We start from the raw sequence: 57,671 nt of genomic DNA on the forward strand, positions 1-57,671 counted from the left end.
GACAGTATCATTTAAAAAACTATTCACAGGAAGGTATGCTTTTACGATTACACCTTCCTCTGGATAATCTTTTGGGTTTAGTTGGTAGATTTCACCGTACACCTGTGCTCGTTCCTTCGTCAAATCAAACACATCCTCAATGACAACACCACTTGCACCTGCTTCGTGTAAGATGTTAGAAATCGGTTCAACCGCATCTTGTGTAGTGTGAATACTTAACTCTGACCATTTCATAAATCTACCAACTCCATTCATACTCTCTTCTTTAGTCGGCAATACCCTCTAACCAATTCCAATGGTTTAGAGGGTGCCATTTATTTTACTCTTCAATTATTAGTGTTACCATTTTCTACCTTACATAACGGCGAACATGTATTAATGAACAACTCAATCGTTAAAATTCATTACAGCACGTTTTAACTTTGTAAAAAATGAGTCATGTTTATCGTCTTTATGGTCTTTACCAATATTATAGAACTCTTCTAGTAGCTCTTTTTGACGACTTGTCAGCTTAGTAGGTGTAATGACTTTCACGATAACGTGTTGATCACCTTGACCATATCCACGAACATCTTTAATCCCTTTACCTTTTAGACGCATTCTAGTACCAGTTTGCGTTCCAGCAGGTATTTTAGTTTTCACTTTACCATGAAGCGTTGGCACTTCAACTTCATCACCTAATGCAGCTTGAGCAAAAGTTAATGGTAATTCACAGTAAATATCATTTCCATCACGCTCAAAGAACTCATGTTCACGAATATGGAATGCAATATATAAATCTCCTGCAGGTCCACCATTTTTACCTGGTTCACCTTGTCCTGATAAACGAATTTGTTGTCCGTCATCGATACCAGCTGGGACCTTCACCATGATTTTTTTACGTGTTTTCACACGTCCTGCTCCATGACATGTATTACATTTATCTTTAATGATTTGTCCAGTTCCTTGACAGTGTGAACATGTTGTACGGTTTACAATACGTCCAAATGGTGTATTTTGTTCAACACTCATTTGGCCTGAACCACTACAATGTTTACATGTTTCTTTTGACGTTCCAGGTTTCGCACCTGATCCACTACAAGTGTTACATGTTTCTTCTGTTGGAATTTCAATTTCTCTTTCCATTCCAAAAGCAGCTTCTTCAAACTGAATTGTCATTGTATATTGTAAATCAGCTCCTGCTCTAGGTGCGTTTGGATCACGGCGACGACCGCCTCCATTTCCACCAAAGAACTGACTGAAAATATCTTCAAATCCGAAACCTCCACCACCAAAGCCGCCTCCGCCGAAGCCTTGGTTTGGATCTGTGTGACCAAACTGATCATAATGAGCACGTTTTTGGTCATCCATTAACGTTTCATATGCCTCTTGTACCTCTTTAAATTTTTCAGGTGCATCAGCATCTTTATTTACATCAGGATGATATGATTTTGCTAACTTACGAAACGATTTTTTTATCTCATCTTTTGAAGCACTCTTACTTACACCAAGCACTTCATAATAATCGCGTTTACTCATAGTGTTTCAATCCGCTCCTTTCACATAAAGAATATTTTAACATATTCTGTGCTTTTCTAAAAGAAAATAAAGAAAACTCGTCAACTGACGAGCCTTTTAGGCGAAGTCAGAGGCGTAGTTGCACTTATACTTTATTCATAAAATTGGCTACTACTTCAAATGCTCATCATTGCTACCAATTTATACTTTCTTAAAGTGAGAAAAGTCAAAGCCAAGACTACCCTGACTTTGACTTTCCCGTTGTATCTATATGTTTTTGAACTAACTTTAGTGACAAGCCTCTATCAATAATTATCCAAGCAAAGTAAACATCTTACTAATTAACCTACTTGTTTTTATACTAAATGCGGCTAAAGTGAGTCACTTTCGCTTAGTTTTTTATTTCTCGTCTTTCACTTCAGTAAACTCAGCGTCTACTACATCGTCTTGTTTTGCTCCACCTTCTGCACCTTGAGCTGCTTGCTGAGCTGCAGCACGCTTGCTCATAAAGTTTCATTGATAAAGCTTGAACGATTTCTGAAAGAGCATCTTTCTTCGTACGGATGTCGTCTAAGTTTCCAGCTTCTAAAGCAGTTTTTAATGCATCTTTTGCTTCGTTTGCTTTTGTAACTTCTGACTCATCAACTTTACCTTCAAGATCTTTTAATGTTTTTTCTACTTGGAACACTAATTGATCAGCTTCGTTTTTAAGGTCTACTTCTTCTTTACGTTTTGCATCAGCTTCAGCGTTTAATTCCGCTTCTTTTACCATGCGTTCTACTTCTTCATCACTTAAGCCTGAAGAAGATTGAATCACGATGTTTTGTTCTTTTTGCGTTCCAAGATCCTTAGCACGAACAGTAACGATACCGTTTTTATCGATGTCGAATGAAACTTCGATTTGTGGAATTCCACGTGGTGCTGGTGGAATATCAGATAATTGGAAACGACCTAATGTTTTATTGTCATTAGCCATTGGACGCTCACCTTGTAGAACGTGAATGTCTACTGCAGGTTGGTTGTCAGCAGCTGTAGAGAATACTTGTGATTTACTTGTAGGAATCGTAGTGTTACGATCGATTAATTTAGTAAACACTCCGCCCATAGTTTCAATACCTAATGAAAGAGGTGTTACGTCTAGTAATACTACGTCTTTCACATCACCAGTTAATACGCCACCTTGAATTGCAGCACCTAATGCTACTACTTCATCAGGGTTAACACCTTTATGTGGCTCTTTTCCTGTTTCTTTTTTAATTGCTTCTTGAACTGCAGGAATACGAGTAGATCCACCAACTAAGATAACTTTATCGATTTGGCTAGCTGTTAGGCCTGAATCTTTCATTGCTTGACGAGTTGGGCCTAATGTTCTTTCTACTAAGTTATGAGAAAGCTCTTCAAATTTCGCACGAGTTAAGTTTAACTCTAAGTGTAATGGGCCAGCTGCACCCATGCTGATAAATGGTAAAGAAATTTGAGTAGATGTGATACCTGATAAGTCTTTTTTCGCTTTTTCAGCTGCATCTTTTAAACGTTGTAAAGCCATTTTGTCTTGGCTTAAGTCAACGCCATTTTCTTTTTTGAATTCAGCTACTAAATAATCAATGATTACTTGGTCAAAGTCATCTCCACCAAGACGGTTATCACCAGCAGTTGCTTTTACTTCAAAAATACCATCACCTAATTCAAGGATTGATACGTCGAATGTACCGCCACCTAAGTCATAAACTAAGATTGTTTGGTCTTCATCCATTTTATCTAAACCGTAAGCTAATGCAGCAGCAGTTGGCTCGTTAATAATACGTTCTACTTCTAATCCAGCAATTCTACCAGCATCTTTAGTTGCTTGACGCTCAGCATCGTTGAAATAAGCTGGAACTGTAATAACAGCTTTTGTTACAGGCTCTCCTAAGTATGCTTCAGCAGATGCCTTTAAGTTTTGAAGAATGATTGCAGAGATTTCTTGTGGAGAATAATCTTTGCCTTCAATATTTTCTTTATGAGTTGTACCCATATGACGTTTAATTGACATAATCGTGTTAGGGTTTGTAATCGCTTGACGCTTTGCTACTTCCCCAACTTGACGCTCTTCATTTTTAAACGCAACAACTGACGGAGTTGTACGTCCACCTTCTGGATTTGGAATTACTTTAGGCTCTCCGCCTTCTAATACTGCTACACAAGAGTTTGTTGTACCTAAGTCAATACCGATAATTTTACTCATTGCATGTTCCTCCTAAAATCTAGAAAAATATTTTATAATTATTTATTATCATTTGATTATGTTGAATGGCATTGGGTGTAATCTAGTAGTTCCAATCAGAGACTAGCAAAGTATACTTTACCATTTAAAGGGGCTACTAATCAGTGCACTAATGCTGTTCTATTCGTTAACTTTAACCATTGAAGGACGAATCACTCTATCTTTCAACTTGTAGCCCTTTTGGAATTCTTGTAGGACTTCATTTGATGGTTTTGAAGAATCACTTTCTTGCATTACTGCTTGGTGGAAGTTTGGATCAAACTGTTCTCCAAGTGCAGGAATTTCTTCAATCCCTTCCTTCTTAACAGCTTCAACTAATTGACGATAAACCATTTCCATCCCTTGTTTTAAAGATGCAGTTTGCTCATCAGTTGTTTCAATCTGTAATGCTCTTTCGAAATTATCTAGTACAGGTAAAAGGTCCGTTACTAGACTTTGTGCACGATAAGTCATTAACGATTGTTGTTCCATTAATGCACGACGTTTGTAATTTTCAAAGTCAGCATGTAGACGTAAGTATTTGTTTTCTTTCTCGTCAATCTCAGCACGTAGCTTTTGAAGCTCGTCTTCGCTTGAATTCACTTCTTGAGTTTGTTCTTCTGTAAAGATTGAAGGTTCTTCAACAGTAGTTTCTTCATTCACTACCTCATCAGTAATTGTTTCTTCTTTTACAAGATCTTCTTGACGTTCTGTCATGTCACCTTCACCTCCTATTTTTTTATATGTAATCCATTGTTTCTATTCACAATGGATTTATTCAACATCCTTAGATGAAAATAATAAGTTTAATTGTCCTGTTATTAAATGCATTAGTGAAATCACACGAGAATATTCCATTCGAGTAGGTCCTAGCACAGCAAATGTACCTATTTGATTATCACCTAAAGAATAAGTCGCACTGATAATACTAACGTTTTCTAAACCAGACTTTTCGTTTTCTTTACCAATTTTGATACTTAAACCTAACTGTTCAATTGGAAGAATACTCTTTAATTCATCCTTTTTTTCAATCATGTTTAACAACACTCTCATCGTTTCTACATCATGAAATTCCGGCTGAGCTAAAATATTCGTTTTTCCACTCAAAAAAAGTTTTTGTTCAATTGGTACATCAATTGTATTCGAAACCATCTTTAGCACGCTCTCATAATTAGATACATGTGAGCGTAAGATCATCGCAACTTCTTTATAGAGTTTGTCATTTAATTGATGAATTGGTACATTTATTAAACGCTCATTTAATATATTTACCATTTTTTCAATATCACTCATTGACACGCCTGGTGGAATCGTAACAGTACGATTTTTTACAATACCAGTATCTGTCACAATAATCGATACTGCCTGATTTGTTCCGATTGGAATTAACTGAATACTTTTTAACCTGTTTTCAGAAACCTTTGGCCCAAGTGCAATAGTCGTATAATTTGTTAAATCAGATAATATGTCAGCAGAGTTTTTCACAAGCTTTTCAATTTCAAAAATGCGCTCAGCAAAAACACTTTTTACAGAACGAGCATCATCTTCATTAACAAGCTGTGGTGATAAAAGATGGTCAACATAAAAACGATACCCTTTTTCAGAAGGGATTCGACCTGCAGAACTATGTGGTTTTTCAATATACCCAAGATCCTCTAAATCCGCCATTTCATTTCTGATCGTTGCCGAGCTAAATGAAATACCTTCTTTTTTAGAAAGACTCCTTGAACCAACAGGCTGTGCCATTCGAATAAAGTCATCGACAATAATTTGAAGAATCAACAATTGTCTTTCAGTCAACATGTTTATCACCTCTATTAGCACTCTTATCAAGTGAGTGCTAAATATATTATTAACTTAACAAATCCTTTTTATAATGTCAATTAAAAAAGGGCGTTTTCGTATACATTGTTGCTTTAAGAATGCGTTAGTTGATTACAACTCCAGGATGCTCCCTTTTTAGTGGGGCGTGAGCTGAGCCTCCTCGGTGCCCTCCGGGGTCTCAGACTTCCCGCATCTCCCACAGGAGTCTCGCTCCTTCCGTTGTAATCAACTTTTGTCTTTGTTGTTTTAAAGCCAAAAAGGAACAATCTTTAAAAAAATGCCACTAAAAAAATAATCACATTGGTGGAAATCTTTCTTATAATAGAAACTCTTGAAATACCTCATTGCCTAATAATTTGCCTTTATGCGTTAATCGTAAGTAATCATCTTTATATTCAACTAGTCCATCTTTGCTTAACTTTTCAATTACATTTGGAAAGATTTCATTAAAGGTCGCTCCATATTTCGCAGAAAATTCTACTTCGGAAACACCTTTCATTTTTCTAAGCCCTAGAAACATTTCTTCTTCCATTTTTTCTTGTTTAGTCACGGTATGCTCGTGGATGACTGGAACACCGTTTTCGTCGATTAGTTGGAAATATTTCTTCAATGGTCCCGCGTTGGAATAACGTACTCCGTTGACATAACCATGTGCACCTGCACCAAATCCAAAATACTCATCATTATTCCAGTAAACAAGATTATGCTTACTCTCTAATCCATTTTTCTCAAAATTACTTATTTCATATTGATGAAATCCCTTTTCGTTTAAATACTTCATTAAGAAATCATACATAGCTGCTTCATCTTCTTCTGGGGCAGGCTTTAGTTTCCCCCTATTCATTTCTATGTAAAAAACCGTTTTTGGTTCAATAATTAATGAGTAAGCGGAAATATGTTGAATCGGTAGCTCCATTGCTTTGTCTAATGAGTCAACAAATTGTTCCATCGTTTGGCCAGGTAGTGCATACATCAAATCAAGATTAATATTATCAATACCAACTTCTTTAGCTGTCTGGATTGCTTCTTCTATTTCATTTGGGGAATGAGTTCGTCCTATTTTCTTCAGTAACCCCTCATCAAATGTTTGCGCTCCAAAACTTATACGATTCACTCCACCGTCTTTTAAGATTTGAAGCTTTTCTTTTGAAATTTCATTCGGATTACTTTCAAATGTCATTTCAACCCCAGTTTGACCTTTAATGATATGACGATTAATCATATCTATTAATTTTTGAGTTTGTTCTAGGTCTAATGCAGTTGGCGTACCCCCACCTACAAAAACTGTTTTTAAATTTGTAATCGGCGTTCTCTTTATACTTTCTACTATTTCTTTTTCTAGATAATCTAAATACTGATCAACTGGCTGTCGATCCATCATGAATTTATTAAAGTCACAGTAATAACAAATTTGCTGGCAAAACGGTATATGAATATAAACGGAAGATACCATTTGTTTCTCCTCTTTTCTATGTAGCGAAAAGCCCCTGATCAAATACCTTCTAGGTTTCGAGTCAGGGACTTTTGTGATTTAATTCCTTTTGAATTGTATATCTTCATACTATTTTTGTCTATTAAAAAGAAGGCTGAACCTTAACTAAATGACCTATAAGAAGGAATGAAATATACCTATATTTTAGCCAAAATTTTATAAATATATATACTCACTAAATATAAAATCTTGTTCGTCGCTTCAATAAAATAAACCTGCACCCTAGAATTAGGGGCAGGTTCAATTATTTACAATCTAATTTTAGTCGTCCATACGTAAAACAGCCATGAATGCTTCTTGAGGTACTTCAACAGAACCTACAGCTTTCATACGTTTTTTACCTTCTTTTTGCTTATCTAATAGCTTACGTTTACGAGAGATGTCCCCACCGTAACATTTTGCTAATACGTTTTTACCCATTGATTTAATTGTTGAACGAGCAACGATTTTTTGTCCAATTGCTGCTTGAACTGGTACTTCGAATTGTTGTCTTGGAATCAGTTCCTTCAGCTTTTCAACAATAATTTTACCACGGTCATATGCAGAATCTCTATGAACGATGAATGATAATGCATCCACTTGCTCTCCATTTAATAAAATATCCATCTTCACAAGTTTAGACGCTTTATATCCAATTAATTCATAGTCAAATGACGCATATCCTTTTGTACTTGATTTTAATTGGTCAAAGAAATCATAAACAATTTCTGAAAGAGGAATTTCATACGTTATTGAAACACGATTTGCATCTAAATACTGCATATCGATAAAGTTACCACGTTTCTTTTGGCAAAGCTCCATGATTGCTCCAACATAATCGTTTGGAACCATGATTTTAGCTTTTACGTAAGGTTCTTCAACACGTTCAATCGATTGAGGATCTGGCATGTGTGCTGGGTTATCAACTGTAATTACATCCCCTTTTGTTGTGTACACGTTATAAATAACGCTTGGCGCTGTTGTAATTAAGTCGATTTTAAATTCACGTTCAATACGCTCTTGGATGATTTCCATGTGTAATAAGCCCAAGAATCCACAACGGAAACCAAAACCTAAAGCTTGAGATGTTTCTGCTTCAAATTGAAGAGCTGCGTCATTTAATTGTAATTTTTCTAAAGCATCACGCAAGTCATTGTATTTAGAAGTATCAATTGGATATAATCCACAGAATACCATCGGATTCATTTTACGATAACCTGCAAGAGGCTCTGTTGCTGGGTTATTTGCTAGCGTAATCGTATCACCTACACGAGTATCACCAACGTTTTTAATTGATGCAGTAAGGAACCCTACGTCACCAACTGTTAATTCTTCTCTTTGAGTTGTACGTGGTGTGAATACACCAGCTTCAACAACTTCAAACTCTTTTCCAGTTGCCATCATCTTAATTTTTTGACCAACCTTAACAGTTCCTTCTATGATACGGATATAAGCTACAACTCCACGGTAAGGATCGAATAATGAATCAAAAATTAGTGCTTTTAATGGCGCATCTGGGTCACCAGTAGGTGCTGGTACTTTTGCAACAACTTGCTCAAGAATTTCTTCGATTCCGATTCCAGCTTTTGCAGAAGCTAATACTGCTTCTGAAGCATCTAACCCAATTACTTCTTCAACTTCTTGACGTACTCGTTCAGGGTCAGCACTAGGCAAGTCAATTTTATTTATAACCGGTAAGATTTCTAAATCATTATCTAATGCTAAATATACGTTTGCCAATGTTTGAGCTTCGATACCTTGAGCAGCATCTACAACTAGAATTGCTCCTTCACAAGCTGCTAAGCTTCGTGAAACTTCGTACGTAAAGTCGACATGCCCTGGCGTATCAATTAAGTGAAGAATATATTCTTCACCGTTTTTCGCTTTATATTGTAATTGCACAGCATTTAATTTAATGGTAATCCCACGTTCACGTTCTAAATCCATTGAGTCTAACAGCTGTGATTTCATCTCACGCTGAGTTAATGCATTTGTCTTCTCAAGAATCCTGTCTGCTAAAGTAGATTTTCCATGGTCAATGTGTGCGATGATTGAAAAGTTTCTAATTCTCTTTTGTCTTTCTGATCTTGACTCTTTATTCATTTCATCACTCCTAAATTTCTCGACAGCATAGATAGTTTTGATTATATCAAAAAACGAGGCCATTATTCAATCTCTATTAGCAGTATATGTCGAATGAAGTATAGAAGGACTATCTTAACTCATCAATTAAAGAAGGAATTTTTTCAAAAATCTTCATTCCTTTTTCCGTAATATATGAAACAAAATTAGAAATCCCTTTTCCAACTACCGTAAAATAATTAAACGCGCCTAGTCTTTCTAGATGCTCTTCTCTTACAGCTAACCCTTTGTCAGTATAATCCTTGCCAAATACAACTGCTCCAGCCTTACCATCCTGTTTAGATAACGTTACGACATCTTCTACATGATAATAATCAGTAGACGTAACTTTACCTATTCCATTTTTGGCAACCTGCATACAAGATAAAATGATGATTGTTGACAAAGTGATTAATGTAAAATACCGAAACAAATATTTCACAGGTTTCTCCTCACTTTAAAATTAATGTGTATATGAACCAATATTATCTTGGTTTATTTTAGAATGTAATGCAGCATTCATTCCGCCAGCAATGATATTTGCCATATCTTCAATGAAAGTATCAACTTCTTTTGGTGTAACCATTAAATTATGACCAAGTGGTGATAAAACTTCATGTATTAATTTACGCTTTTCTTCATCCTCTAGCGTTCCGACTATCCCCATAAACGCCATACGCTCTTTTTCACCAGGAAGATCTTCCTCAGTGTATTTTTTCTTTTCACCAAACGTCAAACCAGCAGGAATTAATGCTCTAGCAGGCTTGTCTCCCTCTTTCATTTCACGTCCGAAGTGTTTCAATATAAAGTCAATCGTGTCACTTGTGATGGCTACAGCATCAACAACTGTTGGTACACCTATTGCTATTACAGGAATCCCAAGAGTATCTTTACTTAATTCTTTACGTTTATTTCCAATTCCTGAACCCGGATGAATACCATTGTCAGTTATTTGAATGGTTGTATTTACTCTTTCAATCGATCTTGCTGCAAGTGCATCTATTGCAATGACAAAATCCGGTTTTACTTTATCAATTACACCGGCAATAATATCACTCGTTTCAATACCAGTTATTCCCATCACACCAGGTGATAGTGCACATACAGGTCTATAACCTTCCTGTACACTTTCTGGTTGTAGTTCAAAAAGATGTTTTGTGACAACTAAGTTTTCTACTACCATAGGCCCTAAAGCATCTGGTGTTACATTCCAGTTCCCTAAACCGACTACTAAACATGTCTGATCTTCAGTAATTCCTAAATTTTTTAAAAAAGCAGCAAATTCATTAGCAAAAACTTTTTCAACCTTCTCTTGAAGATCAGTATCTTGTTCTCGAATTCCTTGGACCTGTAACGTTAAATAATTACCTGCTTTTTTTCCAATTCTTTCAGTTGCGGATTCATTTATATGTACATGCGAGATACTGACACCGTCCACTTCTCGTTCTTTCAGAATGACACCAGTAATTTCTTCCTTTGTTTGCTCACGTTCTTCTAGCATTTCTTTTGCTTCTACTGCTAAATCCGTTCGAACGCTATATTGACTTAAATCTAACTCACTCATGTCTTTAGCCTCCATTATTACATCTAATTTAACTAGTCTCTTCTTAGTTAGTTTAGCTAGATGTTACCAATTCTAAACGAATTGTTTATTTTTCTTTTGAAAAGGCGAAAATAGCTTTATGAATTCTATTGCAAAATGGTACTTGTTTTGATAAAATAAGTTTTGTTCTATTTGTAATCGAGGGCAAATTTCTCGACTGCATTCGGGAGGTGAAAGGTATGCCAAATATTAAATCAGCGATTAAGCGTGTAAAAACAGCTGAGGCTCATCGTGCTCACAACGCATCTCTAAAATCAGAAATGCGTACTGCAGTGAAGACTGTTGAAGCTTTAGTTACTAATAACGAAACTGAAAAAGCGAAAGAAGCTTTCTTATCTGCTTCTAAAAAATTAGACAAAGCTGTTAACAGCAATCTAATCCATAAAAACGCTGCTTCACGTCAAAAATCTCGTTTAGCTAAAAAAGTTAACGCTATGAACGCGTAATGAATTAAATGGTGTCTCATATGAGACACCATTTTTTCGTTTTTATTTATTCATTTGTAAAATTAGCATTTCTAATATCAGAACTTTATCCCCTTGTCCTGTTTTCATATTATAGTCTGCTTTTGCAATTAATTTAATTGCTTCTTTTAATTCATTTACTTGAAATAAATTTGATTGTTTTTGACCATAAAAAACCCTTCCTGGTGATACGCCAACAGAAGAGGCAATTTGATTATTAGAATATCCATTACCTGATAATTGTTTAATTTCATAAAGTAATCTAATTTGACTCGCCAATAATGCAACAACTTTAATTGGTTCTTCACCAACATACAAAAGCTCTTGTAAAATTTTTAGTGCTTCTGTTGTTTGTCTTGCTGCTATTTTTTCAATTAACGAAAAGATATTTTGTTCTATTGTTTTAGCAACCATTAATTCAACTAGTTCAGCATTTACTTCGCCTTCGTCACCGATAAATAATTGTAGCTTTTCACATTCTAATTTTAAAATAGATAAATTATTACCCACTAAAAGTTTTAACGATTCAACACCGTCATTCGTGATTATAATGTTTCCAGTGAATTGGTCTTTAATCCAGCTATCTAAATTATTCACTTCTACAGGATGACATTCTACTAGTTCTACCTGCTTTTTTAATGCTTTCGTTACTTTTTTTCTTTCATCTAATTTTTCATATGGTGCGACAAATACCACCGTAGTAAATGGTGATGGATTTTCTATATAATCAAAAAGAGGCTCAACATCTTGTACATTTTTTTCTTTTTGAGCAGTTAAAAACGTACATGACTTGATTATTATTACTTTATGTCCTCCAAAAAAAGATGGAGTTTGAGCATCTTCAAGTGCGTCTCCTAAAAAAGCTTCCTTTAAATCATATGTCTGAAAGTTGAAGTCATCAATTTCTCCTTGTAAAGCTGCTTTCACGATTGTGTTTTCAGCTTCTTGAAGCAAAAAATCTTCAGTACCTACCAACAAATAAATCGGCGATACACTTTTTTTCAATTTTTTATGTAAATCAGTAATCATGTTTTGCTCTCCTACACTAATTTTCTTAGTATAGTATAACATGTCCTACATTAGAAGGAAGAGATTAGTAAATACTAATCTCTAATTTATATTAACGTTTTAAATAAAGACCCGGTCTCTTCATTTAAAACGGTATAACTAAAACAAACATACTATGGATTTTTTAGTTATATTGATTTATACTAAAATTGTGAATTAGGAGGGGTTATTGTGAATACATTTGAAAAAAACGTACAAAGCAAACGTAATGATGCAGTTGATTCAGGCGTTGGTTTTGCTGTTTCATTTGGTTTCTTCGCTACTCTATTTATCATTGCAACAATCGTAGAATTCGTTGCTCGATAATACATAGAAACAAATGATGGGACTGCTTTTAGCAGTCTTTTTTATTTTTCTTTTGGGTTTTTGTCTCTTGATTTACGGTATGCCTTAAACGTTGAAAAGGTACCTTGTCCTTTTTTAAATTCATAAAATATTGCTCCATCACGGTCTGTTCGCAAAATAATGATATGTTCCTTTTCCAAACGATCAATCACTTCTTTTTTAGGATGACCATAACGATTGTTCGCACCAACCGAGATAATTGCAAACTTAGGTGCGACGGCTCTAACAAATGCATCCGAAGTCGATGTATCACTCCCGTGGTGTCCCACTTTCAATACATCTGATCTTACATTTTCATATTTAGAAATGATATTTTTTTCTCCACTTTCGTCTACATCACCAGTAAACATCCATACTATATCTCCAATTTTTGCCTTCATCACAATTGAACCATGATTTTCTTCCCCAACATATCCTTTGATTGGTGAAAGCACTTGAAAATTAAAATCCTCTACTTTCCAACTAAAACCTTCACTTACTTTTTGTATGTTTGTACCTTTTTTAATCGCTAAATCAATTCTTTCTTGTTCAACTTTCCCAAAATTCAATTTGTCACCAATTACCAGGTTCTCAACTGGAAATAATTGCAAAACTTCATATGCACCACCTATATGATCATAGTCACCATGTGTAAAAATTAATTTATCTATATTACTAACACCTTCTCCCTTTAAAATCGGTAGTAAAATATCGGTTCCAGTGGAAAACACTTTTTTCCGTTTCATCCATTTTTCTTGATTAAATTGCACAACTCCACCTGTATCAATAATGTAATTCCCTTTATTATAAGGAAGTTTTATTAAAGTACAGTCTCCTTGACCGACATCAATAAACACAATTTTCCCTACTGGATTTACATTAGGGAAAAAATAATGGCTGCAAATAAGAATGAAAAAACCATACAAGCTAATCTTAAATTTTATTTGATCATTCTTCTCTTCCATAAAATAAAAAATTGCAAATATGATAATGAAATATAATAAAACAATTGTCTTCGACGGATGGATAAAAACTAACTTTACGAATGGTAATTGCATACAAAGATCAAGAAATATATTTGAGCACTCAATTAAAAATGTTAATAAACCTTCCAAAATCCAACTTAAACCAGGTAAGATGCAGCTCACAATAAAACAGAGTATACATAACGGTAGAATGATAAATGTAATAAATGGAATGTAAATAAGATTAATGAAAATACTGTAAGGAGAAAATTCGTGAAAATTCACTAAGAGGATTGGCAATGAGGATAATTGTGTTGTACTTGAGGTAAACAACGCTTTTGCATACCATGATTGATAACTTAAAATACGTTTCGTTGTTAATAGTATGATAAAACTAGTAACAAATGAAAACTGAAATCCAATGTCATAAATATAACTCGGATTTACAGTAAGCATGAGAATGCACGAAAGAATGAGTGGTGTCATTAAATCTAACTTTATTTTTAATAATCTAATGATACAAACTATTACGCCAATAATAACAGCTCTAATAACGGAAGCTGAGGCACCAGCTAAAAATCCATAAGAAATGATGGTCAATATTGTAACTATCAGGCTGCTTTCTTTTGTAATTCCAAATCTAATGAGTATAAAATATGTTACTAAACTTAATAAACTAATATGAGAACCACTAATTGCAAGTAAATGTACGATTCCTACTATTTGATATTGTGATTCTACATGCGGACTCATCTTTGTGCGGTCTCCAAAAAGAAGAGCATTGATAACCCCTTCAATATTTTCATTAAATTTACTTTCAACATATCTTGTTACATGCTGTCTTCCACTAATTAACTTCTGAATAAATGACATTTTACCTTGTACACAATCATTTAAACTTTTTGGTTCAATTGTTTGGATCCATTGAATATCTTGATTCATTAAATACTCTTGGTAATTAAATAAATATGGGTTTGTGTTGGCCACTGGTTGAGAAGCTTCACCTTTTAGTCTACAAAAATCGTCTATGGTCCTTCTTTGAAAAATTGATAAGTCACTTTGTTTATTCGCATACGCTACGACCATTACTTTTTGTTCTTTCAGTTTAAACGTAAATGAAATTTTATTCCCATCAATGATCGGAGTTGTATGAATTTCACCTTGAATTAGATGAGCCGGCTTTGGTTTCGGTGCATTTATTACTTGATTTTGATATAGACAAACTAAAGATGTAACTAGGACTGATACTAAACAATAGGTAATATGGATCCATTTTTTATTTATTAAAAGAATCGAAAAAGGAATCATTAAAAATAATAAAACAAGCAAATGATATTCTTTAAAAAAGACGATTGTTATTAGTTGTACAATACAAACGTACGCTAAATAAATACTCATAAGAAACCTTAGCGAATCAATATAAATGGTTTCATTTGTTCCAATGATTTCGTACCTATTCCATTTACTTCATCTAATTGTTCGATTGAGGTAAATGAACCATTCATTTCGATATACTCTTTTATATTTTTTGCTTTTGACGGACCAATTCCAGGAATTTTTTGGAGCTCTTCAATTGTTGCATGATTGATGTCAATTGTCTCTTTATGATCCGCTTCGTTATTTGTAACCGAGCTTACTTGTATATCGTCTATAGTTTCTTCGCCAATTTTTGGCACATAAATGACCATTTCATCCTTTAATTTCTCAGCTAAATTTACTTTATTGCGATCGGCTCCACTTTTAAATCCCCCGGCAAGATTTATTGCATCATTCACTCTACTTCCTACTTCTAAACGAAAAATACCCGGTGTTGTTACTGCCCCTTTCAGATCAACGATTACTTCTTCTTGTTCTTTATTCTGCTTATGGTCTTTTGCTTCGTCGCTTCTATCTACAATATTAGAATCCTTTGTTTGTGAAGCTTCAGGCGTGACGATCATTTCATTTTGTCGATTGCTTTGAAATAAGTTTATCGCAAAAATCAAAACGATTATGAACGTTAACCAAAAAAACTTATTTCGTATGATTTTTATGAACATGTAAAATCCTCCTTAGAACTTATAACATTATTTTCTAACTTGCTTCATATAGTGTAGGAGAGAATGTATGCAAAGGATGTGATGTACTCATGAATGTAGGCATCATTGGCACAGGAAATATGGGATCCATTTTGCTTAATGGGTTTATTAAATCCAAGGCCCTTAAACCTTCCGAGTTAACAATTACAAACCGTTCAATTCATAAAGCTTATGAGCTCAAAAATATATACCCTGAACTGAAAGTAGCAGAACATGCTAAAGATGTAATTAGCGCTTCTGACATCGTTCTAATCTGTGTAAAACCATTAGAAATACAACCACTCCTCTCATCATTGCAAACATCTTTTACAAAAAATCATTGCGTTATTTCCATTACTAGTCCAATTAATGTTGAACAGTTAGAAGCCATATTACCCTGTCAAGTAGCCCGTGTTATTCCTAGTATTACGAACCAAGCTTTAAGTGGCGTAACGTTGGTTAACTTTGGGAAAAGTTGTTCAGCAAAAACTAAGGAAACAATCATCGAACTATTTTCGAACATTTCAAAGCCAGTTATGATTACAGATGACATAACAAGGGTTTCATCTGATATCGCAAGTTGTGGCCCTGCTTTTTTTAGTTACTTACTTCAAAGATTCATTGATGCAGCAGTATGTCAAACTGAAATTACTAAACAACAAGCAACGATTTTAGCGGAAGAAATGATTATCGGATTTGGAAAACTAATTGAACAAAAACATTTTACTTTGGAAACGCTACAAGAAAAGGTTTGTGTAAAGGGCGGTATTACGGGAGAAGGTATAAAAGTGTTAGAAGAACGTGTTGGTGATTTATTTGAGGAGATTTTTGAAAAAACACATAATAAATTTGATAAAGAAATCGAAAAAGTGAAAGAGCAATTTTAATTTTTTTAAGTATATGATTTTTCAAATAAAACTTCAAATTGAGAAATTTTATTTTTCGTCGTTAATAAAGTAAAAAACCCTTTAAGAAAAAGAATTTTCTCTAAAGGGTTTTTTTATTTTTTAGTTGCTATAAAAAAGATTCGTTCAGTTGATTCTTCTACAGCTTGGTCAAAATCACCGATCATTTCTTTCACTTCAAATCCTGCTTGATTTAATAAAGCACGATAAGTTTCAATTGGAAACGTTCTTTGAATGTGATATTCTTCAAAACGTTCATATGAATCACGGTTTTCTTCTTTCATAAAGAACACTAAATCATGCTCTACACTTAAAGGCTGTTCACCTTGCGTACAAGACCAGACTAAGCTTAATTCTTCATCATCGATGAAAAAGGTTTCTTCACCAAAAATTTCTTCAATTTTATAAGGAGAATGAACATCGAATAAGAATATTCCTTGATCTTTTAGACTTTCGTGAACTTTTTCAAACGTTCGCAAAACTTGATCTTCTGAATGTAAGTAATTTAGTGAGTCGCAAAAAATGGTAATACAGTCTAATTGATTGAAACCTTCTAATTCCATCATATTTTGTTGATAAAACGGAATTTGAACTCGCGCTTGTTCTGCTTTAGCCATAGCAACACTTAACATTTCTTCAGATAAGTCTACACCACTTATCGTATAATTTTGTTTTGCTAATAAAATTGGTAGCGTACCTGTTCCACATCCGATATCAAGAATTGTGGGTTGATTTATTTCATACTTTTGAAAAACGTCATTAACGAACTGTAACCACTTATCATAAGGGACATCATTCATTAATTCATCATACAAATACGCGAAGCGATTGTATGTCATGAAAGAAGCTCTCCATAAACATCAAGTGATGGAGCATCTCCCCATAGTTTTTCTAAATTGTAATATCCGCGTTCTTCGCGGTGGAATACATGAACTACTACATCTCCAAGGTCAACCAATACCCAACGAGCTTCGTCAAAACCTTCTAAACGTTTCACATTTCTCCCATTTTGAAGTGCTTGATCCTTCACTTCTCTTGCAATTGCTTGTACTTGTTTATCTGAGTTACCATGACAAATAATGAAATAATCCGAGATTGCAGATATTCCTTTCATATCTAAAACCACTAATTCCTCAGCTTTTTTATCATCAGCAGCTTTAACAGCTAACATCATTAGTTCTTTTTCATTCATTATAGTTCCCCCTAACTTTTAACTTTCTTTAAAATTGAATTATAGGTTTTAACCGTTAATGGGTATACACTTTGATCTTTCTCAATTAAGTATGTGATAGTATTTTTTAATGCATACAATAGTGCTTGATTCAAATCCAAATCAGCTAATTTCCTCGCTTCTTCGACACCTGGAAATTGGCGGTTAGGTTCTATATAATCTGCTACATAAATTACCTTATCTAAAAGGCTCATTTCTTCATGACCGCTCGTATGATAAGTAATTGCTTGTAATACATCTTCATCTTCTATTCCATATTCATGTTTTGTAAGAAATGCACCTACAGGAGCATGCCAAAGTTCTTTATTGTGTTGTAAAAGTTCTAATGAAAATTGATTTTTCTCCATTATTTCTTTTAATTCAATAATCGGCATACATTTTGCGACGTCATGGAAAATTGCAGCCAGCTCTGCTTTTTTCACATCTGCACCATACTGCTTTGCAAGACGGACAGCAGTTTCCATCACACCAATAGTATGTGTAAAACGCCCGTTTGTTAGTTTATCTTTTACAATCGAAAGTGCTTTTTGTTTATCCATTAATCCGCTTCTCCTCTAATTAACGGTATTGTCTAATTAAGGTAATACGATTGTTTTATTTTCTTCTGATTCTTTATATAAAACAATTGTATGTCCTATTACTTGTACTAGTTCAGCATCTGTACCTTCAACTAGCTGATCTGCTACATCGTAACGATCATCATCGCAATTTTGAAGTATACTTACTTTTAAAAGTTCTCTAACTTCAAGCGCTTCTGAAATCTGCTTAACCATATTTTCATTAACTCCACCTTTACCTACTTGGAAAATAGGGTTTAAGTGATGTGCTTTTGAACGTAAAAATCTTTTTTGTTTACCAGTTAACATTTTGTTCCTCCAAGCTTTTCTTCTAATAATTTATATGCATTAATTGTATTTGGAAAAATTCCTGTCCACTCTTGGAATGCTATTGCACCTTGATAAATAAACATTGGTAATCCATTTTGAATCTTTGCATTTTTTTGTTCTGCTTCTTTTAAGAAAGCAGTTTTGTACGGGCTATAGATTAAATCAGACACAACTGTATCAGGCGATAAGTTATGAAGTGACATTGGTTTTGCAGCTTCATTCGGTTTCATTCCAACAGATGTTGTTTGAATAACTAGAGAGTAAATACCTAATTGTTCTTCTGCATCTGAAATAGAAATAACTTTTACATCTTGATCTTTTAAAAGTAATCCATTTATTAATTCCCGTGCTTTTTCTGTCGTACGGTTTGTGATTGTAATATGCTTCACACCTAAATGCAATAAGCTACACAATATTGCTCTAGCCGCACCACCTGCACCAATGATTAAAATATTTTCTTGCTCAATTGGACTTTTTAATACAAGAGATAAACCTCTACAATAACCAATTCCATCTGTATTTTTACCATAAAGTCGACCATCTTTATTGATAACAGTATTTACTGCACCTATTTCTTTTGCTAATGGATCGACTTCATCTAAATACTTCATAACTTCAACTTTCAATGGTGCTGTAACATTAAATCCTTTCGCAGTTGAACGAAATTCTGTCACAATTGATTCTAGATCTGATATACCAACTTCTTTCGCATCATAATGGCCATGTATTTGATTTTCATGGAACCATTCGTTATGCATAGTTGGTGACATTGAATGACCAATCGGTTGACCGATCACGTAAAATTGGTCTCTCATCTCTCCCGCCCCCAAATCAATTTTTATATAATTGAATTACGAAGTGTTATACCTACACCTTTTGGTGCATAAGCAACAATTTTTGCACCTGGATCATTTACTGTGATCCAACCAAGTCCAGAATAAACGATATCCGTTTTTCCTTCTTTTATCATAAATTCATGTTTTACTAATTTTGGTAACTCATTAATTTGTTCACCATATGGTGGTACTAACAATTCACCTGCTTGTCTTTCATACAAATCATCAGCATTCTCTTGTTTTGTACGATGGATTGATAACTCGTTTGAGAAATGACAAGTAAATGATCTTCTTCCACCTTCTAGATAATCGAAACGTGCTAATCCACCAAAGAACAATGTTTGGCTTTCATTTAATTGATAAACCATCGGCTTAATTTCTTTTTTAGGCGTAATAATTTTCAAACCTTTTTTATCAACGAAATGAGCCATTTGATGATGATTAATGATTCCCGGCGTATCAATTAAATCACTTTCATCATCAAGTGGGATTTGAATTAAATCAAGAGTTGTTCCAGGAAAATGTGATGTTGTAATAATATTATTATTTTCTTCGCTGTAGCGCTTAATCATTGTATTAATAAACGTTGACTTACCAACATTCGTACAACCTACTACGTACACATCTTTACCTTCTCTTAACTTCTCAATAGTCTCCGCCAACTCATCAATTCCAGTACCTTTAGCAGCACTTATTAAATGAACACCAACCGGATGTAATCCCCAGCGTTTTGCTGTTCCACTCATCCATTGTGTAAGTCTATTCTTCTTAACTGACTTTGGTATTAAGTCTGCTTTATTTCCAACTAGTAAGACTTTATTTTTACCAACAAAACGGTTTAATCCATTTAACCAACTACCTGAAAAATCGAAAATGTCGACTACTTTAATAACAAGACAATCTTTATCGCCAATTCCATTTAAAATACGGATAAAGTCAGAATCTGTTAACTCAACATCTTGAATTTCGTTATAGTTCTTTAAACGAAAGCAGCGTTGACAGATGATTTCTTCTTTTTCTATTGATGATGGTGGTGCAAAACCTAACTTGTTTTTATCCTCTGTTTGAATTTCAACTCCACAACCAATACATCTTATTTCATTATGACTCACTTTTTATCCTCCCATTGTAGTAATCCTTGTTTCTTAAATGAGGAAAGAATTCTACGTTCAACCATTCTATTAAATCTTGTCCAAATTCCATCAGTACTCGCAACTGGAACAACTAAGATTGTATGAATGCCTTGTCGATTCCCTCCAAATACATCTGTTAAAAGCTGATCGCCTATCATACAAACCTCATCAGCTTTCAAGTTTAATAATTGGTATGCTTTCTTATATGAAACCGCTAGTGGTTTTCGAGCGCGATGAATAAATGGGATTCCAAGAGGTTCACAAAACTTTCCTACTCGTGTTTCATTGTTGTTTGAAACTACAGTTATTTTAATCCCTGCATCTTTCATGCTTCTAAACCAATTTGTTAACTCAGGTGTAGCTAAAGGACGATCCCATTCAACTAACGTATTATCTAGATCGGTAATAATTCCTTTAATCCCTAAGTTTTTCAAATGCTCAGGTGTGATTGCATAGACATTATTTACAAATTCATTCGGTAAAAACTTTTTTAACATGATAAACACCTCATAATATTCATAAAATCGTTCGACAAATAACAACAAATACCATCGTTGTGGATAAGAATATACACATTATCCTATTGCCATACAACTGCATTTTCAGAAAATATAAACAAATTACTAACAACTTATCCACCGATTTGTGTGGATAAACGAACGATTGTTCTATTGAAAAAAATTTGATACATTAGGCTTACAAAGTATTTCCAACACTTTTATCACGCGGAGGTGAAGCCCAGCTGGGCAATATTATGTACAAATTAAATGATGATTTGTTACTTGAGTCCTACAAAAAAGCACTTGGTCTACAACTAGATCCAGCCTTTATTTATTTAATCGAAAAAGAAATAAAAAGAAGAGGCCTTGACTATTATATTAGACAAACATCTTAATACTTTTTATTATTTTCAATATAAGCAAATAATACAAGTAAAATAAAAATACAAGCACTCTTTACAATAACAGAAAAAGAACCATCTTTCTACACGATGGCTCTCATTTCGTGAAAAAAAGTGCAAACTACATCAATATTTAATGTAGTTTCCCTAAGTTTTCTCCTACTTTTATAGGTTGACCAGACTTTAGTTTATTATTTGCTGTAAAACTGTCTGCTTCAAATAATAAAACAACTGTTGAACCAAAAGAAAAATATCCAACTTCAGAACCTTTTTTAAGACGTTTTTCTTTTGCTGTGACTACAATTGTATTTACAAACATTGCACCAACTTTAATCATCGCTATATGCTTCCCGTTTTCAGAAGATTTCACCTCTGAAACTACACGGTAGTTTTTCGAAAGAGGATCTTTACCATATGTTAAACCAGCTTTATTTACAGGATAAGATTTAGCACCTAATTCAAATTGAGAAATGACTTCACCTGCAATCGGACTATGTATACGATGGTAATGACTTGGACTTAAATAAAGCACCATATAATATCCCTCATTATACTTATCTGCCATTTCTTTTGAACCTAACATTTCAATAATACTATATGTTTTTCCCTTAACAATAAATTGTATATCTTTTTCAATTTTACCATGAGATTCTAATACACCATCAACTGGACAAGCCAATTCATTTTCGCCTGCATAAATTGGTCTTGCATCATTTTTTAATTCTCTTGTAAATAATGCATGGAGAGTTGGAAAAGATGTATTTTTACTTTCTTCCATATTAAGTTTAAACGCATTAATATATGGTTTAATGAGTACCTTACTTAATCTTGATGTAGAGAATTTCCTAAGAAATCCCGATGTTGCCCTATTATTTGTTAGTTCAATAAACATACGATAAAATCCTTGTTTCATCTATTTACCCCTTATTTACTTAATTAAAATAACTATTTTATATTCTTATCTAATTTAATTTCTTAATTCGTATTCTCCTTATTTCCTTAACCGTCCTCTTGCCACTCTTTCTTACATCTAAATTGCCCATATCGATGTACTACTTTTTCTTCTACTTTACTCTAGATTTAAAATACTGTCACTAACCGTTCATCTGAATTTCACACTAAGTTCACATTTAACTGTTACAATACGGATGTAATGACTATTAGGAGGTAGCCTATGTTTGAAGAACAAAGCTTAGGTGAATGGAAAAACACTCTTTTAATATACAAATTTGCGTTAGATGAAATAAATACGAAAATTAAAATATTAAATGAAGAATTCACATTAAATCATGATCACAATCCAATCGAACACGTAAAATCAAGAATTAAAAAACCCGACAGTATTATGAATAAGCTTGAACGTAAAGGACTTGAACTGTCACAAAATAACATAGAAAACCATATTAACGATGTAGCTGGAGTTCGAATTAGTTGCTCATTTATCAGTGATATTTATAAAATCTATGAATTATTAAAACAGCAAGATGACATCTATATAATAGAAGTTAAAGACTATATAAAAAATCCAAAACCAAACGGATATAAAAGTTTCCATATGATTATCGAAATTCCGATCTTCCTTGCATCTGAAACTAAAAGAGTCAAAGTAGAAATTCAAATTCGAACAGTTGCTATGGATTTTTGGGCAAGTCTTGAACATAAAATTTTCTATAAATACAATAAAAAAGTTCCAAATGAAATTATTGAGAGCTTAAATGAGGCTTCAGCTACGGTTAATTCCTTGGACTATAAAATGGAGAGTATTAAGAATCAAATGGAAGAAATAAAAGAACTAGAATATCAGAAATAATCGTTCTTTTGGGAAGTGACTGAGATCCATTCTATCAGTCACTTTTTTTCTTCTTTTCTAGATGCTTAAAAAGATCAAGTAAAATCTATCAAACAAGGAATTCTCTTATCTAAATTTGATTTATTTTATCTCCAAGCATAAAATTAGTTCTTTCAACATCAATTTTAAGATAAAATAATATATAGTAGTATGAAGTTCTGTTCGAATCTTATTAAAATTTGTTCTTATAGATAAACTGTGTATTGGGGGAAACGAATGAATAACGACTTACATTACAATACATTCATACCTGAAAATATTCCTAATGAACGAAAGACAGCTATTAAGACACTTGTTTATTATATTTTAATATTTGTTATCGGTTTGAATGTACTTTTATTTCTTGGATCAATCGGAGCTGCAATTGTAGTTGCTGCAACTGGGTTGGATATATCAGATGATGAACTGTTTAAACTATTTACGGATGCCTCTATTTATTTAGATACTATTTTTGGTTTCCTTAGTCTATGGTGGCTTTACTACTATACAAAAAAGAACGGTATTCTTTCATTAAGAAGAATTAAAATTTCTGTTTACGACATCTTGTTAATAATAGGTGCTTATGTAGCGTTGATTGTAACTGCTGGATTGTTAGATTTTATCTTTAAAAGTTTCGGCGTTTCAATTGCGACACCTGATAATCAAAAAGCAGTAGAAGACTTACTTTCTTCAAATCCTGTATTAATGATGATTTCGGCCATCATTTTAGCTCCTATTAAAGAAGAGTGGATCACAAGAAAATTAATTATCGGTTCCATTTTTAAAAACCTTCCATATGTTGGATTGATTGTTAGTTCATTCGGTTTTGGATTATTGCATATGATTGCAGGTTTTTCATTTTATGCCTTAATTCAATATTCATTAGCAGGACTAATTTTTGGTATACTTTATATCTTAACGAAACGTATAGAAGTTTCTATATTAGCTCATTTTTTAAACAACTTTGTTTCAATTTTGGCTTTTTATTTACTAAAGTAAATTTGCTTAACGCTCCGAACTGGAGCGTTTTTCTATTGATAGATTTAAAGAGGTGAAGGTTTTTTGTATTATTTATTTGTTTTTATAGGTGGTTTTTTTGGGTCAATTTCTCGAAATCTTGTTGGTAATATGATTCAACCTTTATCAAGTGGATTTCCTCTTCAAACATTTTTTATTAATTGCATTGGTAGCTTCTTTTTAGGTTCATTTTTACCCTTCGCAAAAATCCGTTTGAAACCTGAATATAGTTTATTAATTGGTACAGGTTTTACAGGAGCATTTACAACTTTCTCTACATTCTCGCTTGAAAATGTACTTCTAATGAATGAAAAACAATATTTTATAAGCTTCCTTTATATAATCTTTAGTATGTTTGTTGGGATTTTTTTAGCATATTCTGGATACAAACTAACAGATCAATTTCATAAAAAGGAAGGTGCATCTACTTCATGATTTTAATTGGCTTATTTGGTGGTTTAGGTGCAGTTTCTAGATATGCTATTGGAAACTTTATATCAAAATATAACAAAACTTCATTTCCATATGGTACTTTTCTCATCAATATGATAGGGTCGATGTTACTCGGAATAACAAATCATTTCTATATGGATCGAATCATTTCCGCTGACATTTGGCTCTTTTTGGGGGTGGGATTTTTAGGTGCTTTTACAACCTTTTCTACTTTTAGCTTTGAGGCAATTCAATTATTTATGTCCAAAAAATACAAATTAGCCATTTTTTATGTTTTACTTTCTACTATATTATGCATTTTAAGTGCATATCTTGGTTTTAACATACTTACATGAGAATACGAAAAAAGACCTCTACTACTATTAGTCAGTGGTCTTTTTTCTTGTGCTCACCTATTTAAAGGGATTCATAGGTTTTTAATTACCAACCAAAATCCAATGTTTTTCCTGTTTCAGCAAATGTTTTTACATTACTTAAGATCATCGGCCAACTTGATTTCGTATTTTCATATGATGGATGATTTTCCGGCCATTTGTCATTAACTAGTTTAAGTTTCGTACAATTTCCTCCTTCTTCTAGGTATAAAGTTATTCTAGTCTCAAGTTCTGCATGGTTTTCTCGATATGATGGTCCTGCATGCTCTGTGTAACTCATCATTTTATATGGTTCATAAGCTAGTATTTCACCATATACATGAACTGTTTCATCTCCATCCGCTCCAGGTCCAATATATTCATAAGGTGCACCTACTTCAAATGTTGATTTTAATACACAACCGAAAAAAATAGCTTTTGTACCTTCAGGGGAAATAAAAATATTCCAAATGTCCTCAGGTTTTGAATTAATATAAATTTCATACGTAAGATCCATGCAATAACCTCCAATTATTTGACTGGTATCAAGAATACAACGATACTTCCATTATATACCAATTAAACTTTTATCCCATCATTTATATTTTAAACTTCATGTCATATTAGAATAAAAAAACACCACTTAATAAATTAAGTGATGTCTTTTCTTTTTTGAAATTAGAATGCCCAGTTACCATTACGCATAATCGGTTCTACAGTGCCATCTTCTTTAATACCATCAATGTTTAGTTCAGCTGATCCTATCATGAAATCAACATGAGTTAAACTTTGATTAATTCCTCGTTTTGCTTGCTCTTCTGGAGCTAATTTTTCGCCATCTTTCATGTTGTTCGGGTAAGCTTTACCAAGCGCTAAATGACAAGATGCATTCTCATCATATAACGTGTTAAAGAAAATTAATCCTGTATTAGAAATAGGAGAATCGTGAGGAACTAAAGCTACTTCACCTAAACGGCGAGCACCCTCATCAGTATCTAATAAATGTTGTAACGTATCATAGCCTTTTTCAGCTGTGAAATCAACTACACTACCATCTTTAAATGTAAGTGAGAAGTTTTCGATTAAATTCCCACCATAGTTTAAAGGAAGCGTGCTTGTTACAGTACCATTTACACCGTGGCTATGTGGCATAGAGAAAACTTCTTCAGTTGGAATGTTTGGATTGAACCATTTTCCATCTTCACTGTTTGCTCCTCCACCTTTCCATACATGATCATCAACTAGGTCTAGTTTTAAATCAGTACCTGGTGCAGTATAATGTAATGTTTTATAACGCTTGTCATTTAATTGAACAACTTTTTCTTGTAAGAAATCATTGTGTTTTTCCCAAGCTTGAACTGGGTTTTCATTGTCTACGCGGCAAATTTTGAATACAGAATCCCAAAGTAATTCCATTGCCTTATCAATGTTTTCATTTGGATACACTTTTTCTGCCCATTCTTTACATGGGATAGCAACGATTGACCAACGAATACGATCGGACATCATATATTCGCGGTATTTATGTAATGCAGTATTTGCAGTTTTGTTGAATGTCGCAATACGTTTTGGATCGATTCCTTTTAATAGCTCTGGATTTGGTGAGATGACTGAAAGAACTGCACCACCATTTTCAGCTAATTCTTCCATAGCTGTTACTTTCCAAGCTGGAAACTCTCCAAATACTTCATCTGGAGCTAATTCATATTTCGTACGTGTTACTGCGTCGTCATTCCAATCAATGTTTACAAGCTTAGCCCCTGCTTCATAAGCATACTTTACTACCTTACGAACGTATTCAGCAGCAATAATTGGTGCGTTTATATGTAATGTTTGTCCTGGTACGATATTTACTCCACTCTTTACAGCAAGTTCAGCATATTTTTCTAGTAATTGTTCAAACTGAGACATAAAAATTCCCTCCATTAAACGTTTTTTGACTAACAACTAAATTATAATATAAATTTCAGAAAATTGGTACACAAAATAGACTGACTATTCATTTTTATCTCTAAAAAAAAGCACTTCACCAATCTTGATGAAGTGCTTTCATTTAATTAACAATATATGTTTCATAACCGTTAACATTCAAAAAGTTTTTTGCTTTGTTTCGATCTTTTTCAGTTTGAAGACTAACTCTTAGTACGCCTGGTAAGCCTTCTCTTGATTCAATAATTCTTAAATTCGTGATACTGACTTGGTGAATTGATAATATTGTTGTGATATTGGATAACTCTCCAACACGGTCCATCACATCAACATATAAGTCAAAATAGCTTGGAATTGCTCCATTTGCTTTTGCTGGCATGTTATCACGAAAATCCTTTGATTCTTTAAAATAATTGAAGATTTCTTTATGTTCTTGTTGCTCAACTAAATGATACATTTCTTTCATATCTTCTATCCAGCTTGAGATGAGAGAGAGTAGCGTATCTTTATTTTGAATCACTATATCAGTCCACATTTTCGGACTACTTGATGCGATCCTCGTAATATCTCTAAACCCTCCAGCAGCAAGAGAAGTTGCTAATGGTTCAATTTTAGAATATTGTTGGACTTTCTTTACTAAGCTAGCAGCGATTAAATGAGGGAAATGACTGACAACCCCAGTTATGTTATCATGCGTTTTTTCATCTATGACAACAAAATGAGATCCTGTCCCCTTTAACCAATTTTTGAGTTCATCAATTTGATCCTTAGTAGTATGTTCATTAGGTGATAAAATATAGTATGCATTTTCAAATAAATGAACCTTTGCACTTTCAATTCCAGTTTTATGAGAACCAGCCATTGGATGTCCACCGATAAAGCAATAACCTTTATCAGTAAGAATCTTCGAATGCCTCATGATCTCACCTTTTGTACTACCTACATCCGTAATTATGACATCTTCTCTTAATTGATACTCACTCAAAATATGAATATATTTGATTGATTCCTCAACAGGACATGAAAAGATGATAAGATGTGCATCCTCGGCACATTCTTTCAGTTGGATCGAGGATGCATCTAATATTTTCATTCTCTTACCTATTTCTAACTGCGATTCATTCACATCAAAACCGATGATATTTACATCATGAACTTTTTTGATTGCGAGTGAGATTGAACCGCCAATTAGACCTGTGCCAATTAAGAGGACATTCTTTTTCACGCCCTCACCGCCCATCTTTCCTTAAATAGAATGTTGAAGCTTATGACTGAAGTTTTGCACGGAAATCTTTTAGCTCATGCATGAATTCTTCAAATTGAGGAATATTCATTTGTTGAGCTGAATCTGATAATGCTACCGCTGGATCAGGATGTACTTCAGCCATTACTGCATCTGCACCAATTGCTAAAGCTGCTTTTGCTGCTGGTAATAATAAATCTTTTCGACCAGTTGAGTGAGTAACATCAACGACAACAGGTAAATGTGTTTCTTTCTTTAAAATTGGAACTGCTGAGATGTCTAATGTATTACGAGTTGCTCTCTCGTAAGTTCTAATTCCTCGTTCACAAAGAATAATTTGATCATTTCCTTGAGAAATAATGTATTCTGCTGCATTAATAAATTCTTCAATCGTAGCAGATAAACCACGTTTTAATAATACTGGTTTATTTACTTGACCTACTGTACGTAGTAAATCAAAGTTTTGCATATTACGCGCACCAATTTGGATCACATCAACGTATTCTAATGCTCTTTCCACATCGTTTGGATTTAAAATTTCACTAATGACTGAAAGATCGAACTCATTAGCAACATCTCTTAAAATTTGTAAACCTTCGTATCCTAATCCTTGGAAGTCATATGGAGACGTTCTTGGTTTAAATGCTCCACCACGCATCATTGTTAGACCTTGTTGCTTCATTGCTTGCCCAACTGCACGTACCTGCTCATAACTTTCAACTGCACAAGGTCCCATAATAAATGATTGTGAGCCATCACCAATTAAATCGTTTTTCACTCTTACAATCGTATTTTCAGGTTTTTTCTTTCTTGAAACTAAAAGAGCTTTTCTGTGATCGTCTTCTTGTAATTCAAGACTTGCTTGGAAAATTGTTTTGAAAATATGTTGTAGTGTAGAAGTTTCAAATGGTCCATCGTTTACATTCGCAATCATATCTAGTACTTCACGTTCACGAACCGGATCAAAACGCTTGATACCATGCTTAATTTTTTGTTTACCAATTTCCTGTACGACTGTACCTCGCTCATTTAAAAGCTCAACAATTTTTAAATTAATTTCATCTACCTTGTCACGTAATTGAACCAATTCATTGTTTGTACTCATCTCTTTTTCCTCCTAAATTTTTCATTATTAGTTTTTTATATTGCCAATACAACTTCATAAAATTGAAGTAAGTATGTAAAAAATGAAAATAAAAAATCCCTACTGAATAAACAGTAGGGACGAATTAATAAAGTTCGCGGTACCACCCTAGTTGTGAACAAATATGTTCACCACCTTCGTTTTGTTAACGATCGATCATCGACCGTTTCTATTCTCATTTAAATAAGACATAGAAATTGCTCCAAGAATGTAATTCAGCATAGCTTTTGTACTGACTTCCAGCGACCGTCAGCTCTCTAAAACAGTGAAGTTATGCCTACTGTGCTCTTTTCATCACAACGTATTAAATTGTCAAAAAATTCTTCATAAAAGGTATTAATGAGGATTATATAGCACTGTTAAATGGACTGTCAATGCATATTTTTTTTAAGATATGTGATTTTTTTTAAAAAGATACATGTCCATTGAAATGGTAGCGCTTACTCTTTTCAACATTTTTTTTACAATCCTTACATTTTTTATATGGTACAGACACACAGACCACTTTCAACTCATAGATATATAAATAACAACTTACCTAACCTTCCTTAGGAGTGATTATATGCCTGGTTTATTTACCGCCTTAAGTCTTTTCTTAAAAGAAGTGTTTGTGTTTGTTTCGTATGTAAAAAACAATGCATTTCCACAGCCACTCTCACAAGCTGAAGAAACACTTTACTTAAATCGAATGGCTGAGGGTGATGGAGAAGCAAGAAATTTATTAATAGAACATAATTTAAGACTCGTGGCGCATATTGTGAAGAAATTTGAAAATACAGGTGAAGATGCCGAGGATTTGATTTCAATTGGAACCATTGGTCTTATTAAAGCAATCGAGAGCTTCGTTCAAGGTAAAGGAACGAAATTAGCAACCTATGCTGCTCGATGTATAGAAAACGAGATACTTATGCATTTAAGAGCTTTAAAGAAAACGAAAAAAGATGTCTCATTACATGACCCGATCGGCCAAGATAAAGAGGGAAATGAAATATCTCTACTCGACATACTAAAAACAGAAACAGAAGATGTTGTTGATCAAATTCAATTAAACATGGAGTTAGAAAAAATAAAACAATATATCAAAATTTTAGATGAACGAGAAAAAGATGTAATTATTCAAAGATTTGGTATCGATATGGATAAAGAGTTAACGCAACGTGAAATTGCCAAAAAATTAGGTATTTCTAGGAGTTATGTTTCAAGAATTGAAAAACGTGCATTAATGAAAATGTATCATGAATTTTTAAGAGCAGAGAAGGATAAGAAAAAGGATAAAAAATAACCACTGTGAAAACAGTGGTTTTTTATGCTTGTTCCTCTTTTTTCAATTTACGATAAAAATGATTGGATGTTAGGAAAAAGATAAGAGATAAAATAAGCATTCCGAACACAATACATTCTATTACAATAATTTTAGATTGGGATAAACCGTCCTTTGGTAGTAGAGTCCCGATATAGAAAAAAGTTGCCAATGCTGTGGTAATTGCACCGAATGTTTTAAAATCATTTACTTTTGCTTGTAGTTTTTTTAAGTTCACGTGATCTACACCTTCCCTTCTCAATGTCTAACTTACTATAACATAATTTATTCATACTTTGAGTAGGGAAATAGAGGAAAAGAAGGAAAATGAAAGGAAAAAGCCTATTTTTTATGTATACAAAACGAATGATAATTGCTGGATATTATACTGTTTGTGTTAAAATAAACTTATTAGATTGCATGGTAGATTTTTACATTATTAACAAGTAACGTGGATTAAGGAGATCTTAAAATGACAACTTCTGAAAAAAATTTAAGGGTTTGCAACAAAGGTCACAAATATTATAAAAGTACTGACTGCCCAACCTGTCCGACATGTGAACAGGAACGAAAACCTGAAAACGGATTTCTATCACTACTATCAGCACCCGCTAGACGTGCTTTAGAAAACAATGGTATTACTTCTTTGGAGAAACTATCAACTTATAGCGAAAAAGAAATTTTGAAATTTCACGGCATGGGCCCAGCTTCCTTACCTAAACTTAGAACTGCCTTATTGGAAGGCGGATTATCATTTAAAAGCTAATAAATGCAGTGAAAACTAAAAACCAACGAATAGAGAATCATTTCTCTTAAGCGTTGGTTTTTATTATTATTACTTCACCATATTTTTCTAAAGCAGAATCATTATTGTAAACCTTGTTTAATAAATTGTATCGTACGCTCAATTTCTAGGTTTTCATCCCAAATCGAAATATCTTTTAATGCAATTGTTGACACTACAAGCCCCATTACACTTGTAATGATTAAACGTAAAATCGTTTGGATTGGCAAATCTGCAATTTGACCTTTATCAATAAAGTATTGTAAAACTGTTTCAACTCTTGGATACATTTTTTCTTTAAATAGTTTTTTTAGTTCTTCTTGCATTTCTTGTTGAAATGGAATTTCCTGAATGATTATTTTGATGACAGCTGTATTCTTTTTCGCAAACTCCATTCGGTTAACAATTAACACTTTTAGAAAATCTTCGAACGTATCGTATTCCATATGAAATACCGCTTTTGAAAAACGATCCATCTCAAAAGGTGCAATCGTTTTGACAAGAGTTGGTTTAATAATACTTTTTAATAAATCTTTTTTTGTTTTGAAATAACGAAAAATTGTTCCTTCTGCAACATTTGCTTTTTTGGCAATTTCATTTGTTGAGGTACTAACAAAACCTTTTTCTGCAAAAATATCGATCGCTGCTTCAAGAATCTTTATTTCTTTTTCATTCATCTCTTGTAATTTTTCATGTGGTAGGAAATCTTCTAATTTAATGGGTAACACTCCTTATATTGAACGCTGTTTCTTTAAAGCAAAAATATTAATTACAATAAAGCATAGTGAAAATCCTAGTAAAATTGCAAGTTGCAAACCAATATCTGCTAATGATTGACCTTTTATCATAATAGCCCGTAATGCTTCTGCACCATATGTTAATGGTAAGATGCTACCGAATACCTTAAACCAGTCTGGTAAGAAAGCTGTAGAAAAAATACCAGAGAAAAGTATCTGAGGGACAACGATTACTGGAATAAATTGAACAACTTGAAACTCATTATTTGCATAAGCAGATAACAACATTCCAAGTGTAAGTGCGGTTAGTGATAGTAAAATGTTAACTACACACACTTCCCATGCATCACCTACATTATACATATCTAATACATTGATTGAAAAGATTGTTATGATCAGAGATTGGATTAATGCAAAAAATCCAAAACCAATTATATAACCAAAAACAATTTCCCAACGTTTTACCGGTGTTACAAGTAATCGTTCTAACGTTGTTGTTAAACGTTCACGTACAAATGAAATACCTGCTAAAATAAAAACAAATAAAAAAGAGAAAAAGCCGATAAAAATGGGTCCAATAGAATCAAAGGTCTCCATTTCATCACTACCATATATTGGGTCCATTACAAGTTCGAATTGTGATGGTGTAATTTCTTTAATCGTGTCTTGAATCGACGTAATGACAGCAGAAGTTCTAGCATTATCAGTTCCTTCAAACTGAACAATTATTTTTTCATTTTTAAATACAACTGCCCCATCAATTTCTTTATCTTTCAGTTGGTCTTTAATTTCCGACTCATCAACATCCACAATCTTAGCAAAATTTTTAAGTTCATTTTCAAAAATCTGTGGTGCATTAATTAGTGCCATTGTTGGTTTCGAATCGTCCTGTTTTAGAATATAAGAAAATAAAAATAATAAAACAATAGGCGCTACAAAAATCATTGCAAGTGAGCGTTTATCTTTCAAAAATTGTTTTATGATTCTTTTTGCGATTGCAAAGACTTTCATAAGCTCACCTCGTTTTTAAAATATAAATCTTCAATTTTTCCAGTTTCAGACTTTGAAATTAATCTTTCAGTCGTATCTAATGCAATTAACTCACCTTCACGTATTAAACCTATTCTTTCACATTTCTCAGCTTCTTCCATAATGTGCGTTGTAATAATAATCGTCGTTCCTTGCTCCTTCATATCCAAAAATTGCTTCCATATTTGTTTTCTTAAAACTGGATCAATTCCCACTGTTGGTTCATCCAGGATTAACAATGTTGGTTTATGGAGTATCGAAATTGCAAGTGAAAGCCTTTTCTTCATCCCACCTGAATAATGATTAACTTGCTTATTAAGTGCCTCTTCCAACCCAACAATTTCTGCTACTTCTTGAATTCTACTTTTTAATTCCTTGCCTTTTAAATTATAAAGCGAACCAAAGAAGCTTAAATTATCGTAACCAGTTAAATCTGCATACAATGCATCAGACTGTCCCATATAACCAATTTTGGTGAGGACAGTAAAATCGGGCATTTCTTTTCCATATACTAGCACCTCTCCTTTTGAACATTTATCAATACCAGCAATTAATTTAATTAATGTTGTCTTACCAGATCCAGATGGACCTAATATACCAAAAATCTCTCCTTCACCAATATTCATTGAAATATTCTTTATGACAGATTTCTTTCCAAAAAAACGATCAACTTCATGGATTCGTACAACTTCGCTCATCATCATCCTCCGTTCCAATTTAGTCCTTATATTATTATAGAATGAGTGAGTACTCACTATTATCATATTCGTCAAATAAGTTATCGTCAATAAAAAAGTGAGTACTCACTCAATATCCAACGAAATGGATATGTTTTTGATTTAAGTTAAACAAAGTCCACAATTTTGTGACCTTTGTTTTTTTAAGTAACCTAGTGTTACTGTGTTGCAAAATTAAGAAGCTATATTTCTGTTATTTAATTAAAAAAGTATAGGAATGGATGAACAGTAATTAGCTAATAGTAAAAATGCTAGATTAAAAAAATGTCCACAAGGTGATTATAATGATTGTGACTTTTGAAGTCATACTTAGAACTCTATCCGCTTTTGTTTTACTTAGTTGTATTGCACATATACTTGGAAAACAAACAATATCTCAAATGACATTTCATGACTATATTGCTTCAATTACGCTTGGATCTATTGTTGGAAATTTGACTTTTAATACTTCTATTCATTTCAGTAACTTTATTATTGCATTAGTAATTTTTAGCGCAATCATATTTATTGCCTCGTTAGTTTCATTGAAAAATAGAAACGCCAGAGCATTATTTAATGGAGAACCTACTGTTGTTATACAAGATGGAAAAGTCCTTGAGAAAAACTTGGAAAAATTAAAATTTACAATTGATTCTTTAAATCAATCCTTGAGGAGAAAAGATATATTCGATATTGATGAAGTAGAATACGCTATAATGGAGGCTAATGGTCAATTATCCGTATTAAAAAAACCTCCATATCGATATGTAACTAGAAAAGATTTGGATATCTCGACTCCACCACAATCAAGATTTCCTATTGAATTAATTATGGATGGTCAAATTATTACCAAAAATTTTACTCAACACCACTTAAAAAAAAGTTGGATTTTTACAGAATTAAAGCAACGGGAATTAACTTTAACTGATGTTTTTTATTGTGTTCAAGGAACAAATGGTCAACTGTATTTTGATTTGTACAAAGATCAAATAATTTCGCCAATAGATAAAGAATCATAATTGCAATTAATCTTGTTATATTCTTAGTCAATCTTCTGAACGTTCATCTAGACATAAAAAGGGCCTATCACAATAAACAATTTTGTTCATTGATGACAGGCCCTTCCACGTTTTAATTTACAATATTATTATTAATTGATAAAACTAATTCTATCTCATATAAAACTCAAGGAAATCTTAAATTTGCTAATCGCTCTTCCAAAATCACACGCAGCTCATCAGGAATCCTCTCAAAAACGACCCCTTTTCCTAAAAACAAAAGCCAATCGGCATAATACTCCAGCACCGCAACATCTGTTATATCCAATTGAGCATTGAAAATTCCACTCGACTGAAACATCCCAGTAAATGATAAAATAATCCCCGGCGGGTGCATACGCTTAAATCGCTGAATCCCGGTCGAATCAAGCTTTACAACAAGATTGGACTCACGTGCAAAAAGCAGTTTTTTATTTAAAATTTCTTGTTCAGACCACTTCATCTCCTGCTCGGAAATTGCCGAATCCCGCAGCATTTCAACAGGCAAATAACGAAACTCCTCCGAATCAAAATCATAAACCTCGACCAGCCACTGAGCGTTCGAGTTAAAAATATGCAACAAAAAAACGTCCATCAACTGCGGCCAGCCAGGAGTCAGCTCATAAGTTACACGCAAATGCTTATCCCGTACAGCAAGAGAAATCAGTTTGTTCAGCTCCGCAGGCGCAGCATCATCGAGCTCCAAAAGATTCGGATTAGCAGGATTTGTATTTTCAAAAAGCAAGATATTGTTCAGCTCAATTAGCTCGTCTTGTTGGGTTTGAGACGCGATGCCGATAAGTTTTTCAGTGATTGATCGGCGATTTTGCAGATAAGGCAGCTGTGAATTTTTCGAGGCGATAAAGCTGATAAACATCGCCTTTAGCTCATCTGGTGTAAAGCGGGTAGCAGGCAGATACTGATTTTGCAGAACAAAGTAGCCTCCACCTCGTCCAAACTCCGACGTCAGCGGAAATCCCATCGCTTGAATCTCGTTAATATCACGGATCGCCGTCGCGCGGGATATCTTGAACTCTCTCTGAATCTCGGCAATTGTAAAATGTGCACGATTATTTATGTAGCGCATGATTAAGTTTACTCGTTCTATTTTCTTCATATTTTTATTGTATCAAAAATGTATCAAATTAAATATCAGTAATGACAGTTCTGGGGAAAGGTTAATAAAACTTCATTCATTTGATTTCCGAAAAAGGTATCATTTTTTGATACATTTGGGAAATAGAATCAAACTTGTAAAGAATAAATCCACAAAGGAGAGAACAAAATGTCTAAATACTCAATCAAAACTATCTCAGAAAACTACAAAATGACTGCTTTCGGTGTTTCACTTGAAGACTACAACGACTGGGCAGGTAATGCAGCTAAAACTGCAGCGAAAAAAGCTGAAATTACTGAAAATGGTAAGCTAGCTGAACTTCTCGCGATAGCTGACGGGCAAGAATATCAAATCAACTACGTCATCGACCACAAGGCTTGGCGCGGTTTTGGCGTGATGGGTGAGTTCAACGTGGAAGGGGCGGTCGTACTCGATTTCCTCGCTGGCGATTACTTAGTCGTGCCTGGCACAGGCACAAATAAAGATCGCCTTGCTGACGAAATCACAGGCAAGGTTTTCAGCGGAATGCTGCAAGAAATCACAGACTACAAATACGTTGGACCAGGTAACTCAACATTCGTCAAAATTGGTGAAAACGGTGAATTCTACGGAGAAATGTGGCTTCGTGTAAAAAAAATCGAAGACTAAATCCTATCAAATTTGACAAACCCTAATTTTTATAATGAACTGAAACGCCCTTTGGGCAAAAGTCATTGATTCTGAGCAGAATACACTGTAAGCTTTAGGAGGTAAAGAAGGGTTTTTGCTTGATCAATTTGGGTTTCGTTGGTATTTTGTAGCGGAGCCCGACCACAGAAAATTAACCTGGAGAAAAGGAGTACTCATATGGCTAATTACACACTTGAACATAAAAAATCATTCACATTGACCGCTTATGGTTTTTCAATCCAGTCGAATTTCCAAGACATGAAAGCAATGCAAAAAGAAAAAACTGAGTTTTGGGGCATACTCAAGGCTGACGGACGTTTTGATAAGCTCAAAGACGCAGCAAAAGACGATAGAGAATGGTCAGTTAACGAAGTTTATCAAGGCAAACCGTGGAATTATTTTGCAGTAGAAGCTGGTAAATCAGTGGCTGACGCAACGCGCATCATCGAATTTCCAGAAGGTGAGTACATCGTGGTCGCAGGAAATGGCGACAAGGAAACTTTGTTTGATCAGCTAACATACCGTGCTTTTGGCGAAGTCTTAGCCCAAATCACTGACTATGCTTACGTTGGCGGGCCAAATGCGACTTATCGTAAAGATAACGGCGATGGCACTTTCTACGGCGAATTTTGGGTACCTGTCGTAAAAAAATAATAAGAAAAAACAGCAGACACAATTACGTGGCTGCTTGTTCTCTTAGTAAAAGGTGTAATTGAACCTTACTTGTCGACGCTATCCCTACTGATTCTCGAGTAACTCTTTTAGGAAGAGGTACTCGATGATGCTTATGTTAATCCCTTCGGTGCTCTGAAGGGATTTTTTTATAGCAATAATACTCTCTTTATCCTTCATCTTTAAAAAATAGATTTCGTTTTACCGTGTAAAAAAATAAAAGATGCTTTTTCAAAAAAGCATCTTTTCCAACATTATAGGGCTTTAATCATTTCTTCTACCATCAGAGTAGAATTTACTGCCGCAGTGTGAATAAATTGATCAAATGATATGCTTGATTCCTTACCAGCAATATCTGATAATGCACGAGTTACAACAAATGGTACCTTAAATGCATAACAAACTTGAGCAATAGCCGCTGCTTCCATTTCTACTGCATAAAGATCACCGAATTTTCCTTTTACAAACTCAACTCTTACAGGATCATTCATAAATGAATCACCAGTTACGATTAAACCTTCTACTACTTGGATTCCATTTACTTTTTCTGCACATTTTTTAGCAATTGCTTTTAATTTTTCGTCTGCTGGAAACGCTGCAGGCATTCCTGGAACTTGTCCGTACTCATAATTAAATGCTGTTACGTCAACATCATGATGACGAACTTCTGTTGAGATAACAACATCACCTACATTAAGATCAGTATGTAACCCACCAGCAGAACCAGTATTAATGACTACGTCTGGCTGATATTTTTCTAACAAAATAGCAGTTGCCATTGCAGCATTTACTTTACCAATACCTGATTTTAATAATACGACTTCTTTTCCTTCATATGTACCAACATTATATTCTGATCCAGCAACTTCTTCTTTTTTTAAGTTATCTAATTTATCACGTAATACGTGCACTTCTTCTTCCATTGCACCAATAATTGCTATTTTCACACTAAATCCCTACTTTCTATCAAACTTTTATCATTTTACCACACACATTCAAATCCTACACCTATATCGCATAGAAACAAGCAGAAGACTTGTTGAGAAATCTACTGCTTGATAAACTTTATTTTGTTCAAACCTTAACATGAAAGTATTGCTCAACATGAAAATGATTATTCGTAAATCTATAAAGAGTAGTATTAATAAGTTAATTCCTTCACTTCTTGCACTAGGATTGGCAGCCAACCTTCATTTTCTACCCAATGTAAATGCACAATATACTTATACGTAAGGTCTGTCGTTGCGACAAACATCTTTACACTTTGATCATCATATCCTCTTCCAAGATGCCATACTGAAAAATCTTTTTTCGTTAATGAAATCGCATTAGAAACGGCTTCTTCCATTTCATAGAAATCTTTAGATTGAAAACTGTATTGAACGATATGCTCACCGGTTTGTGAAGTGACAGTTGGATTCCATTCTTTCACAGTTGATTGAATGATATTTTCATCTTCAATTGAATTTTTTATGATTTCATTTACTTTATCTCTATATTTTGCTTGGTAAGGATTCGGTTCATCTGTTGCAATCAGTTTTGATTCCATAGCTGTGGTATTGTAATCTGCTATCGCTTGCTTCGGCTCGATTTTTTGTTGTTCAATAATGGGCATAGATATTTTTACGCCTAAATAAACGATACCAGTGATTAGCGGAACTAATAGAATACGGAAAAAATAATTTCCTCTACGTTCTTTTCTTAGCTTGCGAACCCTTCCATTCTTTTCTACTGATACCATTGACAAAATCCCCCAAAAACAACTAATTTTCCCTATTTTATCATAGAGTCAATTAATACTAAATAGTCTAATTTTTGTGAGTTTTGTCGTATTGATAGATAGATTTTACTAAATTTGTAACCGTATCTGATGTCGATGTAATTTCGTCTTTCACATTTAAGCTCACGACTGCAAAGGCATACCGTGGTTTTTCATATGGAAAATATCCTGCAAACCATTTATTCTGTTCCGTAATTTTGTCTTTCTCCTTTTTCGTTTCAGCAGTACCACTTTTTCCAGCGAGCGTATACGGTAGACTACTATATCTTCTTCCAGTCCCCTTTTCACTTGTGATAACACCGCGTAGCATTTCTCTCAGTTGCTGCATGGAATCCGGTGATAGATAATCATCTGTTAATGTTTGATTTTCAAATGCAAACATTTCTGTACCATTTTTATAAAGAACTGAATCGACGACTTTTACTTGCTTTGGTGATCCTCCCCGAGCGATAGTTGACATCATATTTGCAACAGCTAATGGTGTTACTTTTACATCCTTTTGACCAATCGAGGTATTTCTTAATCCCTCAAGTGGTTTACTTCCACCAAAGAAAGTTGAACTGCCTTCGTTTTGAAATTGACTAAAACTTGCTTCATGATACACAGATCCTGTCCAACCTACTGGACCATTCATCCCTAATTTATTTGCATACATTTCAAACATATCTTTATTTTTTAATGATAATTTCTGTCCTAAAAGTCCAAAAGTGTAATTACAGCTAGCATAAAAGCTTTCTTGAAAGGTTAAATTTCCTTTTCTTTTATCTTTATCTTTTTCATAATTTCCTCGTAGATCCTTATCACAGTTATACATTTGCTTATCTTGAACGATTCCTTGATCAATTGCCGCAGCAGCTACAACAGTTTTAAAGACAGATCCTGGAGTACTAGGCTGTAATGCAAAATTTGTAGCAGTGTTATCATTTTGAGAAAATAAGTTTTGATAGTTCATAGACGGTCTACTTGCCATAGCTAGTAATTTATTTGTTTTCACATCTATTAGAACAGCCGCTCCTTTTTGTAGCTTTGCTTGATTGACAGCTTGTTCTAGTATTTGTTGTAAGTCTTTATCTATAGTCGTTTTTAAAGAGACTGGATAGAAAGGATTACTAGGTTTTGCATACTTTACTTCATTTCCAAACATAGGTTTACCTAGATTATCAACATGAAGCATTAAATTAGATGTTCCATCTGACTTTAGAAAATCTTCAAATTGTGCTTCTAACCCGATTACACCAAACTCTTTTGGCTTATAATCACGGTCACTCTCATATTGTTTTTCATATTGTTCTTTATTTTCCCTTGCAATTCCTACTAAATGTTCAGCTAATTGTTGATCATCTTCATCTTGTGACAACATAGAAATTAATCCAGATACATGTAAATTATTGATTTGATCTATTTTTTCTGATGTTAATTCGTTCGAAATACCTTTCAATGTAAAAGGTTCTTTTTTCCCAATGAATTGGTTTTTAATATCATATTCAGAGACTCCAGTGATAGCAGACAATTTCTCAATTGGCCAATCTATGCTTTTTAAAAATGGAAACAATATTACTTTTGGTGTATATGCCGCACTTAGTAGCTTTCCATTTCGGTCCAAGATTTTTCCACGTCCATTATCAATTCGAAATTGAAATGTTCTTTGAGCCACACTACGCTCAATTAAATTAACATTACTTGGTCCAAAGTTTTTTTGATGTAGAACACCAATATCTAAACATCTATATAATAAAACAGAAAACAAAAATGAAAACAAAATGAGTACGGCTTTAATTCGTCTTTTCATAAAAAAAACACCTCATCTACATTGTAGACGGGGTGTCCTTATTTCAAACTATTATTTTAAATTTTTAAACAATTGCTAATTACTTAACAGCAATAATTCTAACTTGCATATCTCCACCTGGAGTTGAAACTGTTACTTCTTCACCGACTTTTTTGCCTAATAAGCTTCTAGCAATTGGAGAGTCGTTTGAAATTTTACCTTCAAATGGGTCAGCTTCAGCACTACCTACGATTGCGTAAGTTTCTTCATCGCCTGCTGGTAATTCTAAAAATGTTACTGATTTTCCTAAAGCTACTGTATCAGAAGCTTCCTTGCTTTCAGTAATAATTTCAGCATTACGAATCATATTTTCTAAAGTTGTAATACGGCCTTCAACAAACGCTTGCTCATCTTTTGCAGCATCGTACTCAGAGTTCTCAGATAAATCTCCAAAACTACGAGCAATTTTAATACGTTCTACTACCTCAGCACGTTTTACAGTTTTTAAAGTTTCTAATTCTTGTTCTAATTTTTCTTTCCCAGCTAATGTCATAGGGAATTTTTTTTCAATAGCCATTTTGTACACTCCTTTTAGTATCCACCGTTTCTTTATGTAGAATTCCTAATGTTATGTTTATACAATGTAGTTGTACAAACAGTGTATGAGAATAATTAATGATTCATTCATTTTTGAAAACGCATTCTTTTTATATAGAAAGATGAAGAAGTTATACCTTCTCCATCTTTCTTATCTATTTTTTATGAATTATTCTCTCATATTAAGGTATTATAATACACTTACTCTTTCAAGTATAGTCTGAATTTTCGTTGCCATTAAGTCAATTGCAACAAAGTTTTGTCCACCCTCTGGAATTATGATATCAGCAAATTTCTTTGATGGTTCACAAAATTGATTATGCATAGGACGAACAACATTAACGTATTGGTCCACTACTGAGTCAACTGTTCTACCACGTTCTTTAATATCACGTTGTATTCTACGAAGGATTCTTAAATCAGCATCCGTATCAACGAATATTTTAATATCCATTAAATCACGTAAGCGCTCATCTTCTAAAACCAAAATACCTTCTAAAATAATAACTTCTTTTGGTTCAACAGGGATTGTTTCTGAAGATCTAGTATGAATTGTATAATCATATACAGGTTTTTCGATTGCTTTATATTGCAATAATTGATTGATATGTTCAATAAATAAATCATTATCAAATGCTAATGGATGATCGTAATTTGTTTTTAATCTCACATCCATGGGTAAGTGAGTTTGATCTTTATAATAAGAATCTTGCTGAATCATTAAAATCGAATGACCTTTAAATTGGTCATAAATTGCCTTAGTCACAGATGTTTTACCAGAGCCAGTACTCTCCAGCAATTCCAATAACAATGGGCTTATTCCCCATACTTCAATCCCTCTTTCTTATCAAACTAACTTTTTTCTCATCATGTTGTAAGGATATACCTTTTGATCAACTTTAATTTTTACAATTTCTAATGGATGTCTTGCCGCATCTAATTCCGTACCATCTTCATCAACAATTACGCCAACAGTTTGTTTGAAGTTTTCAAGTTCCGGACCAAAGAATTCAATTTGATCTCCTGGTTTGAAGTAGTTACGTTGTTGAATTGTTGCGATTCCAGTTTGCTCATCATAGTCTAATACAAGTCCAGCAAAATCATACGTAGTTTTTTTGCTATGATTTCCAAACATCTGTTCTTTCATTCCTGGGAATCCTTCAAAGAATGAAGAAGCTGTTTCACGATTTGCACATTTATCTAACTCTTCTACCCATTCTTCTTTAAACTCAAAGTTATCCGGATCAGCACAATATGCATCAATAATTTTACGATAAACAGAAACAACAGTCGCTACATAATGAATTGATTTCATGCGTCCTTCAATTTTTAAGCTATCTACACCAATTTCAATAAATTTAGGGATTGATCTTAATAAGTTCAAATCCTTTGGACTCATTGCAAATGGAGCATCTTCTTCTTCGTATAATGAATTTTCAGAAGCGCCTTGTACTTGTGATTCAGTTTGTACTAAATCATAGTCCCAACGGCATGACTGACAGCATCCTCCACGATTTGAATCACGTGCAGTCATATGATTACTTAACGTACAACGACCCGAGTAAGCAATACACATTGCTCCGTGAATAAAAGTTTCAATTTCAACATCTACTTTTTCTTTAATTTCTTTAATTTCCTCATAGCTTGTCTCACGTGCTAAAACTAATCGGTGTAATCCTTCTTCTTTCCAGTACTGAGCTGCACGATAATTTGAAAGTGATTGTTGCGTACTTAAGTGAACTTCTAATTTAGGAGCAGCTTGTTTACAAGTCTCAATGATATATGGATCTGCTACAATGATACCAGTTACTCCTGCAGTTTCAATTCCTTGTAAATATTCAACAAGTCCGTCCATATTTTCATTATGAGCAAAGATATTCGTAGTTACATAAATTTTAGCTCCGTATTTGTTTGCAAATTCTACACCTTCAGCCATATCTTCTAATGAGAAGTTATCAGCATTCGAACGTAGTCCAAACTCTCTTCCACCAATAAACACGGCATCTGCACCATATCTAACTGCAATTTTTAATTTCTCTAAATTACCCGCTGGCGCTAATAGTTCTGGTTTTTTTACAATTATGCGTTTACCATCAACGATTTTATCTAATTGTCCAATTGCCATTGTTCTTCCTCCTCATAAAATATTTCAGTTTGATTATTTTCTATTTAGCCTTGGTATTTTTGTCGAACACCCTTGGCATTACGTTTTCTCAAGTTTTTACACTAAGTCCTCGAGGTCATAATTACATCTTGAACAGATCTGCTTTGATTTGTTCTGTTCTTATGATCTAAAGGCAAATGTCAGTTCCGATTAATATACTGTTTCTTTAAAGAAGAATCCTGTGTCTAATCTGCGATTTACAGGTTGAATAGCTTCAATTTTTTCGTAAAGCTCTTCTTTAATGTCTTCGTAAGCATCTCTATCTTCAACACATAAGTCAATTGCTTGTCTATATAGTTTTGTTACTTCAACGATGTATTCTGATGATTTTAATACTCCGTCGATTTTTAATGAATCGATGCCTGCATCAATTAATTCTTCTAGTTCGTTAATGATACAAATATCATTGGGGCTCATAATGTGCGTACCATTGATATCTTCAAAAATGGGATATTTATTATTACGTTCGTTATCTACTAAGAACATATTCTCTTCGAATTTCTTTTGTTGAATAACTTCCATGTTTTTGCCTTGGTACTCAAAGTAGTTTCCAACCAGTGATCGCTTAGATTGGAACATACAAGTCATACCATGAACTTGTACTTCTATTTCAACTTCAGCATTCTCTTTCATTTCTGTTACTGCTTCAAAACTAAGTTCTCTTGCTAGTACAGCACGTTTTGCACCACGTTTACCCCAATAATTGCAAGTAAACCAGTTAGTTGCAGTTGTTTCTGTATTCCAATGTAATTGCATATTTGGCGCAATTTGACGCACTGACATTAATACAGCCGGATCACCAAATACGATTGCATCTACATTTGCATCACGTAAAAATGTAATATAGTCGTCAATTTCATCTAAAATTTCATTATGAAATAATCCGTTCATTGCTACATATACTTTGATGCCCTTTTGATGTGCAATTGTGACAGCTTCCTTTACAGCATCGCGTTTAAATTCACCTGCTAAGCGTAATCCAAAACGCTGTTCACCAATCATTACTGCACTGGCACCCGCATCAGCTAATTTTTCTATGTCATTTACGTTTGTTGGCGTAACTAATAATTCAGGCTTGAACATTGTTAACTCCCCTTTTCTTACTGATGGCCACTCCATCACCTATAGGTATAATAGTCGAGTCATACATAGGATGATTCATTAACCATTCATTGTAATTTTGAATCCTTTTTATTAAAGCTCTTTTACGTCGATCATCAACAAGCTCAGCACTCTCTGCTACTTGTCCTTTAAATAAAACATTATCTGAGATGATTACACCTCTATCAGATAATAATGGCTCGTACAGTTCAAAAAAGCGTTGATATTGAGCTTTCGCAGCATCTATAAATATGACATCGAATTGTCTGTTGTCTGGCAAATGATCTTTTAAAAGTAAAGCATCACCTTCTAAAAGTGTAATTCTATTACTATATCCACTTCTGTCTATATATTCTTTTGCTTTACGAATACGCCCTGCATTTCGTTCCATCGTAACAATACTTAACTCTGGGAAGGATTTTGCCATTCGGATACTTGAATAACCGATTGCACTTCCAATTTCTAAAATGGACGTAGGTTGTATTAAATACAGTAAACCTAGCATAAATTCCATGCCTGCTTTATCCATTATTGGAACATGTTGCTCCATAGCATACGTTTCCATTTCTTCTATAAAAGGTTCTCTATGTTTATAAAAATTCGCCAAATACTGGCGAACTAAAACTTCATCCATTTCTAATAAAGCCTCCAATAGAAATACAACCTTGTGTCAGACTGCCAGCCAAACGCTCACTTTCTATGTTGTTTCGCCTGCTTCGTGTGCCCATTACCGTCAAAAGGTAACAAGCTCCTCATTTTTACTCCTGCGCCTCGAAAGACAAGCATTTTCAGGCAGTCTGAATCTCTTATTTTTAATAACATGACTACAAAGTGCAACATTTTTTAACAAGGTGTAAGTACAAATTTCCTGATTCTGAATTTATTTTGACCCGTAATATTCTAACATAAAAAAAAGACCCTTGGCTAGTACCAAGAATAGTAACAAGTTTTTAAAGCGTTTTAATATACAAAATTCCTCAGTGAAAACGATGATTTTACTGAGGAATTTCTTATTTTTTATACAAGTATTGCCAACTTCTTAATTTATATGCTTGTCTTTTTCTGTATTATGTTCTTCTAGTGATTTAGTGAAGATAACTTCACCTTCTTTATTCGCTAAAAAGTATAAATAGTCAGATTTAGCTGGTTTTAATGCTGCTTCGATACTTTCAACTCCTGCACTTGCAATCGGTCCGATTGGTAAGCCTTTAATATAATACGTATTATATGGCGACTCAATCTCTAAATCCTTGTAAAGCACTCTAGCTTTATGCTTTCCTAGTGCATAAAGAACAGTTGGATCCGTTTGTAAAGGCATATCAATATCTAGTCGATTATAAAATACGCTTGAAATTAATTTTCGATCTGTTAATTCATTTGCTTCTTCTTCAATAAGTGATGCCATTGTTAATGTTTTATGAGGTGTCAGTTTTTTATCAGTCATCTCATTTTTATATTTGTCTAAAATACTCTTAGTTTGATTTAACATAGGCGTAATAATTTCTTCTAGACTTGGTTTAAATTCACCATAAAGATACGTTGATGGATATAAATATCCCTCTAGTGGATAACGAATTCCCTTTTTAAATATTTCATTCGTTATTAAATCTGGGTACTTCTTTTGTAAAATTTGGATAAATGCTTTATCATTCAACTGTTTTAGTACAGTTGCTTCATCTAGCTTAAATTCTTTGGCAATAATTCCAGCGATTTCTACAAGTTGAGTACCTTCAGGAATTGTTAAATCCTTAACTGCAACTTGATATTTCCCACCAGTTTGAAGATGTTTAACGATCGTAGAAACCCCTTGATTTTGACTGAAATTATAATTACCAGCCTTTAAACTCGCATTATTATGTAATTTTACATAAGCCTTAAATACCTCAGTATTTTTTATTAATTTTTGTTTCTTAAAAATTGATGCAATGTCCCCAACAGAGCTACCTTGTGGGATTGTTACTAGTTGTTCTTGTTTATTAGATGCATTTACTGGCATTAACATATATTTGTATGATGCTAACGCAGCAGCAATACACACCAAGATCGCTATGATTATGTATAGGAAAACTCGCATTCCACTTTTATTTTTATTTGATGATTTAATTCCTCTTTTTTCAAAATTCGAAAATGACATCGATTTATCTACCTCCTTTATCACGTATTAGTATACTACAAACCTTCCAATTATCGGCAATTTTCTACATAAAAAATGCTAAACGCTTAATATAAGCGTTTAGCATTCTAAATAAGAGAATTGAATTATTCGCCTTCTTCTTCATCAAAGAAAGTGTTAAGAACTTCTTCAATCATTTCCCACTCTTCATCAGTTTCGATTGGGAATAATTCACCGTCTTCACCATCTTCTGCAGGAATAAAGCTAGAAGCGTGGTATTCAGGATCTCCATCTTCATCGAACTCTTGTCCAACTGCAGTGTAGATTACATATGATTTATTATAATCATCAGATTCAAAAGTTAAAACGATATTACAAAGAATCTCATTACCTTCTTCATCTATGATCGTAATTTGTCTGTCTTCACCGTGTTCCATTTGTATCACCTCGTTATCATTTTACAAATTATGTATAGTGGATTGTGGAATGATTAAATGCATTCCACACATCCACTTTTCATTATCACTTTATACTATCTAAGTAATTTTGTAAAATAACTACTGCAGCCATTTTATCAATTACTTGTTTTCTCTTTTTACGACTGACGTCGGCTGAGATTAAAAACCGTTCAGCTGCCATCGTAGAAAGTCTTTCATCCCATAGTATAACCGGAAGTTTGAATTCTTCTTCAATCAATTTGGCAAAACGTTGACATGCTTCTCCTCGTTCACCAATACTTCCATTCATATTTTTAGGCAAACCTACAATTACTTTGTCTATTTCATAGCTGTCAATGATTTCTTTTAGTCGGTCAAGTCCAAATATTTGGCGCTCTTCATTAATTTTAACTGTCTCAATTCCTTGAGCTGTCCAACCTAGTGCATCACTTACAGCTACGCCTATTGTTTTAGTTCCTACATCTAGCCCAAGTGCTCTCATTTATTATTCTCCACGATGTTGTTGTAAGTAAGATTTTACTAATTCTTCAATAATTTCATCACGTTCAAGCTTTTTCATCATACTTCTTGCATCATTATGACGAGGAATATACGCAGGATCGCCTGATAATAAGTATCCTACTATTTGATTAATTGGATTATAGCCTTTTTCTTGTAATGCATCATGAACCTTTAATAATACTTCATTTACTCGAATATCTTGTCCCTCGTCTTGCAAACTAAACTTCATCGTTTTATCAAATGAATCCATATAAGGCACCCCACTTATCCGTTTATTTCTAGCTAAACATATTGTACCATTTTTATATGGTAGATTACGAATTAACTAAAATTTCATTAAACGTATCTATCTGTTATTGTACACAACTTCTGTATTATTTAGAAATCGTTGCCATCCATTGTTCAACAAATGCAACTGCCTCATCAAGTTTAGATGCATCCTTACCACCTGCTTGAGCCATATCTGGACGGCCTCCGCCTCCACCGCCACAAATTGTAGCAGCTTCTTTAATCAGGTTTCCAGCATGATATCCTTGACCGACTAAATCCTTCGTCACACCTGCAATTAGGTTAACTTTTCCATCATTAGCAGATCCAAGTAATACAACTACAGAGCCAACTTTGTTTTTTAAATCATCAACCATTGTACGAAGGCTATTCATATCTGCACCATTTACTTTTGCAGCAACAAATTTTACTCCATTTACTTCTTTTACATTGTTACTAATATTCCCTGCTTCAATGTTACTTAATTTTGAAGAAAGTGATTCATTTTCTTTTTGTACTTGCTTCAATTCTGATTGTAAAATTTCAATTCTAGATACAACATCTTTTGTATTTGATTTTAATAGACCTGCAGCATCTTTCAATTGACCAATTTGCTCTTGCATATATTCGTAAGCAGCTTTTCCAGTAACAGCTTCGATACGACGAGTTCCTGCTCCAATACCTGATTCAGAAATAATTTTGAAAGTTCCAATTGATGCTGTATTATCAACATGACATCCACCACATAGTTCAAGACTATAGTCACCAACTTGAACTACTCTTACAACATCGCCATATTTTTCTCCAAATAATGCCATCGCACCCATTGCTTTTGCTTCGGCGATTGCTTTTTCAGAAATGTTAACTGGAATGCTCTCCCAAATTTTTTCATTTACAATTTTCTCAATTGTTTCAAGCTCTTCTGGTAGAACTTGACCAAAATGTGAAAAGTCAAAACGAAGACGTTCTTGGTTGACTAATGAACCAGCTTGATTCACGTGAGTCCCTAACACATCTTTTAATGCTTGGTGTAATAAATGCGTTGCAGTGTGGTTTTTAACAATGCTAGAACGATTAGCTTTGTTAATTGTAGCAGTTACTTTTGAACCGACTGATAGTGCGCCTTCAACAACTTTTACACGATGTAAATTTTGTCCATTAGGTGCTTTTTGTACATCAAGTACTTCTACTTTTAAACCAGTTGCAGTTAATGTACCTCTATCTGCAATTTGTCCACCACTTTCAGCGTAGAAAGGCGTTACATCAAGAATTAAGTGTGCTTCTTCACCGTTCGCAATATCTTCAACTTTTTCGCCATCTTTTACTAAAGCAAGAACAGTTGATTCAACAGTACCTTCACCATATCCTACGAAAGCAGATACTTCTTTAATTTCACGAAGTGCTTCACTTTGTACTTGCATAGAATCTACGTCTTGACGAGCAGCACGAGCACGTTCACGTTGCTTGTCCATCTCAACTTCAAAGCCATCATGGTCTACTGTTAAGCCTTCTTCTTCAGCGTATTCTTCTGTTAATTCGATTGGGAATCCATAAGTATCATACAGACGGAACACATCTTCCCCTTTAATGACAGTACTACCTTCAGCTTTGGCACCTTTCATTACAGTTGTAAGTAGTGCTAATCCTTCATGTAATGTTTCATGGAAACGCTCTTCTTCGTTTTTAATTACTTTTTGAATAAAAGGTATTTTTTCTTTCACTGTTGGATAATAGCTTTCCATAATTTCAGCAACTACAGGTACTAATTCAAACATAAATGGACGCTCTACACCTAACTTTTTCGCAAAACGTACAGCACGACGAATTAATCTACGTAAAACATATCCTCTGCCTTCGTTTGATGGAAGTGCTCCATCCGCTACAGCAAATGATACAGTTCTGATGTGATCTGCAATTACTTTAAATGCAGTATCTTTGTCTAAATCACCATTTCTATATGATTGACCAGAGATTGTTTCTACAACATTGATAATTGGCATAAATAAATCTGTATCAAAATTTGTGTCTACTTCTTGTAAAACACTTGCCATACGCTCTAATCCCATTCCAGTATCAATGTTTTTACTTGGTAATTCTGGATATTCATTTCTATTTAAGCCGTCTTTTGAATTGAATTGAGAAAATACGATATTCCAAATTTCTAAATAACGATCATTTTCTAAATCTTCTTTTAGTAATTTAATGCCGATATTTTCTTGGTCATATTTCGTTCCACGGTCATAGAAGATTTCAGTACAAGGACCACATGGACCTTCACCAATTTCCCAGAAGTTTCCTTCTAACAGAATGATATGCTCAGGGTCTAATCCTAATTTAATCCATAAATCATACGTCACTTTATCTTCTGGATATACTGTTACATATAATTTCTCTTTTTCAAATCCAAACCACTCATCTGAAGTTAATAATTCCCAACCCCAAGTAACTGCTTCTTCACGGAAATAATCTCCAATTGAAAAGTTACCTAACATTTCAAAGAAAGTATGGTGACGAGCTGTTTTCCCTACATTTTCAATGTCATTTGTACGGATTGATTTTTGAGAGTTTGTAATTCTTGGGTTTTCCGGAATTACACGACCATCAAAATATTTTTTTAATGTTGCAACACCACTATTAATCCATAATAATGTTGGATCATCTACAGGTACTAAAGATGCACTTGGTTCAACAGAGTGACCTTTTTGTTTAAAGAAATCTAAATACATTTGACGAATTTGAGCAGCAGTTAGCTTTTTCATTTTGTGTAAACCTCCATATTTATGTAAATAATTTGTCGAAAAAAAACAAAAAAATCCCGTCCCTAAAACAGGGACGAGATGTACTCGCGATACCACCCTGATTATGAATAGAAAGCAATTGCTTAGGCCATTACATGCCTCTTTAGTCTATTCATCACCTCAAGAGACCGTAACGTGGTCAAACGTCAGTGATTAGCTGCATTCAGGAGTAGCTGTTCTGTCACCCTTCATTAAAGTTTCTTTCAGCCAAGGAAACTTCTCTCTACGCAATTATTGCTTAAATGGGCTGTGACATACTTTTTCCTTCAAAATTTTGCAAATTTTATTGTATGAAAAAATAGTATCATTGTAAAAATTGAAAGTCAAGATGATAGATGTTGTTTTCTATTGTTGAAATACCTCAAGATTGAAATAACAACAACTAAACCCGGCACAGCTAATAATAAACCAGTAAATCCTGCAACTTCACCTGCTACTAATAAAGTAAACATAATGATTACAGGATGTGTGTGAATCGACTTTCCAATAATTAATGGTGATAATACATTCCCTTCAATTAATTGCAACACAATTAGTATAATACCAACCCGAATGATAAGACTCGTTCCTTCGGATGCAGCTAAAAATAAAGTAGGTAATGCACCAATAATTGGTCCAAAGTATGGAATGATATCAGTGATTCCAATTATTAATCCTAAAACTAATGCATATTTCATTTTACCGATCCATAAAAAAATGGTTGCCATAATAAATAATAAAAAACAAACAAAAATTTGACCACGAATATACTTTCCAAATGTATTGTCCAATTCGACAGCTAATCCTTTTGTTTCATCTCTCCATTTTTTTGGAATAAACTTAATTAAAATATCTGCTAGAACTTTATAATCCTTTAAAAAATAAAACACGATAAATGGAATAATGATAATTGAGATGAAATTATTCACAAAATGCTTCATCCAATCTCCGGTTCGATTAACTAAAGAAATACCAAATTGCTCTGCACCATTAATCATTAAATCCACTCTATTATGTAAAAAGATTGGCATCCTAGAGGTTTTACGCTCAATTTTTGACAGAAACGTATCATATAATGAAAGTACTTTAGGGAACGAAAGTAGAATATCATTCCATTGTTGTTTAAATATCGGTATTAATAAGTACAATCCTAATACCGCTCCTCCAAAAAATAATAAATATATTAAAAGAATGGCGTATACTCTTTTTAAACCTTTTTTATGAATGAACTCAATCGCTGGATGTAATAAGTACGCTATAATGAGACCAATTAAAAAAGGAATTAATGCTTTTAAAATTCCAATAATGATATGATAATAAACCGGTTTTAAATAATAAAATACAATTCCGATTAATCCTATTAATAATATGAGACATAATCGATAAATCCACTTAAGTTTTAATCCGTCCATATCAAACCTCCATACTGGAATTAGTATGGAGATTTTTAAGATAAATTATGTAATGGCTAGTTTTGATTTTGAATCGTTTTAATAAATTCACAATTTTTTGGGACTACATTTAAAATCCCTTTTTTATTTGTGTTCCAAAAGAATATTCAAACTTTATAGAAATTAAAAAGCACATGTCCCACTTGGACATGTGCTACTTACATTCTTACATTAAAGCATCTTTTTTAAAGACTTTCTCATTTTTTTAATGCTTTTTTGAGAATACCATTTGTTATCGTACATTAGTTTCATCGCAAGTGCACCTGCACCTAAACCTAAACCTAATAAAGAGCTCTTTCTACCCATTTCTACTCACTCCTACATACTAAGTTTTCGATCCTCTTCGTCGAATAAGTCATCTAACGAACTTAACGTACCATCCTCTTCAACTTGGTGCGTGTAAATCATACCTTTATTAATTGAAAGCTCTATATAGCATCCCCAGCAATAATATTGATTTACACCAATTTTACCCAAGTCTTTACTTTGACAATTTGGACAAATCACAACGCTCGCTCCCTTAGCCTAAAAAAGGCAATCTTTCTAAGCATTGTGGCCAAATAAAAAGGAAAATATACGTAAATTACAGGAATCGTCTTGCACTAAGTATTATTGGTCAATTACATAAAATCATAAGGAGAAAGATTTGGTAATTCATCAGATAGCTTAAAAGGTAAATCATCATCATATGAAATCTCTTCATTTTCAATACCTTTTAATTTCATACAAAGAGTTGTTTGGCGTTTTCCATCGTCTGTCCGCCCAATACCTTGAATAAAGGCATCTTGTTCACCACATAGAATAAGAAATTTTTTACTTCTTGTTACTGCAGTGTAGATTAAATTTCTGCGAAGCATTCGATAATAACTTTTTACGATTGGTAGCACAATAATATCAAATTCACTACCCTGTGATTTATGAATAGAACAACAATAAGCCAATGTAAGCTGCGTAAAATCTGGTCTGGTGTAAGTAACTTCATTCCCATCAAAGGACACGATAATTATATCTTGTTGTTCAACATTTTCTTTTGCAAAGAAGATATTTACGATTTCTCCCATGTCACCATTAAAAACATTATTTTCAGGAACATTTACTAATTGGAGAACTTTATCACCTGTTCTAAAAGTTGTATCGCCAAATTTCATTTCACGTTGCTTATCTCGTTTTGGGTTAAATACTTCCTGTAATCCTTGATTTAATGCATCGATTCCAGCTGGGCCTCGGTACATTGGTGCTAACACTTGGATATCTCTAACAGGGAAACCTTTTTTATTGGCATTTTCGCATACTTTTTTAACAACTTCTACAACTTGTCCGCTTGAACACCCAATAAATGATCGGTCTTTTTTTTGTTGAAATAAATCCTCTGAAATTTTTCCATCTTTAATATAATGTGCCATTGTAATAATCGAGGAATCTTCAGATTGACGATAAATGTCCTTCAATCTTATCGTTGGTACTGTTCCAGAATTTAATAAGTCTTTTAACACTTGCCCTGGACCAACTGACGGTAGCTGATCTTCGTCACCTACAAAGATAACCTGGCACCCTTGAGGGATACTTTTCAGTAATTGATTACCTAACCAAACATCAACCATCGAAAACTCATCAATAATCAGTAGTTTTCCATTTAGTGGATTATCCTCATGGTGGCTAAATTCCCCTTCTCTAGTCCAACCTAATAAACGGTGAATTGTCACCGCTGGTAAACCGGTTGCTTCGCTCATACGTTTTGCAGCCCTTCCAGTTGGTGCTGCTAGTAAATAAGGAAATGGCACGTCCTTTGGATAAGCATGTTGATCAAGAGATAAATCATGGATTGTTGAAAATAAATTGACAATTCCTTTTATGACCGTCGTTTTACCAGTACCTGGACCACCTGTTAATACCATCATTGGAGATTCAACGGCCTTCTTTATCGCTTCAGCCTGAGAAGGAGCATATCTTACATTCATAGTTGCTTCTAGCGTTTCTAATTCTTTTTTAAATCGACTATCAGTCATTTCACCTATATCAGGTGCTTCACTCAAAAGCTTCTGAATCGCTTTAACGATACCTTTTTCCGCATAAAATAATGCCGCTAAATAAATTCTGTCATCCTCTAATACAAGTTTTCCATCTGCCACTAATCGATTCATTTCCCGAGAAATGTCGACAGCTTCCACAAGCTCTGGGTCTTGCTTCATTAATAACAGTCTTGTTTCGTCTATAAATTGATCTTGTGTAATATAGACGTGCCCATCCTGCATCGATAAATGCTCTAACACATATACACATCCTGCTCGAATACGGTCAGGATGATTGCCTGTGATTCCGATTGCACGACCAATTTCATCAGCTCTTCCAAAGCCAATGCCATCAACATCTTCAATCAGTTTAAATGGGTTTGTTCGAATTACTTCTAATGTCGACTCATTATATGTTTTATATATTTTGATTGATAAAGCAGTTCCGATTCCATAACCGCTTAGAAAGCTCATAACTTTCTCTAAGCCTTGGTGAGATAAAATCGTATCATATATATCTTTTGCTTTCGCTTTTGGTAATTGCGGCACAGATTCCAGGCTATCTGGATTATCTAATATTTTATTAATAGCACCTTCACCTAAATGCTCGACGATTTTTTCAGCAGTTCTTTTTCCGATACCTTTAAACAAATCTGAGGATAAATATTGAATAACACCTTTTTTAGTTGATGGAAGCTCTTTAGCAAAGGATGAGATTTGAAATTGTTTACCATATCTAGGGTGATCTTTTAAAATCCCTTTAAATGTATAGGACTCATCTTCATTCATTCGAGGAATGTTTCCTGTAATTGTAATTTCCTGCTCACAGTTCGATAAATTAGTATCAACGACTTTTACTTTTGCAACAGTATAAAAATTTTCAGCATTATAAAAGATAACTGTTGTTACATTACCTTTAATATACGGTGTTTCATCTACAAACAATTCCATCTCATTTTGTGCCTGCACTAGGGTTCCACCTCCCGACCTAACTTGTTCATCATATTTTATGACTCTTTATTTTCTACTACCTTTAATGCATGCATTGCCAGCATATGATCATGTTGGTGCTCTATTGCCTTTTCAAAATGTTCTTTTGCACCTTCTACATCATCATTAAACATATCAATAATTCCTAAATTGTAATGTGCATCTGAATGACTCTCGTCTAGCGTTAATACTTTTTCTAAGCTTTGTTTAGCTTCTTCTAACATCTCTAATTTTGCTAGACATAAACCATATTGAAATAATGCATCAAGATCTGACTCATCTAATTCGATTGCTCGTTGGAAAAATGGAAGTGCAAATCGGTCTTCTCCATTATTTACACAACAAAGGCCGATCATAAAAAACACATCGCTATCATCCATTCCTAGTTTTACGCAATGTTGAAAATGATTCTTTGCTAGCTCAAATTTACCATCTTCAAAATAAACTGTACCTACAGCGTAATGAGCTGCAGCTAATTCCGGATCAATTTCTAGCGCTTTTTCAAAAAAACGACAAGCTCGTTCAACATCATCCATCGTCAGTAATAGCTGTCCAAAGTTTACATATGCTAATGAATTAGTTGGATTTTCTTCTATTTCCTTCGTCAAATAATTAGCTGCTTCCTCTAGATTACCTTCCTGCAAAGCAGATACACCACGTTCAAAATTTGTCATTTGTAACACCTCTATGTATTTTTCTTTCAATTGTTATAAACCTCATATGTATTTAACACTATCATACAGTAAGACACATTTCAAAGACCATCTACGATAAAAAAATAGCCCCAACCTAAATGGATGGGGTCATTTTACCTTGTCTGTGAAACAAAATGTTAAACAAACTTTTTATCTTAAATATGTTAATTCTTTACCATCAATAAATGCACGATCAATTGTACCCCCGCCTAGGCAATCTGTACCGTCGTAAAATACAACTGCTTGTCCTGGTGTAATAGCACGAATTCTTTCATGGCATAGAATTCTAACAGAGTTATTATCCAATATTTGAACAGTTACCTCATTGTCTTCTGAGCGATAACGGAATTTTGCTGTACATGTAAATGAACCTTCTTTTGGTAACTCAGAAGTCCAACTAATATCTGAAGCTAACACTTCATTACTATATAGTAGGTCGTTATGGAAGCCTTGTTCTACAAGTAACACATTCTTTTCAAGATTTTTCCCAACAACAAACCAAGGATCTCCATTCCCACCAATACCTAGTCCATGGCGTTGACCAATTGTATAATACATTAGTCCATCATGTTTACCTTTAAATTCGCCGTCCATCGTCATCATATCACCTGGTTGTGCAGGTAGATAATTACTTAGGAATTCTTTAAAGTTTCGTTCTCCAATAAAGCAGATTCCAGTACTATCTTTTTTCTTAGCGGTTGCTAAGTTAGCTTCTTCGGCAATTTTGCGAATTTCAGGCTTTGTGTATTCGCCAAGTGGGAACATTACTTTTGAAAGTTGGTCTTGTCCAAGTTGATTTAAAAAGTAAGTTTGGTCTTTATTACTATCTATTCCACGAAGCATTTTATATTCACCATCACGATATTCGACACCAGCATAATGTCCAGTTGCTACATAATCAGCACCAAGTGTCATCGCATGTTCAAGAAATGCTTTAAATTTAATTTCTTTATTACACATTACATCAGGATTTGGTGTGCGTCCCTTTTTATATTCATCTAAGAAATAAGTGAATACTTTGTCCCAATATTGTTTTTCAAAATTCACTGCATAATAAGGAATACCAATTTGATTACATACTGCGATTACATCTTCATAATCTTCTGTAGCTGTACATACGCCAAATTCATCTGTGTCATCCCAGTTTTTCATAAAAATACCGATGACATCATAACCTTGCTCTTTTAATAAATATGCCGTAACAGATGAATCAACTCCACCTGACATTCCTACTACTACGCGAGTGTCTTTTGGATCTTTTCTATTTATCATTTTTCCAACCTCGCATTTTTTATATTTTAACTAATCGTTGAACGATAGAAGTAACACGTTGTGCAAGAGCATGTATTTGCTCCTCTGTATTTCCATAACCAAAACTAAATCGTATTGAAGAACGAATTTTAGGCGAATCAATTCCAAACATTTCAACTAGTACATGTGAAG

60 protein-coding genes, 2 pseudogenes and 1 other annotated feature (2 of these 63 running past the window's edge) are annotated in these 57,671 nt (G+C 33.8%); of the genes and pseudogenes, 13 read left to right on the top strand and 49 right to left on the bottom strand.

Going from position 1 to position 57,671, the window contains the following annotated elements:
• The 9 genes and pseudogenes from prmA to gpr all read right to left on the bottom strand — a co-directional run.
• A protein-coding gene (prmA, locus tag ABID96_RS15420; protein ID WP_087999530.1) for a 50S ribosomal protein L11 methyltransferase crosses the window boundary here: on the bottom strand, positions 1-234 show its 5' end (the start). The gene continues 717 nt to the left of window position 1, outside the view; only the first 234 of its 951 coding nucleotides appear in the window; the start codon lies at positions 232-234; its stop codon lies beyond the left edge, outside the window.
• Between the two features lie 153 nt (positions 235-387).
• Positions 388-1,518, bottom strand: a complete 1,131-nt coding sequence (gene dnaJ / locus ABID96_RS15425; protein ID WP_192602794.1) for a molecular chaperone DnaJ — start codon at positions 1,516-1,518, stop codon at positions 388-390.
• 378 nt (positions 1,519-1,896) lie between these two features.
• Positions 1,897-3,721: pseudogene (gene dnaK, locus ABID96_RS15430) on the bottom strand (molecular chaperone DnaK).
• 159 nt (positions 3,722-3,880) lie between these two features.
• The gene (gene grpE / locus ABID96_RS15435; RefSeq protein ID WP_192602796.1) at positions 3,881-4,456 is read right to left on the bottom strand and encodes a nucleotide exchange factor GrpE; all 576 of its coding nucleotides are present in this window, start codon (positions 4,454-4,456) and stop codon (positions 3,881-3,883) included.
• A gap of 57 nt (positions 4,457-4,513) precedes the next feature.
• On the bottom strand, positions 4,514-5,542 hold the full coding sequence (gene hrcA, locus ABID96_RS15440; RefSeq protein ID WP_192602797.1) for a heat-inducible transcriptional repressor HrcA: 1,029 nt from the start codon (positions 5,540-5,542) through the stop codon (positions 4,514-4,516).
• A 337-nt stretch (positions 5,543-5,879) separates the two neighbouring features.
• Positions 5,880-7,016, bottom strand: a complete 1,137-nt coding sequence (gene hemW, locus ABID96_RS15445; RefSeq protein WP_192602798.1) for a radical SAM family heme chaperone HemW — start codon at positions 7,014-7,016, stop codon at positions 5,880-5,882.
• A gap of 300 nt (positions 7,017-7,316) precedes the next feature.
• Positions 7,317-9,137 carry a translation elongation factor 4 gene (gene lepA / locus ABID96_RS15450; RefSeq protein ID WP_087998711.1) on the bottom strand — a complete coding sequence of 607 codons (1,821 nt, stop codon included), beginning with the start codon at positions 9,135-9,137 and terminating at the stop codon, positions 7,317-7,319.
• A 109-nt stretch (positions 9,138-9,246) separates the two neighbouring features.
• Positions 9,247-9,597 carry a DUF3679 domain-containing protein gene (locus ABID96_RS15455; protein ID WP_192602799.1) on the bottom strand — a complete coding sequence of 117 codons (351 nt, stop codon included), beginning with the start codon at positions 9,595-9,597 and terminating at the stop codon, positions 9,247-9,249.
• A gap of 21 nt (positions 9,598-9,618) precedes the next feature.
• Positions 9,619-10,719, bottom strand: coding sequence for a GPR endopeptidase (gene gpr / locus ABID96_RS15460; protein ID WP_192602800.1), 1,101 nt, complete (start codon positions 10,717-10,719; stop codon positions 9,619-9,621).
• Positions 10,720-10,937: 218 nt separating this feature from the next.
• Between gpr and rpsT the strand changes: the two genes are divergently transcribed.
• A complete protein-coding gene (rpsT, locus tag ABID96_RS15465; RefSeq protein ID WP_087998708.1) occupies positions 10,938-11,204 on the top strand; it encodes a 30S ribosomal protein S20 in 267 nt (88 codons plus the stop codon).
• A gap of 42 nt (positions 11,205-11,246) precedes the next feature.
• Here the strand turns inward: rpsT and holA are convergent, their stop codons facing one another.
• Entirely contained in the window at positions 11,247-12,251 is a 1,005-nt protein-coding gene (gene holA / locus ABID96_RS15470; RefSeq protein ID WP_192602801.1) for a DNA polymerase III subunit delta, read from the bottom strand.
• A 210-nt stretch (positions 12,252-12,461) separates the two neighbouring features.
• On the opposite strand from holA, the gene ABID96_RS15475 reads away from it, so the two are divergent.
• Entirely contained in the window at positions 12,462-12,596 is a 135-nt protein-coding gene (locus tag ABID96_RS15475; RefSeq protein WP_087998706.1) for a YqzM family protein, read from the top strand.
• A 41-nt stretch (positions 12,597-12,637) separates the two neighbouring features.
• On the opposite strand, the gene ABID96_RS15480 is transcribed toward ABID96_RS15475, so the two are convergent.
• Together ABID96_RS15480 and ABID96_RS15485 are read right to left on the bottom strand one after the other, a co-directional pair.
• Entirely contained in the window at positions 12,638-14,977 is a 2,340-nt protein-coding gene (locus ABID96_RS15480; RefSeq protein WP_192602802.1) for a DNA internalization-related competence protein ComEC/Rec2, read from the bottom strand.
• An 8-nt stretch (positions 14,978-14,985) separates the two neighbouring features.
• Positions 14,986-15,618 carry a helix-hairpin-helix domain-containing protein gene (locus ABID96_RS15485; RefSeq protein ID WP_192602803.1) on the bottom strand — a complete coding sequence of 211 codons (633 nt, stop codon included), beginning with the start codon at positions 15,616-15,618 and terminating at the stop codon, positions 14,986-14,988.
• 89 nt (positions 15,619-15,707) lie between these two features.
• Between ABID96_RS15485 and comER the strand changes: the two genes are divergently transcribed.
• The gene (gene comER, locus ABID96_RS15490; protein ID WP_087998703.1) at positions 15,708-16,523 is read left to right on the top strand and encodes a late competence protein ComER; all 816 of its coding nucleotides are present in this window, start codon (positions 15,708-15,710) and stop codon (positions 16,521-16,523) included.
• Between the two features lie 113 nt (positions 16,524-16,636).
• On the opposite strand, the gene ABID96_RS15495 is transcribed toward comER, so the two are convergent.
• From ABID96_RS15495 to ABID96_RS15525, 7 genes are read right to left on the bottom strand one after another with little or no spacing between them, the layout of a single operon-like run.
• Positions 16,637-17,380 carry a class I SAM-dependent DNA methyltransferase gene (locus ABID96_RS15495; protein ID WP_192602804.1) on the bottom strand — a complete coding sequence of 248 codons (744 nt, stop codon included), beginning with the start codon at positions 17,378-17,380 and terminating at the stop codon, positions 16,637-16,639.
• Positions 17,377-17,733 carry a ribosome silencing factor gene (rsfS, locus tag ABID96_RS15500; protein WP_192602805.1) on the bottom strand — a complete coding sequence of 119 codons (357 nt, stop codon included), beginning with the start codon at positions 17,731-17,733 and terminating at the stop codon, positions 17,377-17,379. The genes ABID96_RS15495 and rsfS overlap by 4 nt, the downstream gene beginning before the upstream one ends.
• Positions 17,734-17,744: 11 nt before the next feature.
• Positions 17,745-18,311 (bottom strand): bis(5'-nucleosyl)-tetraphosphatase (symmetrical) YqeK, encoded by a 567-nt coding sequence (gene yqeK, locus ABID96_RS15505; RefSeq protein ID WP_192602806.1) that lies wholly within the window; start codon positions 18,309-18,311, stop codon positions 17,745-17,747.
• 36 nt (positions 18,312-18,347) lie between these two features.
• Entirely contained in the window at positions 18,348-18,638 is a 291-nt protein-coding gene (gene yhbY, locus ABID96_RS15510) for a ribosome assembly RNA-binding protein YhbY (RefSeq protein WP_087998699.1), read from the bottom strand.
• Positions 18,632-19,474, bottom strand: a complete 843-nt coding sequence (gene aroE, locus ABID96_RS15515) for a shikimate dehydrogenase (RefSeq protein ID WP_192602807.1) — start codon at positions 19,472-19,474, stop codon at positions 18,632-18,634. The genes yhbY and aroE overlap by 7 nt, the downstream gene beginning before the upstream one ends.
• A 23-nt stretch (positions 19,475-19,497) precedes the next feature.
• Positions 19,498-20,607, bottom strand: coding sequence for a ribosome biogenesis GTPase YqeH (gene yqeH, locus ABID96_RS15520; RefSeq protein WP_192602808.1), 1,110 nt, complete (start codon positions 20,605-20,607; stop codon positions 19,498-19,500).
• The gene (locus ABID96_RS15525; RefSeq protein ID WP_192602809.1) at positions 20,604-21,125 is read right to left on the bottom strand and encodes a YqeG family HAD IIIA-type phosphatase; all 522 of its coding nucleotides are present in this window, start codon (positions 21,123-21,125) and stop codon (positions 20,604-20,606) included. The genes yqeH and ABID96_RS15525 overlap by 4 nt, the downstream gene beginning before the upstream one ends.
• A gap of 257 nt (positions 21,126-21,382) precedes the next feature.
• Between ABID96_RS15525 and sda the strand changes: the two genes are divergently transcribed.
• Complete coding sequence (gene sda, locus ABID96_RS15530) at positions 21,383-21,523, top strand: sporulation histidine kinase inhibitor Sda (protein ID WP_087998695.1); 141 nt, start codon at positions 21,383-21,385, stop codon at positions 21,521-21,523.
• A 139-nt stretch (positions 21,524-21,662) separates the two neighbouring features.
• On the opposite strand, the gene ABID96_RS15535 is transcribed toward sda, so the two are convergent.
• Positions 21,663-22,442, bottom strand: coding sequence for a phosphatidylserine decarboxylase (locus ABID96_RS15535; protein WP_192602810.1), 780 nt, complete (start codon positions 22,440-22,442; stop codon positions 21,663-21,665).
• Between the two features lie 261 nt (positions 22,443-22,703).
• Here ABID96_RS15535 and ABID96_RS15540 point away from each other — a divergent pair, with 261 nt between their 5' ends.
• The 4 genes from ABID96_RS15540 (at position 22,704) to crcB (ABID96_RS15555) (ending at position 25,162) form a co-directional block, all read left to right on the top strand.
• A complete protein-coding gene (locus ABID96_RS15540; protein ID WP_192602811.1) occupies positions 22,704-23,339 on the top strand; it encodes a GTP pyrophosphokinase in 636 nt (211 codons plus the stop codon).
• Between the two features lie 255 nt (positions 23,340-23,594).
• Positions 23,595-24,356: a CPBP family intramembrane glutamic endopeptidase gene (locus ABID96_RS15545; RefSeq protein WP_192602812.1), complete on the top strand. Its 762-nt coding sequence runs from the start codon at positions 23,595-23,597 to the stop codon at positions 24,354-24,356.
• A gap of 63 nt (positions 24,357-24,419) precedes the next feature.
• Positions 24,420-24,809: a fluoride efflux transporter CrcB gene (gene crcB / locus ABID96_RS15550; RefSeq protein ID WP_192602813.1), complete on the top strand. Its 390-nt coding sequence runs from the start codon at positions 24,420-24,422 to the stop codon at positions 24,807-24,809.
• Positions 24,806-25,162, top strand: a complete 357-nt coding sequence (gene crcB / locus ABID96_RS15555; RefSeq protein WP_192602814.1) for a fluoride efflux transporter CrcB — start codon at positions 24,806-24,808, stop codon at positions 25,160-25,162. Before crcB (ABID96_RS15550) ends, crcB (ABID96_RS15555) begins: the two co-directional genes overlap by 4 nt.
• A gap of 85 nt (positions 25,163-25,247) precedes the next feature.
• On the opposite strand, the gene ABID96_RS15560 is transcribed toward crcB (ABID96_RS15555), so the two are convergent.
• From ABID96_RS15560 to ABID96_RS15575, 4 genes are all read right to left on the bottom strand, one after another.
• On the bottom strand, positions 25,248-25,697 hold the full coding sequence (locus ABID96_RS15560) for an SRPBCC family protein (RefSeq protein WP_192602815.1): 450 nt from the start codon (positions 25,695-25,697) through the stop codon (positions 25,248-25,250).
• Positions 25,698-25,858: 161 nt separating this feature from the next.
• Positions 25,859-27,091 (bottom strand): aminopeptidase, encoded by a 1,233-nt coding sequence (locus tag ABID96_RS15565; RefSeq protein ID WP_192602816.1) that lies wholly within the window; start codon positions 27,089-27,091, stop codon positions 25,859-25,861.
• A gap of 142 nt (positions 27,092-27,233) precedes the next feature.
• Positions 27,234-28,334: a prephenate dehydrogenase gene (locus ABID96_RS15570; RefSeq protein ID WP_192602817.1), complete on the bottom strand. Its 1,101-nt coding sequence runs from the start codon at positions 28,332-28,334 to the stop codon at positions 27,234-27,236.
• 40 nt (positions 28,335-28,374) lie between these two features.
• Positions 28,375-29,457 (bottom strand): bifunctional 3-deoxy-7-phosphoheptulonate synthase/chorismate mutase, encoded by a 1,083-nt coding sequence (locus tag ABID96_RS15575; protein WP_192602818.1) that lies wholly within the window; start codon positions 29,455-29,457, stop codon positions 28,375-28,377.
• A gap of 112 nt (positions 29,458-29,569) precedes the next feature.
• Positions 29,570-29,800 (bottom strand) — a binding site (T-box leader).
• A gap of 258 nt (positions 29,801-30,058) precedes the next feature.
• On the opposite strand from ABID96_RS15575, the gene sigK reads away from it, so the two are divergent.
• Positions 30,059-30,778: an RNA polymerase sporulation sigma factor SigK gene (gene sigK, locus ABID96_RS15580; protein WP_087998686.1), complete on the top strand. Its 720-nt coding sequence runs from the start codon at positions 30,059-30,061 to the stop codon at positions 30,776-30,778.
• A 22-nt stretch (positions 30,779-30,800) separates the two neighbouring features.
• Here the strand turns inward: sigK and ABID96_RS15585 are convergent, their stop codons facing one another.
• Positions 30,801-31,034 carry a YrhC family protein gene (locus ABID96_RS15585; protein WP_192602819.1) on the bottom strand — a complete coding sequence of 78 codons (234 nt, stop codon included), beginning with the start codon at positions 31,032-31,034 and terminating at the stop codon, positions 30,801-30,803.
• A gap of 234 nt (positions 31,035-31,268) precedes the next feature.
• Here ABID96_RS15585 and ABID96_RS15590 point away from each other — a divergent pair, with 234 nt between their 5' ends.
• Positions 31,269-31,562: an RNA polymerase alpha subunit C-terminal domain-containing protein gene (locus ABID96_RS15590; RefSeq protein WP_192602820.1), complete on the top strand. Its 294-nt coding sequence runs from the start codon at positions 31,269-31,271 to the stop codon at positions 31,560-31,562.
• 101 nt (positions 31,563-31,663) lie between these two features.
• Here ABID96_RS15590 and ABID96_RS15595 read toward each other — a convergent pair whose 3' ends face one another.
• From ABID96_RS15595 to ABID96_RS15605, 3 genes are read right to left on the bottom strand one after another with little or no spacing between them, the layout of a single operon-like run.
• Positions 31,664-32,308 carry a TetR/AcrR family transcriptional regulator gene (locus ABID96_RS15595; RefSeq protein ID WP_377896941.1) on the bottom strand — a complete coding sequence of 215 codons (645 nt, stop codon included), beginning with the start codon at positions 32,306-32,308 and terminating at the stop codon, positions 31,664-31,666.
• A 3-nt stretch (positions 32,309-32,311) separates the two neighbouring features.
• A complete protein-coding gene (locus tag ABID96_RS15600; RefSeq protein WP_192602821.1) occupies positions 32,312-33,328 on the bottom strand; it encodes an ABC transporter permease in 1,017 nt (338 codons plus the stop codon).
• A complete protein-coding gene (locus tag ABID96_RS15605; RefSeq protein WP_192602822.1) occupies positions 33,325-34,047 on the bottom strand; it encodes an ABC transporter ATP-binding protein in 723 nt (240 codons plus the stop codon). The genes ABID96_RS15600 and ABID96_RS15605 overlap by 4 nt, the downstream gene beginning before the upstream one ends.
• Before the next feature lie 323 nt (positions 34,048-34,370).
• Here ABID96_RS15605 and ABID96_RS15610 point away from each other — a divergent pair, with 323 nt between their 5' ends.
• Positions 34,371-35,081 carry a DUF421 domain-containing protein gene (locus ABID96_RS15610; RefSeq protein ID WP_377897074.1) on the top strand — a complete coding sequence of 237 codons (711 nt, stop codon included), beginning with the start codon at positions 34,371-34,373 and terminating at the stop codon, positions 35,079-35,081.
• A 166-nt stretch (positions 35,082-35,247) separates the two neighbouring features.
• Here ABID96_RS15610 and ABID96_RS15615 read toward each other — a convergent pair whose 3' ends face one another.
• Positions 35,248-36,216 (bottom strand): helix-turn-helix transcriptional regulator, encoded by a 969-nt coding sequence (locus ABID96_RS15615; RefSeq protein WP_377896943.1) that lies wholly within the window; start codon positions 36,214-36,216, stop codon positions 35,248-35,250.
• Between the two features lie 168 nt (positions 36,217-36,384).
• Here ABID96_RS15615 and ABID96_RS15620 point away from each other — a divergent pair, with 168 nt between their 5' ends.
• Positions 36,385-36,864: a hypothetical protein gene (locus ABID96_RS15620; protein ID WP_192602825.1), complete on the top strand. Its 480-nt coding sequence runs from the start codon at positions 36,385-36,387 to the stop codon at positions 36,862-36,864.
• A gap of 198 nt (positions 36,865-37,062) precedes the next feature.
• Positions 37,063-37,539 carry a GyrI-like domain-containing protein gene (locus tag ABID96_RS15625; RefSeq protein WP_192602826.1) on the top strand — a complete coding sequence of 159 codons (477 nt, stop codon included), beginning with the start codon at positions 37,063-37,065 and terminating at the stop codon, positions 37,537-37,539.
• A gap of 272 nt (positions 37,540-37,811) precedes the next feature.
• On the opposite strand, the gene mtnN is transcribed toward ABID96_RS15625, so the two are convergent.
• From mtnN to ABID96_RS15725, 20 genes and pseudogenes are all read right to left on the bottom strand, one after another.
• A complete protein-coding gene (mtnN, locus tag ABID96_RS15630; protein WP_192602827.1) occupies positions 37,812-38,504 on the bottom strand; it encodes a 5'-methylthioadenosine/S-adenosylhomocysteine nucleosidase in 693 nt (230 codons plus the stop codon).
• 194 nt (positions 38,505-38,698) lie between these two features.
• A complete protein-coding gene (locus ABID96_RS15635; RefSeq protein WP_192602828.1) occupies positions 38,699-39,298 on the bottom strand; it encodes a YrrS family protein in 600 nt (199 codons plus the stop codon).
• Positions 39,299-39,365: 67 nt separating this feature from the next.
• Complete coding sequence (locus tag ABID96_RS15640) at positions 39,366-41,126, bottom strand: peptidoglycan D,D-transpeptidase FtsI family protein (protein ID WP_192602829.1); 1,761 nt, start codon at positions 41,124-41,126, stop codon at positions 39,366-39,368.
• Between the two features lie 79 nt (positions 41,127-41,205).
• Positions 41,206-41,682: a transcription elongation factor GreA gene (gene greA, locus ABID96_RS15645; RefSeq protein WP_087998674.1), complete on the bottom strand. Its 477-nt coding sequence runs from the start codon at positions 41,680-41,682 to the stop codon at positions 41,206-41,208.
• A gap of 210 nt (positions 41,683-41,892) precedes the next feature.
• Positions 41,893-42,529: pseudogene (gene udk / locus ABID96_RS15650) on the bottom strand (uridine kinase).
• 20 nt (positions 42,530-42,549) lie between these two features.
• Positions 42,550-43,827: a peptidase U32 family protein gene (locus ABID96_RS15655; protein WP_192602831.1), complete on the bottom strand. Its 1,278-nt coding sequence runs from the start codon at positions 43,825-43,827 to the stop codon at positions 42,550-42,552.
• Positions 43,828-44,016: 189 nt separating this feature from the next.
• Positions 44,017-44,949 (bottom strand): peptidase U32 family protein, encoded by a 933-nt coding sequence (locus tag ABID96_RS15660; protein WP_192602832.1) that lies wholly within the window; start codon positions 44,947-44,949, stop codon positions 44,017-44,019.
• Entirely contained in the window at positions 44,936-45,601 is a 666-nt protein-coding gene (locus tag ABID96_RS15665; protein ID WP_192602833.1) for an O-methyltransferase, read from the bottom strand. Before ABID96_RS15665 ends, ABID96_RS15660 begins: the two co-directional genes overlap by 14 nt.
• A 405-nt stretch (positions 45,602-46,006) precedes the next feature.
• Positions 46,007-47,101 carry an endolytic transglycosylase MltG gene (gene mltG, locus ABID96_RS15670; protein ID WP_377896944.1) on the bottom strand — a complete coding sequence of 365 codons (1,095 nt, stop codon included), beginning with the start codon at positions 47,099-47,101 and terminating at the stop codon, positions 46,007-46,009.
• A 125-nt stretch (positions 47,102-47,226) separates the two neighbouring features.
• On the bottom strand, positions 47,227-47,517 hold the full coding sequence (locus ABID96_RS15675; protein ID WP_087998669.1) for a DUF1292 domain-containing protein: 291 nt from the start codon (positions 47,515-47,517) through the stop codon (positions 47,227-47,229).
• An 85-nt stretch (positions 47,518-47,602) separates the two neighbouring features.
• Entirely contained in the window at positions 47,603-48,019 is a 417-nt protein-coding gene (ruvX, locus tag ABID96_RS15680) for a Holliday junction resolvase RuvX (RefSeq protein ID WP_087998668.1), read from the bottom strand.
• Between the two features lie 3 nt (positions 48,020-48,022).
• Positions 48,023-48,289: an IreB family regulatory phosphoprotein gene (locus ABID96_RS15685; protein ID WP_056472706.1), complete on the bottom strand. Its 267-nt coding sequence runs from the start codon at positions 48,287-48,289 to the stop codon at positions 48,023-48,025.
• Between the two features lie 124 nt (positions 48,290-48,413).
• Positions 48,414-51,065: an alanine--tRNA ligase gene (gene alaS / locus ABID96_RS15690; RefSeq protein WP_192602834.1), complete on the bottom strand. Its 2,652-nt coding sequence runs from the start codon at positions 51,063-51,065 to the stop codon at positions 48,414-48,416.
• Between the two features lie 362 nt (positions 51,066-51,427).
• Positions 51,428-52,495 carry an AI-2E family transporter gene (locus tag ABID96_RS15695; protein WP_192602835.1) on the bottom strand — a complete coding sequence of 356 codons (1,068 nt, stop codon included), beginning with the start codon at positions 52,493-52,495 and terminating at the stop codon, positions 51,428-51,430.
• A gap of 210 nt (positions 52,496-52,705) precedes the next feature.
• Positions 52,706-52,840, bottom strand: coding sequence for a DUF3918 family protein (locus ABID96_RS15700; RefSeq protein ID WP_087998665.1), 135 nt, complete (start codon positions 52,838-52,840; stop codon positions 52,706-52,708).
• A 12-nt stretch (positions 52,841-52,852) separates the two neighbouring features.
• Positions 52,853-53,041 carry a hypothetical protein gene (locus tag ABID96_RS15705; RefSeq protein WP_087998664.1) on the bottom strand — a complete coding sequence of 63 codons (189 nt, stop codon included), beginning with the start codon at positions 53,039-53,041 and terminating at the stop codon, positions 52,853-52,855.
• Positions 53,042-53,154: 113 nt separating this feature from the next.
• Positions 53,155-55,512, bottom strand: coding sequence for an SF1B family DNA helicase RecD2 (gene recD2 / locus ABID96_RS15710; RefSeq protein WP_192602836.1), 2,358 nt, complete (start codon positions 55,510-55,512; stop codon positions 53,155-53,157).
• Between the two features lie 38 nt (positions 55,513-55,550).
• Complete coding sequence (locus tag ABID96_RS15715) at positions 55,551-56,207, bottom strand: tetratricopeptide repeat protein (protein ID WP_192602837.1); 657 nt, start codon at positions 56,205-56,207, stop codon at positions 55,551-55,553.
• A 171-nt stretch (positions 56,208-56,378) separates the two neighbouring features.
• Complete coding sequence (gene mnmA / locus ABID96_RS15720) at positions 56,379-57,500, bottom strand: tRNA 2-thiouridine(34) synthase MnmA (protein WP_192602838.1); 1,122 nt, start codon at positions 57,498-57,500, stop codon at positions 56,379-56,381.
• Positions 57,501-57,519: 19 nt separating this feature from the next.
• Positions 57,520-57,671 carry the 3' end of a cysteine desulfurase family protein gene (locus ABID96_RS15725; protein ID WP_192602839.1) on the bottom strand. The gene runs 994 nt beyond the window's last position, so the window shows 152 of its 1,146 coding nt (coding positions 995-1,146); its start codon lies beyond the right edge, outside the window — the gene reads right to left on this strand; its stop codon occupies positions 57,520-57,522.

Source organism: Gottfriedia sp. OAE603 (assembly GCF_040543965.1).
Lineage (GTDB): Bacteria > Bacillota > Bacilli > Bacillales > Bacillaceae_G > Gottfriedia > Gottfriedia solisilvae.

Bases quoted from the DNA above. Each gene is read 5' to 3' on its own strand.
- dnaJ (WP_192602794.1), bottom strand. From the start codon at position 1,518: ATGAGTAAACGCGATTATTATGAAGTGCTTGGTGTAAGTAAGAGTGCT.
- grpE (WP_192602796.1), bottom strand. From the start codon at position 4,456: ATGACAGAACGTCAAGAAGATCTTGTAAAAGAAGAAACAATTACTGAT.
- hrcA (WP_192602797.1), bottom strand. From the start codon at position 5,542: ATGTTGACTGAAAGACAATTGTTGATTCTTCAAATTATTGTCGATGAC.
- hemW (WP_192602798.1), bottom strand. From the start codon at position 7,016: ATGGTATCTTCCGTTTATATTCATATACCGTTTTGCCAGCAAATTTGT.
- lepA (WP_087998711.1), bottom strand. From the start codon at position 9,137: ATGAATAAAGAGTCAAGATCAGAAAGACAAAAGAGAATTAGAAACTTT.
- gpr (WP_192602800.1), bottom strand. From the start codon at position 10,719: ATGAGTGAGTTAGATTTAAGTCAATATAGCGTTCGAACGGATTTAGCA.
- rpsT (WP_087998708.1), top strand. From the start codon at position 10,938: ATGCCAAATATTAAATCAGCGATTAAGCGTGTAAAAACAGCTGAGGCT.
- holA (WP_192602801.1), bottom strand. From the start codon at position 12,251: ATGATTACTGATTTACATAAAAAATTGAAAAAAAGTGTATCGCCGATT.
- ABID96_RS15480 (WP_192602802.1), bottom strand. From the start codon at position 14,977: ATGAGTATTTATTTAGCGTACGTTTGTATTGTACAACTAATAACAATC.
- ABID96_RS15485 (WP_192602803.1), bottom strand. From the start codon at position 15,618: ATGTTCATAAAAATCATACGAAATAAGTTTTTTTGGTTAACGTTCATA.
- comER (WP_087998703.1), top strand. From the start codon at position 15,708: ATGAATGTAGGCATCATTGGCACAGGAAATATGGGATCCATTTTGCTT.
- ABID96_RS15495 (WP_192602804.1), bottom strand. From the start codon at position 17,380: ATGACATACAATCGCTTCGCGTATTTGTATGATGAATTAATGAATGAT.
- rsfS (WP_192602805.1), bottom strand. From the start codon at position 17,733: ATGAATGAAAAAGAACTAATGATGTTAGCTGTTAAAGCTGCTGATGAT.
- yqeK (WP_192602806.1), bottom strand. From the start codon at position 18,311: ATGGATAAACAAAAAGCACTTTCGATTGTAAAAGATAAACTAACAAAC.
- yhbY (WP_087998699.1), bottom strand. From the start codon at position 18,638: ATGTTAACTGGTAAACAAAAAAGATTTTTACGTTCAAAAGCACATCAC.
- aroE (WP_192602807.1), bottom strand. From the start codon at position 19,474: ATGAGAGACCAATTTTACGTGATCGGTCAACCGATTGGTCATTCAATG.
- ABID96_RS15525 (WP_192602809.1), bottom strand. From the start codon at position 21,125: ATGTTAAAAAAGTTTTTACCGAATGAATTTGTAAATAATGTCTATGCA.
- sda (WP_087998695.1), top strand. From the start codon at position 21,383: ATGTACAAATTAAATGATGATTTGTTACTTGAGTCCTACAAAAAAGCA.
- ABID96_RS15535 (WP_192602810.1), bottom strand. From the start codon at position 22,442: ATGAAACAAGGATTTTATCGTATGTTTATTGAACTAACAAATAATAGG.
- ABID96_RS15540 (WP_192602811.1), top strand. From the start codon at position 22,704: ATGTTTGAAGAACAAAGCTTAGGTGAATGGAAAAACACTCTTTTAATA.
- ABID96_RS15545 (WP_192602812.1), top strand. From the start codon at position 23,595: ATGAATAACGACTTACATTACAATACATTCATACCTGAAAATATTCCT.
- crcB (WP_192602814.1), top strand. From the start codon at position 24,806: ATGATTTTAATTGGCTTATTTGGTGGTTTAGGTGCAGTTTCTAGATAT.
- ABID96_RS15560 (WP_192602815.1), bottom strand. From the start codon at position 25,697: ATGGATCTTACGTATGAAATTTATATTAATTCAAAACCTGAGGACATT.
- ABID96_RS15565 (WP_192602816.1), bottom strand. From the start codon at position 27,091: ATGTCTCAGTTTGAACAATTACTAGAAAAATATGCTGAACTTGCTGTA.
- ABID96_RS15575 (WP_192602818.1), bottom strand. From the start codon at position 29,457: ATGAGTACAAACAATGAATTGGTTCAATTACGTGACAAGGTAGATGAA.
- sigK (WP_087998686.1), top strand. From the start codon at position 30,059: ATGCCTGGTTTATTTACCGCCTTAAGTCTTTTCTTAAAAGAAGTGTTT.
- ABID96_RS15590 (WP_192602820.1), top strand. From the start codon at position 31,269: ATGACAACTTCTGAAAAAAATTTAAGGGTTTGCAACAAAGGTCACAAA.
- ABID96_RS15600 (WP_192602821.1), bottom strand. From the start codon at position 33,328: ATGAAAGTCTTTGCAATCGCAAAAAGAATCATAAAACAATTTTTGAAA.
- ABID96_RS15605 (WP_192602822.1), bottom strand. From the start codon at position 34,047: ATGATGAGCGAAGTTGTACGAATCCATGAAGTTGATCGTTTTTTTGGA.
- ABID96_RS15615 (WP_377896943.1), bottom strand. From the start codon at position 36,216: ATGAAGAAAATAGAACGAGTAAACTTAATCATGCGCTACATAAATAAT.
- ABID96_RS15620 (WP_192602825.1), top strand. From the start codon at position 36,385: ATGTCTAAATACTCAATCAAAACTATCTCAGAAAACTACAAAATGACT.
- ABID96_RS15625 (WP_192602826.1), top strand. From the start codon at position 37,063: ATGGCTAATTACACACTTGAACATAAAAAATCATTCACATTGACCGCT.
- ABID96_RS15635 (WP_192602828.1), bottom strand. From the start codon at position 39,298: ATGGTATCAGTAGAAAAGAATGGAAGGGTTCGCAAGCTAAGAAAAGAA.
- ABID96_RS15640 (WP_192602829.1), bottom strand. From the start codon at position 41,126: ATGAAAAGACGAATTAAAGCCGTACTCATTTTGTTTTCATTTTTGTTT.
- greA (WP_087998674.1), bottom strand. From the start codon at position 41,682: ATGGCTATTGAAAAAAAATTCCCTATGACATTAGCTGGGAAAGAAAAA.
- ABID96_RS15655 (WP_192602831.1), bottom strand. From the start codon at position 43,827: ATGGCAATTGGACAATTAGATAAAATCGTTGATGGTAAACGCATAATT.
- ABID96_RS15660 (WP_192602832.1), bottom strand. From the start codon at position 44,949: ATGTTCAAGCCTGAATTATTAGTTACGCCAACAAACGTAAATGACATA.
- ABID96_RS15665 (WP_192602833.1), bottom strand. From the start codon at position 45,601: ATGGATGAAGTTTTAGTTCGCCAGTATTTGGCGAATTTTTATAAACAT.
- mltG (WP_377896944.1), bottom strand. From the start codon at position 47,101: ATGTCATTTTCGAATTTTGAAAAAAGAGGAATTAAATCATCAAATAAA.
- ABID96_RS15675 (WP_087998669.1), bottom strand. From the start codon at position 47,517: ATGGAACACGGTGAAGACAGACAAATTACGATCATAGATGAAGAAGGT.
- ruvX (WP_087998668.1), bottom strand. From the start codon at position 48,019: ATGAGAGCACTTGGGCTAGATGTAGGAACTAAAACAATAGGCGTAGCT.
- ABID96_RS15685 (WP_056472706.1), bottom strand. From the start codon at position 48,289: ATGGATTCATTTGATAAAACGATGAAGTTTAGTTTGCAAGACGAGGGA.
- alaS (WP_192602834.1), bottom strand. From the start codon at position 51,065: ATGAAAAAGCTAACTGCTGCTCAAATTCGTCAAATGTATTTAGATTTC.
- ABID96_RS15695 (WP_192602835.1), bottom strand. From the start codon at position 52,495: ATGGACGGATTAAAACTTAAGTGGATTTATCGATTATGTCTCATATTA.
- ABID96_RS15700 (WP_087998665.1), bottom strand. From the start codon at position 52,840: ATGGGTAGAAAGAGCTCTTTATTAGGTTTAGGTTTAGGTGCAGGTGCA.
- ABID96_RS15715 (WP_192602837.1), bottom strand. From the start codon at position 56,207: ATGACAAATTTTGAACGTGGTGTATCTGCTTTGCAGGAAGGTAATCTA.
- mnmA (WP_192602838.1), bottom strand. From the start codon at position 57,500: ATGATAAATAGAAAAGATCCAAAAGACACTCGCGTAGTAGTAGGAATG.